General features: G+C 56.5%; 45 protein-coding genes and 1 riboswitch. Of the genes, 13 read left to right on the forward strand and 32 right to left on the reverse strand.

Annotated elements, in window-relative coordinates; translation table 11 throughout:
• Positions 1–144: 144 nt before the first annotated feature.
• Positions 145–939, reverse strand: a complete 795-nt coding sequence (locus tag RBI05_RS17845) for an alpha/beta fold hydrolase (RefSeq protein WP_150458824.1) — start codon at positions 937–939, stop codon at positions 145–147.
• A gap of 63 nt (positions 940–1,002) precedes the next feature.
• Complete coding sequence (gene yyaC / locus RBI05_RS17850) at positions 1,003–1,566, reverse strand: spore protease YyaC (RefSeq protein ID WP_150458823.1); 564 nt, start codon at positions 1,564–1,566, stop codon at positions 1,003–1,005.
• Positions 1,567–1,701: 135 nt separating this feature from the next.
• Between yyaC and RBI05_RS17855 the strand changes: the two genes are divergently transcribed.
• Positions 1,702–1,929 carry a DUF1128 family protein gene (locus RBI05_RS17855; RefSeq protein ID WP_310552035.1) on the forward strand — a complete coding sequence of 76 codons (228 nt, stop codon included), beginning with the start codon at positions 1,702–1,704 and terminating at the stop codon, positions 1,927–1,929.
• A gap of 99 nt (positions 1,930–2,028) precedes the next feature.
• On the opposite strand, the gene RBI05_RS17860 is transcribed toward RBI05_RS17855, so the two are convergent.
• Positions 2,029–2,748 (reverse strand): pirin family protein, encoded by a 720-nt coding sequence (locus RBI05_RS17860; protein ID WP_310552036.1) that lies wholly within the window; start codon positions 2,746–2,748, stop codon positions 2,029–2,031.
• Positions 2,749–2,957: 209 nt separating this feature from the next.
• Between RBI05_RS17860 and RBI05_RS17865 the strand changes: the two genes are divergently transcribed.
• The 4 genes from RBI05_RS17865 to RBI05_RS17880 all read left to right on the forward strand — a co-directional run bounded on the left by RBI05_RS17865 (position 2,958) and on the right by RBI05_RS17880 (position 4,612).
• Positions 2,958–3,215: a GlsB/YeaQ/YmgE family stress response membrane protein gene (locus tag RBI05_RS17865; protein WP_150458820.1), complete on the forward strand. Its 258-nt coding sequence runs from the start codon at positions 2,958–2,960 to the stop codon at positions 3,213–3,215.
• Positions 3,216–3,256: 41 nt separating this feature from the next.
• Positions 3,257–3,760 carry a YtxH domain-containing protein gene (locus tag RBI05_RS17870; protein WP_150458819.1) on the forward strand — a complete coding sequence of 168 codons (504 nt, stop codon included), beginning with the start codon at positions 3,257–3,259 and terminating at the stop codon, positions 3,758–3,760.
• A 118-nt stretch (positions 3,761–3,878) separates the two neighbouring features.
• Positions 3,879–4,223, forward strand: coding sequence for a DUF5665 domain-containing protein (locus RBI05_RS17875; protein WP_150458818.1), 345 nt, complete (start codon positions 3,879–3,881; stop codon positions 4,221–4,223).
• A gap of 41 nt (positions 4,224–4,264) precedes the next feature.
• Positions 4,265–4,612, forward strand: a complete 348-nt coding sequence (locus RBI05_RS17880; protein ID WP_150458817.1) for a hypothetical protein — start codon at positions 4,265–4,267, stop codon at positions 4,610–4,612.
• Positions 4,613–4,690: 78 nt separating this feature from the next.
• Here RBI05_RS17880 and RBI05_RS17885 read toward each other — a convergent pair whose 3' ends face one another.
• The 10 genes from RBI05_RS17885 to RBI05_RS17930 form a co-directional block, all read right to left on the reverse strand.
• Positions 4,691–5,461, reverse strand: a complete 771-nt coding sequence (locus tag RBI05_RS17885; protein ID WP_150458816.1) for a sigma-70 family RNA polymerase sigma factor — start codon at positions 5,459–5,461, stop codon at positions 4,691–4,693.
• The gene (gene rsbW / locus RBI05_RS17890; protein ID WP_150458815.1) at positions 5,458–5,910 is read right to left on the reverse strand and encodes an anti-sigma B factor RsbW; all 453 of its coding nucleotides are present in this window, start codon (positions 5,908–5,910) and stop codon (positions 5,458–5,460) included. The genes RBI05_RS17885 and rsbW overlap by 4 nt, the downstream gene beginning before the upstream one ends.
• An 18-nt stretch (positions 5,911–5,928) precedes the next feature.
• Positions 5,929–6,267 carry an STAS domain-containing protein gene (locus RBI05_RS17895; protein ID WP_150458814.1) on the reverse strand — a complete coding sequence of 113 codons (339 nt, stop codon included), beginning with the start codon at positions 6,265–6,267 and terminating at the stop codon, positions 5,929–5,931.
• Positions 6,268–6,365: 98 nt separating this feature from the next.
• On the reverse strand, positions 6,366–8,036 hold the full coding sequence (locus RBI05_RS17900; protein WP_310552037.1) for a response regulator: 1,671 nt from the start codon (positions 8,034–8,036) through the stop codon (positions 6,366–6,368).
• A gap of 17 nt (positions 8,037–8,053) precedes the next feature.
• Entirely contained in the window at positions 8,054–8,923 is an 870-nt protein-coding gene (locus tag RBI05_RS17905; protein ID WP_150458812.1) for a CheR family methyltransferase, read from the reverse strand.
• An 88-nt stretch (positions 8,924–9,011) separates the two neighbouring features.
• Positions 9,012–12,659 carry a response regulator gene (locus RBI05_RS17910; RefSeq protein ID WP_310552038.1) on the reverse strand — a complete coding sequence of 1,216 codons (3,648 nt, stop codon included), beginning with the start codon at positions 12,657–12,659 and terminating at the stop codon, positions 9,012–9,014.
• 3 nt (positions 12,660–12,662) lie between these two features.
• Positions 12,663–13,826, reverse strand: coding sequence for a SpoIIE family protein phosphatase (locus RBI05_RS17915; RefSeq protein ID WP_310552039.1), 1,164 nt, complete (start codon positions 13,824–13,826; stop codon positions 12,663–12,665).
• Positions 13,827–13,998: 172 nt separating this feature from the next.
• Positions 13,999–14,349 carry a general stress protein gene (locus RBI05_RS17920; protein WP_150458809.1) on the reverse strand — a complete coding sequence of 117 codons (351 nt, stop codon included), beginning with the start codon at positions 14,347–14,349 and terminating at the stop codon, positions 13,999–14,001.
• Between the two features lie 70 nt (positions 14,350–14,419).
• Positions 14,420–14,956, reverse strand: a complete 537-nt coding sequence (locus tag RBI05_RS17925) for a hypothetical protein (RefSeq protein ID WP_310552040.1) — start codon at positions 14,954–14,956, stop codon at positions 14,420–14,422.
• A gap of 50 nt (positions 14,957–15,006) precedes the next feature.
• Entirely contained in the window at positions 15,007–15,513 is a 507-nt protein-coding gene (locus RBI05_RS17930; protein WP_310552041.1) for a DUF948 domain-containing protein, read from the reverse strand.
• A gap of 182 nt (positions 15,514–15,695) precedes the next feature.
• Here RBI05_RS17930 and RBI05_RS17935 point away from each other — a divergent pair, with 182 nt between their 5' ends.
• Both RBI05_RS17935 and RBI05_RS17940 read left to right on the forward strand, forming a co-directional pair.
• Positions 15,696–15,863 (forward strand): DUF1328 domain-containing protein, encoded by a 168-nt coding sequence (locus RBI05_RS17935; protein WP_150458806.1) that lies wholly within the window; start codon positions 15,696–15,698, stop codon positions 15,861–15,863.
• 271 nt (positions 15,864–16,134) lie between these two features.
• Positions 16,135–16,515 carry a hypothetical protein gene (locus RBI05_RS17940; RefSeq protein ID WP_150458805.1) on the forward strand — a complete coding sequence of 127 codons (381 nt, stop codon included), beginning with the start codon at positions 16,135–16,137 and terminating at the stop codon, positions 16,513–16,515.
• Between the two features lie 238 nt (positions 16,516–16,753).
• Here RBI05_RS17940 and RBI05_RS17945 read toward each other — a convergent pair whose 3' ends face one another.
• Entirely contained in the window at positions 16,754–17,593 is an 840-nt protein-coding gene (locus tag RBI05_RS17945) for a C40 family peptidase (RefSeq protein ID WP_150458804.1), read from the reverse strand.
• Between the two features lie 198 nt (positions 17,594–17,791).
• Positions 17,792–18,628: a cation diffusion facilitator family transporter gene (locus tag RBI05_RS17950; protein ID WP_408638348.1), complete on the reverse strand. Its 837-nt coding sequence runs from the start codon at positions 18,626–18,628 to the stop codon at positions 17,792–17,794.
• A 282-nt stretch (positions 18,629–18,910) separates the two neighbouring features.
• Here RBI05_RS17950 and RBI05_RS17955 point away from each other — a divergent pair, with 282 nt between their 5' ends.
• Positions 18,911–19,093: a hypothetical protein gene (locus tag RBI05_RS17955; protein ID WP_150458802.1), complete on the forward strand. Its 183-nt coding sequence runs from the start codon at positions 18,911–18,913 to the stop codon at positions 19,091–19,093.
• A gap of 182 nt (positions 19,094–19,275) precedes the next feature.
• Here RBI05_RS17955 and RBI05_RS17960 read toward each other — a convergent pair whose 3' ends face one another.
• Positions 19,276–20,901, reverse strand: a complete 1,626-nt coding sequence (locus tag RBI05_RS17960) for an ABC-F family ATP-binding cassette domain-containing protein (protein ID WP_150458801.1) — start codon at positions 20,899–20,901, stop codon at positions 19,276–19,278.
• Between the two features lie 202 nt (positions 20,902–21,103).
• Between RBI05_RS17960 and RBI05_RS17965 the strand changes: the two genes are divergently transcribed.
• A complete protein-coding gene (locus tag RBI05_RS17965) occupies positions 21,104–22,243 on the forward strand; it encodes a conserved virulence factor C family protein (RefSeq protein WP_310552043.1) in 1,140 nt (379 codons plus the stop codon).
• A gap of 105 nt (positions 22,244–22,348) precedes the next feature.
• Positions 22,349–22,569, forward strand: a riboswitch (Lysine riboswitch).
• A gap of 141 nt (positions 22,570–22,710) precedes the next feature.
• Complete coding sequence (locus RBI05_RS17970) at positions 22,711–24,168, forward strand: amino acid permease (protein WP_310552044.1); 1,458 nt, start codon at positions 22,711–22,713, stop codon at positions 24,166–24,168.
• A 150-nt stretch (positions 24,169–24,318) separates the two neighbouring features.
• On the opposite strand, the gene RBI05_RS17975 is transcribed toward RBI05_RS17970, so the two are convergent.
• From RBI05_RS17975 to xylA, 9 genes are all read right to left on the reverse strand, one after another.
• Positions 24,319–25,446 (reverse strand): transglutaminase domain-containing protein, encoded by a 1,128-nt coding sequence (locus RBI05_RS17975; RefSeq protein WP_310552045.1) that lies wholly within the window; start codon positions 25,444–25,446, stop codon positions 24,319–24,321.
• Between the two features lie 262 nt (positions 25,447–25,708).
• Positions 25,709–28,111, reverse strand: a complete 2,403-nt coding sequence (locus tag RBI05_RS17980) for a glycoside hydrolase family 95 protein (RefSeq protein ID WP_310552046.1) — start codon at positions 28,109–28,111, stop codon at positions 25,709–25,711.
• 114 nt (positions 28,112–28,225) lie between these two features.
• On the reverse strand, positions 28,226–29,974 hold the full coding sequence (locus RBI05_RS17985) for an ABC transporter substrate-binding protein (RefSeq protein WP_310552047.1): 1,749 nt from the start codon (positions 29,972–29,974) through the stop codon (positions 28,226–28,228).
• Positions 29,975–30,190: 216 nt separating this feature from the next.
• Positions 30,191–31,096: a carbohydrate ABC transporter permease gene (locus RBI05_RS17990; protein WP_310552048.1), complete on the reverse strand. Its 906-nt coding sequence runs from the start codon at positions 31,094–31,096 to the stop codon at positions 30,191–30,193.
• Between the two features lie 13 nt (positions 31,097–31,109).
• The gene (locus RBI05_RS17995; protein WP_223879895.1) at positions 31,110–32,012 is read right to left on the reverse strand and encodes an ABC transporter permease; all 903 of its coding nucleotides are present in this window, start codon (positions 32,010–32,012) and stop codon (positions 31,110–31,112) included.
• Between the two features lie 202 nt (positions 32,013–32,214).
• Entirely contained in the window at positions 32,215–34,029 is a 1,815-nt protein-coding gene (locus tag RBI05_RS18000; RefSeq protein WP_310552049.1) for a sensor histidine kinase, read from the reverse strand.
• Between the two features lie 190 nt (positions 34,030–34,219).
• Positions 34,220–35,752, reverse strand: a complete 1,533-nt coding sequence (locus RBI05_RS18005) for a response regulator transcription factor (protein WP_310552050.1) — start codon at positions 35,750–35,752, stop codon at positions 34,220–34,222.
• Positions 35,753–35,798: 46 nt separating this feature from the next.
• Positions 35,799–37,295, reverse strand: coding sequence for a xylulokinase (xylB, locus tag RBI05_RS18010; protein WP_310552051.1), 1,497 nt, complete (start codon positions 37,293–37,295; stop codon positions 35,799–35,801).
• Positions 37,296–37,434: 139 nt separating this feature from the next.
• The gene (gene xylA, locus RBI05_RS18015; RefSeq protein WP_310552052.1) at positions 37,435–38,751 is read right to left on the reverse strand and encodes a xylose isomerase; all 1,317 of its coding nucleotides are present in this window, start codon (positions 38,749–38,751) and stop codon (positions 37,435–37,437) included.
• A 255-nt stretch (positions 38,752–39,006) separates the two neighbouring features.
• On the opposite strand from xylA, the gene RBI05_RS18020 reads away from it, so the two are divergent.
• The gene (locus RBI05_RS18020; RefSeq protein ID WP_191089579.1) at positions 39,007–40,161 is read left to right on the forward strand and encodes an ROK family transcriptional regulator; all 1,155 of its coding nucleotides are present in this window, start codon (positions 39,007–39,009) and stop codon (positions 40,159–40,161) included.
• A gap of 10 nt (positions 40,162–40,171) precedes the next feature.
• Complete coding sequence (locus tag RBI05_RS18025; protein WP_310552053.1) at positions 40,172–40,717, forward strand: DUF402 domain-containing protein; 546 nt, start codon at positions 40,172–40,174, stop codon at positions 40,715–40,717.
• 163 nt (positions 40,718–40,880) lie between these two features.
• On the opposite strand, the gene RBI05_RS18030 is transcribed toward RBI05_RS18025, so the two are convergent.
• The 7 genes from RBI05_RS18030 to RBI05_RS18060 all read right to left on the reverse strand — a co-directional run bounded on the left by RBI05_RS18030 (position 40,881) and on the right by RBI05_RS18060 (position 44,171).
• Positions 40,881–41,294, reverse strand: a complete 414-nt coding sequence (locus RBI05_RS18030) for a hypothetical protein (protein WP_310552054.1) — start codon at positions 41,292–41,294, stop codon at positions 40,881–40,883.
• A 24-nt stretch (positions 41,295–41,318) separates the two neighbouring features.
• A complete protein-coding gene (locus RBI05_RS18035; protein WP_310552060.1) occupies positions 41,319–41,471 on the reverse strand; it encodes an EndoU domain-containing protein in 153 nt (50 codons plus the stop codon).
• Entirely contained in the window at positions 41,411–41,959 is a 549-nt protein-coding gene (locus RBI05_RS18040) for a hypothetical protein (RefSeq protein WP_310552055.1), read from the reverse strand. The genes RBI05_RS18035 and RBI05_RS18040 overlap by 61 nt, the downstream gene beginning before the upstream one ends.
• Positions 41,960–42,179: 220 nt before the next feature.
• Positions 42,180–42,533 (reverse strand): hypothetical protein, encoded by a 354-nt coding sequence (locus RBI05_RS18045; RefSeq protein ID WP_310552056.1) that lies wholly within the window; start codon positions 42,531–42,533, stop codon positions 42,180–42,182.
• Between the two features lie 10 nt (positions 42,534–42,543).
• Positions 42,544–43,062: a hypothetical protein gene (locus RBI05_RS18050; protein WP_310552057.1), complete on the reverse strand. Its 519-nt coding sequence runs from the start codon at positions 43,060–43,062 to the stop codon at positions 42,544–42,546.
• A 183-nt stretch (positions 43,063–43,245) separates the two neighbouring features.
• Positions 43,246–43,554 carry a hypothetical protein gene (locus RBI05_RS18055; RefSeq protein WP_310552058.1) on the reverse strand — a complete coding sequence of 103 codons (309 nt, stop codon included), beginning with the start codon at positions 43,552–43,554 and terminating at the stop codon, positions 43,246–43,248.
• Positions 43,555–43,871: 317 nt separating this feature from the next.
• Positions 43,872–44,171 (reverse strand): hypothetical protein, encoded by a 300-nt coding sequence (locus RBI05_RS18060; protein ID WP_310552059.1) that lies wholly within the window; start codon positions 44,169–44,171, stop codon positions 43,872–43,874.
• Between the two features lie 420 nt (positions 44,172–44,591).
• Between RBI05_RS18060 and RBI05_RS18065 the strand changes: the two genes are divergently transcribed.
• Positions 44,592–44,741, forward strand: a 150-nt coding sequence (locus RBI05_RS18065) for a transposase (RefSeq protein WP_310552061.1), incomplete at its 3' end; no start/stop codon positions are given.

Below are 44,741 nucleotides of genomic sequence, written 5' to 3' on the forward strand. Positions count from 1 at the left end.
GGTTTCTTTTTGTATTCCACCAGCAAAAAAACGGGGCTGTCTCTCAGGTCATTTTATGACCCTTTTGAGACAGCCCCATGCTTCCTTTCAGCGCTCCATCTTTGCCGCACTCGCTCCCTCAGTTCCGGCGGCTTGAACGCGCCTCTAAAGGCGGATGGCCGCTTCGGCAAAATCCCGGATAATCTCCGCCAGCTGGTCCGGCGCTTCCATCATGCTCATATGGCCGGCGCCGGCGATCAAGGCTTGGACCACATGCGGCTTGTCTGAGGTGAATACCCGCTCCGGAGGAGCCAGACCGTCTTTCTCGCCGGCTACGAGAAGAACCGGAAGAGCGCTGGCAGAGACAACGTCTCGGCGGTCGGGCCGCTCCCGCATGCCGAGCGCCGCGCCCTCGGCTCCCTGCGGAGGCGTACGGTAACCGATCTCTTGCGCGCGCCGGATCAGCTCCGGTGCCGATTCCGCCGTCGCCGGCGCGAACAGTCCGGGCACAAGCCCGTCTACGAAGGATGTGATGCCCTGTGCGCGGATTGCGCTGACGGCGTTCAGCCGCTTCTCCTTCGCTTCGTCGCTGTCCGGAAAGGCCGTGGAATGAATAAGTCCAAAGGCGTTCAGCCGGGAAGCATGGCGCTGGGCGAAAGACAGCGCTATGTATCCGCCCATGGAATGTCCCAGCAGCACTGCCTTCTCTATCTCCAGGGCATCCAGCAGATCACGGACATCGTCGGCCATTTGATCCATGCTGTACGCGCCGAGCGGCGCATCGGATGCGCCATGCCCGCGCAGATCGGGGACGATAACCCGGAACCGGTCCTCCAGAAGCGGAACTACCTTCTCCCAGTAATAGGCGCTTCCGCAGAATCCATGCAGAAGCACCAGCGCTTCTCCTTGCCCTTGATCGCTGCAGCAGATCGGGCTTCCTTCACAACGAACGGCTTCCATGAATGCTTCCTTCTTTCTGTTCATTAAGTAGAGAATTATGTAATTCTGAGCGGATACTATTCATTAAGCCCGGTCTCCCCCGCTTGAAACTCCCGGCCTCCCGATGCCGAACCCGGCCGCCGCTGCCGCTGCGATCTGGTCGGCCATGCCCATGACCCGGTGAAGGGGCGTGGTCTGAAGCGTCCGGTACGGCTTCGGACCGGCTGCGGCCACGACTGCCGCCACACTGTAGTCTCCGACCGCCGGAAGAACCAGGCCGATCGACTGCGCCGGATGAAGGGGTCCCTCTGCCGCGAAGCAGAAGCCCACCGCCCAGGGCGGTCCCAGGCAGGCGTCAATCGCTACAATGATCCGGCCCGGCTGAATTCCCGCTGCCAGGGCACCGAAGGTATCGGCATCGCACGGGGCCGGAAGCGTGCCGATCACATGGGGAAACCCGGCCGCCGCCAGCAGACTGCCGGTCAGCGGGCCCAGTGCGTCTCCCGTCGAACGGTCTGTGCCGATGCACAGGAAGACGATCTCATCCGGATGATGCTTCTCCGCAATTTCGGCGAAGAACGAGGTCAGCCGGCCGCCGTCCATTTTGACGCGTCCGCTGCCTCCGTTGTGCTGTTCCCAGCCTGCCATACTCTTCCTCCTCTCCACCCGGCTTGTATCCTCACTCTATCACATTTCCCGGCGACGTTGCCAAACCGGGATGGTACCGGGCAGGTCTCCCATGATAAAATACAGGGAACCTCCAAGGAAGAAAGGAAGAACAGGATGGATTTGTCCAAACCGAGCCAGGAAGGCGTCGAGTTCATGATCGAGAGCATCAAGAGCAGTCTGAAGATGGCCACGGCTGCCGCCATGCAGGCTTCGGCCTTCTCGGTCGAGCAGTATGAAGATATCCGCGACATCTATGAGGTTGCAACCGGCAGCGACCGGCTCAGCATCGCGCAGGTAGAAGCGCTCGTCTCCGAGCTTGGGCGTCTGCGCAAGAACAGCTAGTTCCCCTATCTGTCTCCCCGCCCATGACACAGGCCCGCCTGATCTTCCGTTGTTACAGGAAGATCGGGCGGGCCTGTTGCGGGTCCACATGTCTCAAGTCTAAGGAAGATCAATCAGCACCAGTTCCGCATCTTCTCCGCTCCCTGTTCCCCGAATTCGCAGGTCATGGCTGCCGCGGATGCGCGCCGCATCTCCGGGTCCCAACCGGAAGCGCTCTTCCCCGCTGTCCAGTTCCGCATGACCGGAGAGGACATACAGATGGGTCCGCCGCTCGTTCGGCTGCGGGTAATGCAATTCCTGTCCGGTCTCCAGAGCGGAGACATACATCACTGCGTCTTCATTGACCGGAAGCGTCCCTTCTTCTCCTCTGCCCGAAACAATTGGCAGCAGCCGATTAAGCCGGAATTCCCGCGGATAATGCTTGGCGTCCCAGGCCGGCTGAAGCCCGGCCTGCTGCGGGAGCAGCCACACTTGCAGGAATCGGACGCTCCCGTCTTCGAGCGGATTGGTCTCGGAGTGCTGAATGCCGGTTCCGGCGCTCATGACCTGAACCGATCCCGCCTGAAGATCGGCATGGTTGCCTAAGCTGTCCTGGTGATGCAGCGTACCTTCTACTACATAGGTGACTATTTCCAAGTCATGATGCGGGTGTTCGTGCAGCCCTTGATTCGGCTCCAGTTGATTGTCGTTGTGGGCCAGCAGGCTGCCGAAATGGGCATTGGCGGGATCGTCATAATCCTTAAAGGCGAAACTGAACTCGCTGTGTATCCATCCCTTATTAGACGTATGTCTCTCCGCCGAACTCACTACCTTAATCATTGTAATGCACCTCCATGGGTGTTCAGAATTTTTGGGTAATTAGGCGCTTGATTTATGTAAAAATTACCCGTTCCGCCACTCCCTAATCAGAGGCGCTCCCCCACTCCCTCACGCCTGGCCGGAATGTTTCAGGGCAAAATGCCGCGTTTATATACGAAGTAAGATCAGCTTCAAGAGATTGAGGATTTCGCCAAAAAGGAGGCAAGAGCATGTGGGGACTTCTGATTAGCCTGATTATGGCCATTATCATCGGCATCATCGGCGATGCCATTGCCGGCGGCAAAATGCCCGGCGGCATTATCGGCTCCATGGTTGCCGGATTTATCGGCGCCTGGCTGGGTTCGTATCTGTTCGGCAGCTTCGGCCCGGTCATCGGTCACTTTGCCGTTGTCCCTGCCGTTCTTGGAACCGCGCTGTTGGTCTTCATTCTGGGGCTGTTCTCCAGAATCATACGGCGCGCCTCCTGATTCTGCGGCAATCCTACTATATTGATAAGGAGTGAATCGCAATGAACAAAGCAGAAACGGAATATCCGGCACAAAGCAGCAATACTTTTGTCAAAGGCGTATTTATCGGAGGACTGCTCGGAGCTGCAGCTGCACTCCTGTTCGCTCCGAAACCGGGCACGGAACTGCGCAGCGATCTTTCGGAGAAATTCGGCACTGCCAGCGACAAGACCAAGGAACTGACCGGCGTTGTCACCGAGAAGACCAAATCGCTGGCTTCTACCGTCGGCGAGAAGGCGTCTGATCTGGCCTCCACCGTGTCGGCCAAGGCGTCCGACATCTTCACGACCGTTGCCGACAGCAAGCAGCAGATTGCTTCTACGCTGTCGGAGACCGGCAAGAAGATCGGCGATACGGTCACCGATTCTTCCGCCGATGTAGCGGATGATGTAGCCGAAGCTTCCAAGGAAGTCTCCGACGAAGCGAAGAAGGCGACAAAGGATGTCACGGACGAAGCGAAGAAGGCGTCCGATGACGTGAAGTCCACTTACAAATCGAATTATTAAGCGCGGTAACCCGCTGCTTGGAAGCTACGATCCGACAATAGCCAGCTTACCGAAGCTGGCTATTGTTATGTAGCGTGTTATACAGCGGCATTCTAAATTGAAAGAGAGGCGATTCCTGATGCCACATCCTGATCCCAAGCCGGTCGGCAGCACCAAGTCCTATGAAGTAGACGAACATCCCTTTGAGCTTCGGCATGAGGTCAAACGGCTCAATGCCCGACTGGACAAGATTGCCGACTCTCTGGAGAAGTCGGAATTCAAGGACATTCTGGAGAATTATACCGATCCGAAGAAACGCATTATTACCAACCTGATGGCTGGTATTTCAAGAGGACTCGGTTTGTCGCTGGGGACCTTTGTCATTCTGGGTATCCTGGGCTATATTCTGAGTCTCTTCGTGGATGTGCCTGTCATCGGGCAATACCTGGCTGAAATCAAGAAATACATCGACGCCAACAGCTAAGACACACAGCGGAGCCTACCGCTGATGAAGGAGAGATTCCGATGACCGAATCAAGCAAAGGGCCGGCCGAGACGAATGTATATCCGTTTTCGACGGCCCATCATCTTTTTGGAGAGAGCGGATTCGAGAACGCCTCCGCTGCGCTCGGCGAGACTTATATTCTTCGCCTGTTCCACCCCGCCGACAGCGTGGAATATCTGTATGCCGTCCCCGGCATCCGCATCGGCAGCAATCTCGTGGTAGACTGGCAGCTCGCCGCCTTCGCGGCGGAGTCTCCGAAGCCTGCACCCGAGCAGATCGAGACGGAAGCCCGGCTGCGGGTCACCCTCTTGCGGGAGCAGCTCCAGAAGCATCGGCTGCAGGAGACCTCTTCCACGGAATCCGAATAGCGCTCCGCCAATACAGCGAAATCACCCAAAAGCCCCCGGCGCTTGTATCAGCAGCCGGGGGCTTCGCATTCCTTCGTATTAATAGGATGAATTCGACATGATTTGCTTCAATTTCTCGGTTGCGCGCTTCTGAATCCGGGATACGCTCATTTGGGAGACCCCAAGCTTCTGAGCAATCGCCCGCTGGGATTGTCCGTCCTGGAAAGCCAGCAGCAGCACCTTCTGCTCCTGCTCTTTCAGTTGGCCCAGCGCCTGCTGCAGATCCATGCGCTTCTCTACGGCATCGTAATCGTTGGCCTCGGAACTGATCAGCTCGCCGAGCGTCGCTCCGGTCTCTTCTTGAGACAGCGGGGAATCGAGCGACACATAATGATAGCACTCCCGGCCGGCCAGCACTTCCACGGTTTCTTCCACGGACAGCTCCAGGTACTGGGCAATTTCGTTCACATCCGGCGAGCGTTCCAGTCGAATTGTCAGCTCGTCAATCGCCTGCTGAACGAGGGCGCCTTTCTCCTTGATGCGCCGCGGCACCTGGATATACCAGGATTTATCCCGCAGGAAGTTCTTCATGTGGCCGATCATGCTCTTCATCGCGTAAGGCTCGAACGGGATGCCCAGGCTGATATCGTACTGCTGAAGCAGACGAATCAGAGCCATCTGGCCAACCTGGTACAGATCCTCATAGAGATCGGGCCGGTTGCGTGCGATTTTGCCGGCGGCCATTTTGACCATCGGCTCGTACTTGCGGATCAGGACCGTGGCAATCTCGTTGTCCTTGGTCTGCTGATATTCCCAAATTAGGCCTACCGCCTCATCCATGGACTCTGGGGGAGTCACATTTTCATTCATACTCGCTCCTCGCTGAGCGTAAGCCGTTTGGTGAGCGTGACAACCGTTCCTTTCCCCGCCTCGCTCGTTACGCTCACATCGTCCATCAGCGCCTGCATCAGATAGAATCCGAGGCCGCCAATCTGGACTTCGTTCAGATCTTTGTCATGCAGAGATAACCGATCACCCGAGGACTCCATACGTTCAAAGCTCTCCCCCTCGTCTTTGACCGTAATGGACAGGGCATCGCTCCCCACCTCGAATATTACGTCTACGATTCCGTCTTCCTGCCCATAGGCATAAAGAACGGAGTTGTTGCACGCTTCGGAGACGGCTACCTTCATATCTTCAATCTCTTCGTAGGAAAACCCCATTTTGGAAGCAATTCCGTATAAATTCAAGCGGACAATATCGACATATTCCGCGCTTGCGGGCAACTGCAGCGTCACTTTTTGCACATCATCGCTCATTCCTAATTCGATCCTTTCCTAGTGAGAGTTCTCTTGGGAAGCAAAAAATTTGGCAATTCCGGTCATGTCGAACAGCTTCTGAATCTGCGGCGGAACTTCCTCAACGGTGAACTTCACATCCATGCCATGTCTGGCTTTCAGAATCGAGAGCAGAATACCGATCCCGGTGCTGTCGATATATCGCAGATCTTTCAAATTAATCACAAGATCCAGTCCGGGGTCCCCGACGAGCGGTTCCATCACCAGACGAAAATCGGGAGCTACCGACAAATCCAACTCCCCGCTTAGAAAAACCGTGCATACCTTGCCCTCGGTTTGGGTTTGCGCCTGAAACTTTTCGCTTTTGTGAGTGTTCATAGACAATCTCTCCTGATTCATTGTTTTCTTTATCAATAACCCTTAATGGACAGGCTTGAATCATTAAAACGGGACATAATAACTTCCAAATTATGGGATCAGGCCAGCGAGCTGGTCGAATCCCCCTTGGAACAAGGCAGCAAGCCGGAAGGATAGCGAGACAATAAATGCCTCAGGCTCCCCAGCTTGAGCGGTTTGCTGATATAATCGTTCATTCCGGCAGCCTGGCAACGGGCCTGAATCCCCTCCATGACATTGGCCGTCATGGCGACAATCACTGCCGAATCGGCGTTCGGACCTCCCGAGGCCCGTATCGCCGCCGTTGCTTCCAGCCCGTCCATGACCGGCATTTGCAGATCCATGAGAATCATATGGTATGGCCGCTCGGCCGCATACTGCACAGCCTCCGCACCGTCCTTCGCAATGTCCGCCCCATAGCCAAGCTTGTCCAGCATGCCGATCATCAGACGCTGGTTGATCGGGTGGTCGTCCGCCACAAGAATCCGCTGCCGCTGGCGGATCCCCGCGCCCCCTCTCTCCTCTTCCTCCGGGTCCCGCGGACCGCGCGGATCTTCTTCAGGCAGTCCGGCTGTGATGGTGAAGATGAAGGTCGCCCCCCGCTCTTCCGCCGTCTCGACACGGATGTCGCCACCCATCATGCCGACCAGCGATTTGCAGATGGCCAGGCCGAGACCGGTGCCGCCATACTTGCGTGTCATCGAGGAATCCAGCTGGGAGAACGGCTGGAAGAGCCGGTCGCATTTCTCCGGCGAAATGCCGATTCCCGTATCCTTGACCGTGAACTCCACGACGACCCGGTCGCCCTCGAACCGGGCGGCATTCGCGACCAGATACACACCGCCCTGGTTCGTGAACTTGAGAGCATTCGAGACGAGATTCATCAGAACCTGGCGAAGCCGGGCCATGTCGCCGTACATCAGCGTCGGAAGCTTCTCGTCGACGAAGTAGGCAAGCTCCAGATTCTTCTTGCCCGCTTCAGCCGAGAACAGGCTGAATACTTCCTGGATACAGGAGCGGACCTCGAAGAGCTGTGACTCCATCTCCATTTTACCCGATTCCATCTTGGTGAAATCCAGGATGTCATTGATGACCGTGACCAGTGTGTCGGCGCTGCGGCGGATAATATCCGTGTACTCCTTCTGCTCCTCGCTTAGCGGCGTCTCCATCAGCAGATCAATCATCCCCACCACCCCGTTCATGGGCGTCCGGATCTCATGGCTCATCATGGCCAGGAACTCGGTCTTGGCTTTCGCGGCAATCTCCGCCGCATCTTTGGCCTTGATCAGCTCCTGATTGATCCGCTCCAGTTCCAGCGTCTTCTGTTGCAGCAGCATGGACTGGTTCTGATGGCGCTTCGTCGTCAGGTACATATCGACAAAGCCATCTATTTTGGATTTCAGAATCTGCGGAATGAATGGTTTGACCATGTAATCAATCGCACCCGCAGAATAGCCTGCGAACAGGTGCTCCGCATCCTTGCTGTTGGCCGAGATGAAGATAATCGGGATATCTTTCGTCTTCTCCCGGGCTTTGATGAGCTTGGCGGTCTCAATCCCGTCCATCCCTGGCATCTGCACATCGAGGACGATAACCGCATATTCGGCTTTTAACAAGCATCTTAGCGCTTCTTCGCCCGACCCGGCCTTGACCAGCACGTACTGCGGGCTCTCCAGCACCGCTTCCAGTGCCAGAAGGTTCTCCGGACGATCGTCTACCAGCAGGATATGAATCGGTTCTTGAACCCCCATAGGCCCCTCCTAGCAATTCATTTTACTTTACGATAGATTTTTTCCACTCTATCCAGGGGTTCGTAGCAGTCGCTGTACCTGGTGAAATGAATGGATTCCTTCGCACCGAGGACGAGCACTCCGAAGCGGCTCAGGCTCTCGTGGAACAAGCCATGGACATGGTCGCGGAGTTCGTCGTTGAAATAAATCATTACGTTGCGGCACAGAATAACGTTGAATTCGTTAAATGATGTATCGGTCGCCAGATTATGCTCGGCAAAGATTATATTTTTACGCAGATAGGGCTGGAAAATGACCGAATTATACTTGGCGGTATAATATTCGGAGAACGAGCCCGTACCTCCCGCTTCCAGATAGTTCTTGGTATATTGCTTCATCTTGCTGATTTCGTAGACGCCTTCCTTGGCCTGCTGCAGGGAACGGTTGTTCATATCGGTCGCATAGATGCGGGCTTTCTCATACAAGCCTTCTTCATGCAGTAGAATCGCCATGGAGTAGACTTCCTCTCCCGTTGAACAGCCTGCGTGCCAAATGCGGATGTACGGATAGGTACGCAGCAGCGGAACCACTTTGCGCCGAAAGGCAAGAAACAATTCAGGGTCGCGGAACATCTCGGTAACCGGGATCGAAATACTGTAGATAAAACGCTCGAAGCACTCCCGGTCATGAAGCACCTTATCCTGAAGCGCGGATATCGTAGACACATTCTCCGCATGGACATGATGCCAGATTCTCCGCCGTAGGGAAGGGAGCGCATAATTGCGGAAATCGTAGCCGTACATCCGGTGAATCCCGCTCAACAGCAATTCAATTTCAATTGTCTCCAGTTCGCTGCCGCTGACATCCTCGAAAGCCGGGTCCCCGAATTCCCAGTTATTAGTAAACATAGCTTCCAGCTCTCCCTGCGAGGCGTTGCATTCGGTTTCAGCGCCTTGAAGTCATAAACCTTGTACATGTATTACCCCGATTCTTGCGTCACGAATACAGCCAGACGCGCATTAAAGACAAAAGCTGGTCCGTGTCGATCGGCTTCTTCATATAATCGGAAGCGCCGGCTTCAATGCACTTGCCCCGGTCCTCCTTCATCGCTTTGGCCGTCAGGGCAATGATTGGCAGCTTGGCATACTGCGGCATCTCGCGGATTCTCTTCATTGCTTCGTAGCCGTCCATCTCCGGCATCATCATATCCATCAGGACGAGATCGAAATCATGGGCCGCCAGCATTTCCAGCGCCTCTCGCCCGTTCTCCGCAAATTTAACCTCCATCTGATAGCCTTCGAGCATACTCGACAGGGCAAAGACATTGCGGATATCATCGTCCACCAGCAAAATCCGCTTGCCTTCGAACAACTCTTCCTTGTTGTGCAGCTTCTGAAGAATCCGGCGCTTGTCTTCCGGCAAGTTCGCTTCCACCCGGTGCAGGAACAGCGTCGTTTCGTCCAGGAGGCGTTCCGGCGAGCGCACATCCTTGATAATGATGGATTCCGCATACTGACGGAGCCGGGTCTCTTCCTTGCTGTCCAGATCCTTGCCGGTGTAGATAATGATCGGCAGATCGTTGAGTTCTTCGTCATCGCGGATCTGGTCCAGCAGCTCGAAGCCGTCCATATCGCCCAGCATGAGATCCAGCACCATGCAGTCGTAATGCTGACGGCGCAGCTCGGCCAGCGCCTCCGCTCCGCCCGAGACCGCTGTAATGGCTACATCGTCGTAGCCGATCAGTTCCATGATGGAACGGCGCTGGATGTCGTCGTCCTCGACGATCAGCAGATGTTTCAGCGTGCTGGAGGTGTAGGCCTCGATCTGGGTAAAAGCCTGCTCCAGCGCTTCCCGCGAGGAAGGCTTGCGCAGATAGGCCATGGCTCCCATCATCAAGCCCTGCTTCGGTTCGTCGATCACCGAGACGACGTGAACCGGAATATGCCGGGTCTCCGCCGAGCTCTTGAGCTCGCGCAGGATGCCCCATCCGTCGATGACCGGAAGCTGGATATCCAATATAATGGCATCCGGCAAATAGGTCTTCGCCATTTCGAGTCCGACATCGCCCTGAAGGGCGGCCAGTGCCTTGAATCCGCGGCTGCGGGCCATATCCAGCAGAATCTTGGCGAACTTGACGTCATCTTCAATTACAAGCAGCACTTTATCGTTCGCCGCCAGTTCTTCCCGGTCGTCGGGAATCCGCAGCGGCTCGGCCGCTTGGGAAGCCGCCGCCTCGGTCACAGCCGGGATCGGATACACGGCCGTCGGCAGACCCATGAAGGTCTCGGCGCCCGGCTCTTTCGCCTTGCGGACGTACTCGCCGTTGACCGGCAGGAACAGCGTGAATTCGCTGCCTTGACCCGGCTCGGAATCCAGTACAATCGCTCCGCCGATCAGGCGGGCCAATTCCCGGCTGATGGACAGGCCCAGGCCGGTACCGCCATATTTGCGGCTGGTCGTGCCGTCCGCCTGCTGGAAGGCTTCAAAGATGAGATCGCGCTTGTCCTCCGGTATGCCGATGCCGCTGTCTCTGACGGATACAGCCACATAATCCCCGGCGGGCAGCCCGGCCGGCAGAAGCTCTTCGCCGGCCCGGGCGATTTTGAATTCTACAAAGCCTTGGCTCGTGAACTTGAACGCATTGGAGAGCAGGTTCCGCAGAATCTGCTTGAGCCGGTGACCGTCCGTCATGAGGACATCCGGCAGCGGCTCGTCGAACAGAATGCGCAGGCTCAGATTCTTCTTCTGGGCCACCGGAGCAAAATTCTGCTTCACAAACGTCTTGATTTCGACCAGCGGGACCGCTTCGCGGTTCAGTTCCATCTTCCCGGCGTCAATCTTGGACAGATCCAGAATCTCGTCAATCATCTTCAGCAGGTCTGCGCCCGAAGTGTGGATGGTCTGCGCGAATTCAAGCTGCTTCTCGGTGAGATTGCCGTCCTTGTTCTCGCTTAAGAGCTGCGACAGAATGAGCAGACTGTTCAGCGGCGTCCGCAGCTCATGCGACATATTCGCGAGGAACTCGGATTTGTACTTGCTTGTAATGGAGAGCTGCCGGGCCTGCTTCTCAAGCTGGCTTCGCGCTTCCTCGATCTCGCCCCTGCTCTCTTCGACGATCTGCACCTGTTCTTCCAGGGAACGCGTCTTGGCGATCAGTTCCGTATTGTAATGCTCCAGTTCTTCCTGCTGGCGCTGCAGCAGCTCTTCGGAGCGCTTCAGCGCTTCCGTCTGCTCTTCCAGATTCTCGTTGGAACGGCGCAGCTCTTCCTGCTGCGTCTGCAATTCCTCGGACTGGCACTGCAATTCTTCCGTCAGCGCCTGGGATTCGCGGAGCAGCTCCTCCACCTTCAGGCGACGGCTGATATTATTGAGAATAACGCCGAGATTCACGGCGAGCTGTGCCAACAGCTCCTGATGCAGCGGCGTGAACGCCGAGAAGGCGGCGAATTCCATAACGCCGAGCACTTCTTCCTCGAAGACCAGCGGGTAAATCGCAACATGTCCCGGGAGATGCTCGCCCGAAGCCGAGGTTACCTTGAGGTAATCCGCCGGCGTCTCGTCCAGCACAATCGTCTTCCGGTCCACTGCGGCCTGCCCTACAAGTCCTTCACCGATATGGAAGCTCTCGGGACGGCTGCTGTCCATCGCATAGGACCCGGCCAGCCTCAACCGGTCGGCGCGGCTCTGTTCCTTCAAATACACGGCGCCGAACTGGGCGCCGAGCACCGGCGTGAACTCGCTGATGAACATCTGGGCGATCTGGTCCAGAGAATTGACGCCCCGGAGCAACTCGGTGACGCGGGCGACGTTCGCATTCAGCCAGGAGCGGTCGCGCTGGGCGTCGGCGTAGGCTTTTTCCAATTGCTGCTTCTGCTCAATATCTTCCGCCATCTTCTTGAAGACATGGGCGATCTCGCCGATCTCGTCCTTGGAGGCGATCCGGATGCGCCGAATCGCCTTCAGCTTGCCGCTGCCGAAGCTCGAGATCATCATGGATACCGTGTTCAGGCCGCGGGTGATGCTTGGCAGCACCCACAGAATCACGCCCAGCCCAAGCAGAAGACCGACGATCATGATGACGGATACCGCCTGAATGGAACGCTCATACGCTGACTTGGAATCGCTGATCTCATCGGAGATGGCCCGATCCTCGAAGTCCGCCAGGCTGTTCAGACTGTTCAGCATTTCAATTTGGGCCGCCAGACCGGTATTGTTCCGGTAAGCGTTGGCCTTGACGCTCTCGCCCCGGTCAAGCATCTCCAGCACCTGCACACGGTAGGTCTCGAACGCATTCCAGGAGTCTTCCACCTGCCGGGCCAGCTGCTGCTCGTCCGCCGTCTTCTCGGCATCGCGAAGCGTCTTCAAGTATTCCTGCGCTCTGTTGAGCATCCGGTTCATTTCGCTGCGCTGGGCATCGCTGTCCGTCGCATCCGGATTCAGCAGCAGGTTGGCCAGTACGCGGGAAATATCGTTCGCCTCGCCCCGGAATCCCGAGGAGGCGCGGATCTTCTGATAACGATCCTGGTAGATGCTGTCAAGCTGATGGTTCATAAATTTAAGCCGATCGAAGCCGACCATCGTCAGGGCGAGCATAATGACAAGCAGCGCGCTGAAGCCGATCAGCAGTTTGGCCTTGATCTTCATTCCTTATCGTTCCCTTTCTCCTAGCGTTATCCATACCAGACACTTGTCGTCGTCCCGATTGCTCTGGGCGCCGGTAAGGAAGGTTTCCCGCATTTCCTTCTCTCTCCATCCGTGTTCGCCTCTCAACCGCTCAATAAGGAACTCCAACTGGTCTTCCTGGCCGCCCTCGGCCATCTCCAGCAGACCGTCCGTATAGAGCGTCAGATGGCCTTCTCCCTCATAAGTGAGCGTCTGCGGCTGAATCTCAATCCGGTCGAACAGTCCGACCGGATGGCTGTTGCTCTCCAGCAGCACGGGACGTTCCCGGCCGTCTTCAAAGAACAGCGCCGGCGGATGGCCGGCGTTGACATAGTCAATCCGCTTCAGCCTTGTGTCTATAACCATATAGATTGCCGTAAAATAATATTGGATCAATTGGTTCTCGATATAGAGCTGATTGAACCGCCGGTTAAGCTCCTGGACCACTTTCGCCGGTTCGACAAAAGTAGTAACGGTATCCTTCAATACAGACGCAATGAACATGCAGAACAGCGACGAGGAAATGCCGTGCCCCATCATATCGAGCAGTACAACGCCGTACCGGCCGTCGCCGAGCGGGTACCAGGAATACAGATCCCCGGCCAGCTCGTAGGAGGGCTGATAGAGAGCGTGAACCTGAAATTCCGGCTCTTCAATCGGGAGGCTGAGCACCGCGTTCTGAACGAGCGCCGCCAGCTTCAGCTCATCCTGAATCCGCTGATCCCGTTCCTTGTGCCAGTCTTTCTCCTGCTTAAGCCGGAGCGCCAGACGGATTCGGGCCATCAGTTCCACCTTGTTGATCGGCTTGGTTACATAGTCGACCGCACCGGCGTCCAGCGCTTCGGCCAGTTTCTTGGAATCGCCGACAGCCGTCACCATAATAATCGGAATATCGCGCAGCACTTCATGCTGCTGAATAATGCGGCAGGCTTCGATTCCGTCCATCTCGGGCATCATCATATCGAGCAGAATCAGATCGACATCGGACTTCCATGGACGTTCGCTGCTGATCTGCCGGTCGGCTCCAAGCCGCTTCAGCATATCCCGGGCTGAGGACTCTGTAACAATATTCCGGTAGTCCTCTTTCTTCAGAATCTCCCGGATAATAATGATATTGGTTGGATTATCGTCCACAATCAAAATTCTCATGGGTTCACCTCGCAAAGCGATATATAGAGAAAAGACAAGTATTCTTCAAAAATCGACCCACTACCATTTAACTATATCACAGCCTGATTTGTTCAACAAAGCAACCTCCAGCCCCACTGGAAGTGGTTCTGGAGGTTCCCTCATTCACCATATGTTGGGAGGCATATAGGCATCAAGACCGGGCCGCCTTCTTGGCTACCAGAAGAACCTTGCCCTGGTTCAATTCTTTCTCATAGAATTCAGCTTCGGAGTCGCTGAAGCCGAGAGAAGCAATCTTCGCGCGCAGCTCGCTGCCGCGGGAACGGAACAGATCCGCTACTATACCGAGCAGGCCTTCTTCCTGCCTTCCGACCTCATTCGCATCGGCCGCTTCCGCGATACGGTCCTCTCGGTCCTGATCGTAGCTGATGACATAGATCTCCTCCTTCGTATAACCGCCGTCCTTCAGACGGTTGATCTCCTCAATGGCGTTAACGCCGTTCTCCACAAGCTTGGCGTAAGCCTGAGTACGAATGGGATCCATGACTGCATTCTCCTTTACGCTAAAAGTTCCGACTATTCATTAACCGGAGTACCGGGAAATGAAACACCGTTCAGGAGGAAAATTCATCGAACAAATCTATGCCTTCCCAAGCTCCGCTCGACGGATTGCGGTAAATTTTCAGTGCCGCCGTACCGCGCATATAGACGTCGCCGTCTTCTGCGGCATAATCCACCCGGCCCAGTACGCTCCGAAGATCCGAAGCAAGCGGGTCAATGGTTCGTCCATTGATAACCAGCCCGTACTCCCTGGCCTGCTGCGGCTCTACATGTACATACACGACCAGCCCTCCTTCCACGCCGACCGTAGCATCGGCGTAGCGGTAAGCCTCACCGCCGGCAATCGGGTCCGGCATAATGGAGACAGGGTCCCCCTTCGCCTGGAGCAGCTCTTCACGGCTGGAGAAGAGCGCAGCTCCGGCCAGCGAGTCGAAGCTGGACAGATAAAGGTCCGCGCTGCCTGCCGTCAGCAGAGAATAGACCGGAGCAGCGATGTTCCGGACTTCCCGGGGCGGCTCTGTGCCCATTGCGGAATCCGGTGTCTGAAAGAAAGGGAACACTAAACTCAGAAGCAGGAGAACTGTATGCATGCGGCGCCGCCTTTCTCTCGGTAACCGATACCGTTATTTGACCCGTGCCGTTATTTCCGGTATTTCTGCCACAGGCCTGCCGCAACGTCGACGCCTTTCATGACGGCCGTCAGTTTGCCCGTGTTCTTCTTCGGATAGGAAGCCTCGTAGCTCTTGAGCGTCCGCTCTTCGGCCGGCGACAGCGGAGCCTTGTCGATGGAGATCGCTTCGCTCTTCGACTTCAATTCCCGGCCCTTGCGGAATTTCTCGATTACCGTAACCGAGACCTGCTTGACGGTCAACGTCAGTTCGCTCAGCACTTCACCCAGATTCTGAACAGAATCCATAATCGGATCGATCTTCTGGATCTTCCCTTGGACATCGGCTGTGATGTCGTTGGCGTGCCGTACGGTGGTCTTCACTTCATAAGTAAGCTCATCAATGGTCTTCTGCACTTCCTGAAGCGTCTGGCTGACTTTGTCGAGCGAGGTCTTCGCGGAGTTCAGGGTCTTGACCAAGAAGAAGACCAGGACGGCGAATGCAATGGCTACTAGTGCGATACTGAGATCAATAATCATTAAGGGTGTGCTCCTTCCGTTCGGTTCGTATTTGTGTCTCAATATTGACTAGTTACCCCTGCTTTCCGGGACCGAAACAACGGTCCGGCGCAGGCTTTCCGGCGTCATCTCCCCTTTGTTTCAAAGCCCGAGGGACGCGTTTATAGATGGACTACACCAACAATTGAAAGGGTGAACCAATCATGCTGAGATGGTCTGTGCTTCTCCTTGTAATCGCGCTGATCGCCGGAGTATTCGGATTCTTCAATATTGTGGCGGCATTGGTCGGCATTGCCAAAATTCTGTTCTTCGTCTTCCTCGTCCTGTTCGTCATTTCGCTCTTCACGGGACGCCGGGGACGAACGATGTAGCCGGTTATCCGGCCCCAGCCGCTTCAATCTTATGTATATGCGCCTGCCAGTGCTCGAATCGCCCCGGCCGCGCCGCCCAAGCCCGGAAATTTCGCAGGCCCGGAAGCCGCCGAATCTCCGGGTTTTGTGCGTCCGGGAAGTATACTCTCCCCTCCTTCGAAGAGTCCTCAAATTTCTTGCAGCGAAAAGATGGTTCATCGTGCCCAATTTATGTTTACTAGGATATTGATCACACGGCATCTTCTATAAACCATAGGGAGGTAATTGATTCATGAAAAAGTTCGCAACAATCGCAGCAGCCATCGGCTTGACCGCAGCGCTGGCCGGAACGGCCGCAGCAGCCGACACCGCAACCGGAACAACAGCTACGACTTCCACTGTGACCGGCAGCACATACACGCTGGTGCCGGAACCGGTAATCACTCCGGCTGATCTGAAGCCTGCCACGCCGATGATTATTCTGACTCGTCCGGCAGCCTTCTACCTCTCCAGCACTTCCCTGACTCCTTCCGGCGTTCTGGCTCCGCAGACAGTTGATACCACAGGCAACGTCATGACCGACGCGATGGGCAACGAGTGGAGAGAAATCTACACCTGGCTGGGCAAAGCCTGGATCAAGGTCCCTGCTTCCGCTTATGTAATCACGCCGTAAACGGAGCGGCACCGCTTCACCGGCACTCCAACTTGTCCTGACCATAGAGTCTCTACATAACCGGGCAGCCAGGCCGTCAGGTTCCGGCAAAGCCCTCCAAGCGCAACCGGTCGGGATGTTCACACTGAAGAAGGGTATTTCCTCAGCCGTACCCGGCCGTGGAAATACCCTTCTTCCGTTTAAGCACCCGTCACAAACGTGTACCGCGTCCGCTTCCCGACTGCTGAATATTTATATTTCAGTGGATGACCGAACCTCCGTACAGGAATCGGTACGTCCAAGAAGCGCTGATCGTATCCACACGCACCCCGCCTGAAGCCTTCGAGTACGTATGAAGCATCTGTCCATTGCCAAGATAGACGGCAACATGAGTGATGACGGCGGCGGACTTGTCGATCCCGGCGTAAGCCGAAGCCGAATTGCCTCTGTAGCTCATAAAGAACATAAGGTCCCCGCGCTTCAGACCGCCAATCTCCGAAACCGCCTTGCTGTCCGACAGAATCCAGGCGCCTTGAGCCCGGGAATCGGCCGGCAGCGTAAGCGATGCGGCTTCCTTGAAGATCTGCCGGACCAGATCCGAGCAGTCGAACGTAGCCGTGTCGCTTCGGCTGGAGCCATATTCGTACGGCGTTCCGAGGTACTTCATTCCGGCACTAATCACTTGTTCGATTCTCGCTGCCGCATCTCCTGCCTGTCCGGCAGAAAAAGCCGATGCAGGTTCTGCCGGAGCAGGCGAATCGCCTGCGGCCGGTGGCAGAAGCCGGATGTAACGCTCAAGCGAGCTCGCGTAACCGATCCGGCCCTCCGGTGTCCGAATCTTATAGAAGTAATCCGTCGGCTGATCCAGTATCGTAACGGTGCTTCCCTGTTTCAAATACGTCAGGAACCGCCCTTCCAGCGAAGGCTGGTCGCGCAAATTTACCGTAGAGACAATGACTGCGCTGCGTCCGGCCAGCGTAGCCGGCGACGCGGAGTTCCCCGCCGCGTGAACCGTTGCGGCGCCTGCCGCACTGCCCGCGCCGGCTGCAATGCCGACTGCCCACAAAGCGGCAGCCGCCTGTCTGATCCATTTATGCATAATGTCGTTCCCCCGATGACTGAAGATCCGAAATCCAACAAGGCGCGCGCAGCCGTCATTGTTTTTCTGCCCTCATTATAGGCTTCGCCTCCGTCCGGGAGCATGAACCAAACTTCATAAATCCGAGTGCCAATTCATGGAACCGGAGTGAGTCTACAGTCTCGATTCCTCCTTGGAATTGGTGGAAATTACAGAGAATTAGGAAGAGGCCTCCGTCTTCGGTTCCACATGGACATGCACATTGAAGATATTATGATGCTTGCTCATCCGTTCTTCAATCGTGTCGCTGATAAGATGGCTCTCCATCACCGTCAGTCCGGGATCGACCTCGACCACGACATCGACCAGCACCAGATTGCCGTGAATACGAGCCTTCATGTCCTTGATTCCCTCCACGCCCGGGATCCGGGCAATGGTGCTGCGCAGGTCCAGCAGCTTGTCTTCGTCGAATCCGTCGGTCAACCGGTACGTGGAATCCCGGAAAATGTCCCAGGCCGTCTTGACGATCAGCAGACCGACGAGGACGGCGGCTGCCGGGTCCAGCCAGGGCAAGCCCAACTGGGCGCCGACGATTCCCACCGCGGCGCCGATGCTGACCATCGCATCCGACAGATTATCCTTGGCCGCAGCCATCAGCGCGCTGTTGTTGATCTTCAGCGCCAGCCGGCGATTGTACAGGTAAACTCCCAGCATCACCACAGCGCAGACCACGGCAATCCCCGCCGACCAGATATTCGGGTCTGCGCGTTCTCCGCGCAGCAGAGAGCGCGAAGAATCCAGAATAACCTGAAAGCCCACCATCGCCATAATGAAGGAGGCCAGCAGCGCCGCCACCGTCTCCGCCCGGAAGTGGCCATAGGCATGGTCCGAATCCGGCGGTTTGCGCGAGATGCGCAGTCCGATCAGGACGGCCAGCGACGCTACAATATCCGTAAGGTTATTGAAACCGTCGGCCAGCAGCGCGCTGGAAGCGAACCAATAGCCGCTTATCAGCTTCAGGGAAGAGAGAATGAGATAAGCCGCAATGCTGATCATCGCTCCCCGCTCGCCCTTGCGTATGTCTTCATAGATGTCTGTCAATTGCCGACACTCCCCTGCTTAAGTTCATTCACCTATCCTAGCAAACGGCGGACTGGTGGGTCTAGAGAAACAGTTTTGCCGCTCCGCAAAGAAGATGGCCCCGTCCATTTGCCTTGGCCGGCGCTTCCCGCCGGGAACAGCTTCAACTATTCTTGCCCTTGTAGACCTATTTAAAAACCTTTAAAATCAAGGTGTATGCCAGAGATTGCCGCATTCCTTTGACGGAGGTTACCCAAGATGAACGAGAGCAATGACAGACCGAAAGTGAATCTCGCCGACGCCATTAAGGCCAAGCTGGAGCAGAAGAAACAGCAGAACAGCGCGAAGCCCGGCTCCTTCCAGGCCGGAACGGCCAAGACCCTGAAGACCCAGAACAACAAGAAGCCGAACAACCAGCGCCGCCGCACCGGCGGGTCCTGATTGCCCGCGCCCGGCTTGTCCTGTCCGCCAACAACGCAGGATTGACGCAAGGCCTGCAAGAAACCGTTCCTTCCGCTTCTGTCCTCACGAAGCGGGGAACGGTTTTTGTTAGCAGCACATACGGAAGGGGCCGTCCCCAGCCATTGAATGGCGTGTGGGACGGCCCCCTTTTTTGACAGATCTTACACTTCCACCGGATACATCCGCTGGCGCAATTCCTTGACCTCGTCGTTCTCCAGATATTCGTCGTAGGACATGACGCGGTCGATAATGCCGTTAGGCGTAATCTCGACGATGCGGTTCGCGATCGTCTGGATGAACTGATGGTCATGCGAAGTGAACAGAATCGTGCCGTCGAAGTCGATCAGCCCGTTGTTCAGCGCGGTAATGGATTCGAGATCCAGGTGGTTCGTCGGCTCGTCGAAGACGAGGACGTTCGCGCCGTTGAGCATCATCTTCGCCAGCATGCAGCGCACCTTCTCGCCCCCGGACAGCACACTCGCCTTCTTCAGCGCTTCTTCTCCGGAGAACAACATCCGGCCCAGGAATCCGCGCAGGAACGTCTCGTCCTGATCTTTGGAATACTGGCGCAGCCATTCCACGAGATTCATCTCCACGCCGTCGAAGAACTTCGAATTATCCTTCGGGAAATACGCCTGCGTCGTCGTAACGCCCCATGTATATTCGCCTGCATCGGCTTCCTGCTCGCCCATAATGATATCGAAGAACGTCGATTTCGGCAGCCCGTTCGGGCCGACGAACGCGATCTTGTCGCCTTTGTTGACCACGAGTCCGAATTCGTCCAGCACCTTCTCGCCGTCCAGCGACTTGGTCAGACCGGTAACCGTCAAAAGCTGCTTCCCGGCTTCGCGCTCCGGCTTGAAGTTCAGGAACGGATATTTGCGGTTCGACGGACGGATGTCGTCGAGGGTAATTTTGTCGAGCTGCTTCTTCCGGGACGTCGCCTGCTTCGACTTGGAGGCGTTGGCGGAGAAGCGCTGAATGAACGCCTGCAGCTCCTTGATCTTCTCTTCCTTCTTCTTGTTGGACTCGCGCTGAAGCGCGAGCGCCAGCTGGCTGGACTCGTACCAGAAGTCGTAGTTGCCGACGTACATCTGGATTTTGCCGAAGTCGATGTCCGCAATATGCGTACAGACCTTGTTCAGGAAGTGACGGTCATGGGATACCACGATAACGGTGCCTTCATAGTCCATGAGGAAGTTCTCGAGCCATTGAATCGATTCCAGATCCAGATGGTTGGTCGGTTCGTCCAGCAGCAGGTTGTTCGGACGGCCGAACAGCGCCTGGGCCAGCAGGACGCGGACCTTCTCGTTGCCGGACAGCTCCGCCATCTTCTTGTCGTGCAGCTCGCGCGGAATGCCGAGACCGATCAGGAGCGCGGCGGCGTCCGGCTCGGCGTCCCAGCCGTTCAGCTCCGCGAATTCGCCTTCCAGCTCGCCGGCGCGCAGGCCGTCCGCTTCGGAGAAGTCGGATTTGGCGTACAGCGCATCCTTCTCCTTCATGATCTCATACAGCCGGGTGTGGCCCATGATAACGGTCTCCAGCACCGGATATTCGTCATACTCGAAATGGTTCTGCTTCAGCACGGCCATCCGTTCGCCCGGCGTAATATGAACTTCGCCCGTGTTCGGTTCAATCTCGCCGGAGAGAATCTTCAGGAAGGTCGATTTGCCGGCGCCGTTCGCTCCGATCAGACCGTAGCAGTTCCCGGGAGTGAATTTTATATTGACATCTTCAAAAAGTGCGCGCTTTCCGTAGCGGAGGGTCACGCCGCTTGTACTGATCATGTTCGCATTACCATCCTTTTCACATAGGTTTCCGGCCTATTATAGCATAAAACCCGGCGGCCCGGTTGGGATGGACCGCGCGGAATTTGAGATTGCCCGTCCGGCTTCGTAAATTACTCAAAAATAAGATAAACTAAAGCTATAACCGCACGCAAGGCAGGCGACACTACGGGGCGGCGCACCCGCCCGAAGGGAGACCGACATGAAGATAACCTTTATTGAGCCGACGCCGAGTCCCAACACCATGAAGCTGCATCTGGACGAGAGTCTGGAGCCCGGCGTCCGCCGTACCTATACCCCGGATACCCTGCGCTCCGCTCCGGCCTGGGCGCGCGAGATGCTCGCGATTCCGGGCGTGGACAGCGTCTTTCACACCGCCGACTTCGCGGCGCTCGAACGGAGACCCCAAGCCGACTGGGCGGCGATTCTGCGCGAGGTGCAGATCCGGTTCGGCGGCGAAGGCCTGAGCGGACCCGATTTTGACCCCGGCGACGAGAACGCGGGCGCCCACTTTGGAGAGGCGCAGGTATTCGTCCAGATGTTCCGCGGCATTCCGATGCAGATTCGGGTCAAAACGCCGGGCGGCGGCGAAGAGCGGATCGCCCTCTCTTCCCGGTTCACCCAGGCGGTGACGGAGGTCGCCAGCGCGACGCTCATCAAAGAGCGCAAGCTGACGGATTACGGCGTCCGCTACGGCGAACCCGCCGACATCGCCCGGGAAGTCGAGCAGGAGCTGGAAGCCGCCTATCCGCAGGAGCGGCTGGACTCGGTGGTCCGGCAGGCGATTGCCCACGGGGCGAAGGGCGAGTTCGTCGAGCAGCGCAGCAAGCGGCCGGAAGCCGAGCTGCTCGCTGCGCTCGGCAGCGGGGACTGGCGCGAGCGCTACGCCGCGCTGGAGGATCTGACGCCGAAGCCGGAACTGCTGCCGCAGCTCGCCAAGGCGCTGCGCGATCCGAAGCTGCAGATCCGCCGGCTCGCCGTTGTCTATCTCGGCGATCTCCGGACGCCCGAAGCGATGGAGCTGCTCTATGAAGCGATGCGGGACAGCGCTCCGGCGGTCCGGCGCACCGCCGGAGACACCCTGTCCGATATCGGCAATCCTGCGGCGACGAAGGTCATGCTCTCGGCGCTGTCCGATTCCAGCAAAATCGTCCGCTGGCGAGCCGCCCGCTTCCTCTATGAGGTCGGCACCGCCGAAGCGCGGGACGCCCTCCAGGGAGCGGCGGACGACCCGGAATTCGAGGTCGGCCTCCAGGCCCGCATGGCGCTGGAGCGGATCGAGTCCGGCGAGGAGGCGGCCGGAACCGTCTGGCAGCAGATGTCGGAGCGGCGCCGTTCCTAGCGAACGGAATTCCGTTAATTGTCATTGCTTCCCGCCGGGTCTTCGGCTATACTGGCAACTGGCAGTTTATAAACGAATGAAGAATGATACGCCTCATCATACTCACGATGAGGTAGAGGTCGCGGAGATCAAGAGTACGCACGGGGAGACGCAGCAGCCGTCAGTGAGCCGTCCGGAAAGGGAAATCCGCCGAAGTCCGTCTGTCGCTGGTGAACAGACGGGCTGGGGCCGTTGCCGAAAGGGACGGAACTGTCACGCTTCAAGGAGAATCTGCCGGGCATCGCCCGGTTCTGGTTGTCCCTGCGGCGTGTTGCGCTATCTTCACGGGAGAGTACGATGCGGCAGCCGATACAGGATGAACCGCAGCGCTGTTGCTCTGCGGTTCTTTGTTGTTTCCCCGCAGCTTCCACCCACTCCCCTTTTATGAACTTACCGTATCCCACATCACGAACAGAGGAGTGTTCTGCATGACCCCTACCACGAACAGCGGCGGCCTTCGCAAGAGCTTCAAGGCCCGCCACATGACCATGATCGCCCTCGGCGGCTCGATCGGAACCGGACTGTTCCTTGCCAGCGGCGGCGCCATTGCCTCGTCCGGACCGGGCGGCGCCCTGCTTGCGTACGCCGCCGTCGGCCTGATGGTCTTCTTCCTGATGACCAGTCTCGGCGAGCTCGCCACTTACCTGCCGGTATCCGGCTCCTTCAGCACCTACGGCACCCGGTTCGTCAGTCCGGCCTTCGGCTTCGCCATCGGCTGGAACTTCTGGTACAACTGGGCCGTCACGATTGCAGCCGAGCTGTCGGCCGCCACCGTCATCATCAAATACTGGTTCCCGGGCAGCAACTCCATGCTCTGGAGCCTGCTGTTCCTCGTGCTGATGTTCGCGCTCAACGCCCTGTCGGCCCGCGGCTACGGGGAGTCCGAGTACTGGTTCGCCCTCATCAAAATCGCCACCGTCATCGTGTTCCTTGTCGTCGGCGTCCTGATGATCTTCGGCATCCTCGGCGGGAAATCCACTGCCGGGCTGGATACCTTCAATCTGGGCGGCGGTTCCTTCCACGGCGGGTTCTTCGCCTTCGTCGGGGTCTTCATGGCCGCCGGCTTCTCCTTCCAGGGAACCGAGCTGATCGGCGTTGCCGCCGGCGAGAGCGAGGACCCGCGCCGGAACGTTCCGATCGCCATCCGCCGCGTGTTCTGGCGCATTCTGATCTTCTATATCTTCGCCATCCTGGTGATCGGCATGATTATCCCGTACACCAATCCCGACCTGCTTCGCGGCGGGGTCGATGACATCGGCGTCAGTCCCTTCACCATCGTCTTCAACAAGGCCGGGCTCGCCATTGCCGCCTCCGTCATGAACGCGGTCATTCTGAGCTCGGTGCTCTCGGCCGGCAACTCCGGCATGTATGCGGCCACCCGGGTGCTCTACGCCATGGCCCAGGACCGCATGGCCCCGCGCGCGCTCGGACGCCTTACCCGGCGCGGGGTTCCGCTCAATGCCCTGCTTGTCACCACCGCCGTCGGCATGCTTGCCTTCCTCGCCTCCCTGTTCGGCGACGGAACCGTCTACACTTGGCTGCTGAACGCCTCCGGGATGTGCGGGTTCATCAACTGGCTGGGCATTGCCCTCTGCCATTACCGCTTCCGGCGCGCTTTCCTCGCGCAGGGGCGTTCGCTGGATGAGCTGCCGTACCGGGCAAAGTGGTTCCCGTTCGGCCCCCTCTTCGCCTTCGCGCTCTGTCTGATCGCCGTGCTGGGCCAGAATCTCGGCGCCTTCACCGGCGGCTCGGTCGACTGGTACGGCCTGCTCGTCTCTTATGTCAGTCTGCCGCTCTTCTTGGCCGTCTGGATCGGGTATGCCTGGAAGCGGAAGAGCCGGATCATTCCGCTCACCGAATGCGATCTGACCCCGCATCCCGAGTAACGGACGGGTGGTCCGTAACAGCCGGCAAGCAGCGGCAGAGACGGTCTTCCGCCAATCCTAGAGAATAAGAAAGCGGCAGCCCCGGGATTGCTCCCGGAGCTGCCGCTTTCTTGCGTCGTACAGCCTGCCCGCAGACAGGGAAGGAAGCCGTCAGCTCTTCCAGTTCACTTCCACCTTCAAATCATTCGTCCCTGCAAGCCGCTCCGCACTGTAGGAGAGACTCTCGAATCCGAGCTTATAGAGCTGCTGCAGATCCGACTTCAGACTGCTCTCGCCGCCCCGGTAGCGGAATTGGACCGAAGTTCCGCCTTCTGCCTTCTTCTGCAAGGCCAGAATGCCGAGTTCCGCCGCCGAACCGACCGCCTGCTCCTCGTTCAGAATATCATAGCCCAGATCCTTCTCCAGCGCCCGGTAGACGGCGGCTTCGCTGCCGCCCGCCGCGGCCAGCTTCTCCAGCGTCCCGGCATACACCGTACCGGCTGCGGGGTAATCCCGCGTCCAGCTGTGGTCCTGACGCATCTGCGCATCGCTCAGCAGATAGTAATTGGTGGAGGCTTCCCCGCTCCGGTCCGGCAGCGGGTCATCCCAGGTCGTGTCCAGATGATACCATTTGCCCTCAAGCTGAACGAGATTCCAGGCATGGGACTGGGATCTTCCGTTCTGCCGGGCGGTGCCTTCCGCAATCCGGACCGGAATGCCCGCCGCCTTCAGCAGCTTGTAAGTCAACAGCGAATACCCCTGGCAGACCGCGCTGCCGTCGTGAAGCGCCTCATAGGCGGTATAGCGGGTATAAGAGAGATCATATCTCAAGTTCAGCACCACCCAGTCATGGATGGCCTTCACCTTCTCATGCGGGTTCATGCCCGGATGGACGATCTTCTGAAGAACCGCCTTCACTCTGGCATCGACATAAGCCGTCTCCTGGAGACTCTCCCGGTATTTCAGCTTAACCGATACCTGTGCCGATTTGGACCCGCCCTGATACGAATAGGCATAGCTGTCTACAATGTAATAGAGATACGGATCCCTTGCCATCGCCTGCTCGATAGAGGTCTTGATGGCCGCCTTCAGGCGGGACGTCGAGCCTGCATAGGCGAAGCTGACTCCTTCTCTCCGGTTAGTCATGGCCCCCGCCAGCCGGGCCGTCATTTCGGCGGTGTTCCGCAGCGCCGCATCCTTGGAGGCAGCGTACGCTTCGTCCCGCCCCCAGTACACGACTGGAGGAACCGCCGCGGCGACCAGCATGCCGAGCAGAACGGCCTTTGTTATTTTTCCCATCCTCTTCAGCCTTCCCGCTTCTGGTTTGGTCTTCGGCCCGGACCGTAAGTGGGTCCGGACTCACATACTTCCATATTTTACTTGGGATTATCGGAGTTTCCAATGCGGCCCGAGCGCTAACTTTGCGCCAGGATGGCACGGTGTTCAGACCTACCTTTATTATCGGTACTCACAGCGCGCGGAATAAGACCCGCTTCGGCCAAAAAAAGAGACGGCTCCACAGACCGTCCAAAGGACTGTCCATAGAACCGTCTTACGGTGTTCAGAGGGGCGCGGCTCCGGGCGAAGCCGTCCAGACCCGCGTCTCGCCGCTCTTCATTCGGTAGCTGCCGTCCGCTTCCGGCTGCGCTCCGCCGGCTTCGGCCAGCTCTTCCCCTCCGCCGCAGCGCAGCCGGAGCTGGCCGTCCCGGCCGGCCGTAATCCTCACGGACCGGATGGTTCCTTCCGCCCATTCCATATCGACCGTGTAGCCGCCGCGCGCGCGGAGACCCTGCACGCGGCCCGACGCCCAGGATTCCGGGAGCGCAGGCAGCAGATGAAGCTCGCCGAGATGGCTCTGCAGCAGCATTTCGGCGATGCCCGCCGCCGCCCCGAAGTTGCCGTCGATCTGGAACGGCGGATGTGCATCGAACAGATTCGGGTAGACCGACCGGGTCAGGAGCGTGCGGACGAAGCGGTAAGCGCCCTCCCCGTCGCCCAGCCGGGCGTGAAGGTTGATCAGCCAGGCGCAGCTCCAGCCGGTATGGCCGCCCCCGCTGGCAATCCGGTACTCCAGCGACCTCCGGGCCGCTTCCATCAGTTCAGGCGTATCCCGGGCATTGATGAGATCGCCCGGATACAAGCCGTACAGATGGGAGACATGCCGGTGGCCGGGCTCGGCTTCGGAGAACAGCTGCGACCATTCCAGCAGCCGCCCGTCTTCGCCGATGCGCAGCGGAGCCAGCCGGTCCGCCGCCGCCTTCAGCTCTTCCCGGAACTCTGCGTCGATTCCAAGTCTTTCGGCTGCTTCCATGCAGTTCTCCAGCAGTTCCCGGATCAGCGTCATGTCCATCGCCGATCCGGCCGAGATCGAGCAGCTGACCCCGTCCGCGGTCAGGAAGCGGTTCTCGGGCGAGGTCGAAGGATTGGTGACGAGGAAGCCGTCCGGCGCTTCCACCAGCCAATCCAGACAGAAGAGCGCGGCTCCCTTCATCAGCGGGTAGGCCGTCTCCCGGAGGAACGGCTCCGAAGGGTGAAAAGCATCATGCTCCCACAGATGCCGGCACAGCCAGACGCCGCCCATCGGCCAGAAGGCCCAGCTGGCGTCCCCGCCGGTCGGGGACGTCATCCGCCACAGATCCATATTGTGATGGGCGACCCAGCCGCGCGCTCCGTAGTGGATCGCGGCCGTCCGCGCTCCCGTCCGGCTCGCTTCGGCGATAAGGTCGAACAGCGGCTCATGGCATTCGGCCAGATTGCACACCTCGGCCGGCCAGTAATTCATCTGGGTATTGATGTTGGTCGTATAATCGCTGTTCCACGGCGGCTGCACATGGGGATTCCAGATGCCCTGCAGATTCGCCGCCTGGGTTCCCGGCCGCGAACTGGCCATGAGCAGATAGCGGCCGTACTGGAACAGCAGCGCTTCCAGCGCCGGGTCTGCGCCTCCTTCCCGATAGGCCGCCAGACGCCGGTCTGTCGGAATATCGTCCCGTCCGGTTCCGCCGAGATCGAGGTCCACCCGCCGGAACAGGGCCTGATGCTCCCCGGCATGCCGGCTGCGCAGCTCTGGGTAGGAGCGCCTTCCCGCCCGAAGAACGCGCTCGGCCGCTCCCGGCAGCCGGGCGCTCGGGCGGGCTCCCTCCGAATCTGCCGGGAGATGCGCGGCCCGCCGCCGGAGTTCTTCATAATTCGTCTCGGCCGCAAGCAGCAGCGTGAAGCTGTCCGCATTCCGAATCGTCAGGACGCCATCCCTGGAGACGACGCTGCCGCCCTGGGCGACAGCATGAATATGAAGCGCAAAGGTCATGCCGAGGTTCTCTTCGTACAGTACCGAGAGCGGATGGTCGCCGAAATAGTTGTCGGCGATGTTCGAGGGCGCGCGTCCCTTCATGACCAGCCCGGCTTCCGGCAAGGAAGCCGTCTCATAGCGGAGAGGGCTGTCTGCCGTCACCCGGGCGTTCAGGCTTCCAGCCCTCCCTTCCACCCGCACTACGCACACTCCGTCGGGGACGCTAACGAACGCTTCCCGAAGGACCGGATGGCCTCCGGCCTCCGCCTCGACCCGGGCGATGCCGCTGTCCAGATCGAGGAGACGCTTGTAGGCGCGGCCTTCCCGCCCGCCTTCCAGCTCCAGATGCAGATTGCCGAGCGGCATATACGCCTGGCAGTTCACGCCCAGCATCCGCGCATTGACCCATTCCTGCGCTTCCGCATACTTGCCGGCAAATACCAGCTCGCGCGCTTTGCCCAGATGGCGGACGGCCTCATAATTGTTCGTGTCCCGGGGGAACCCCGACCACAGCGTATCCTCATTGAGCTGCACCAGCTCGCGCGCCCCGCCGCCGAACAGCATCGCTCCGAAGCTGCCGTTCCCGAGCGGCAGCGCCTCTTCCCAGACCGATGCCGGCTTGTCATACAGCAGTCTCCAGTTCCTGCCTTCCGGCTTCTCCGCATTCCCGTTCATGATCCCCATCCCTTCTCCCTTTGCCGGCGGCTGACGCCCCCGGAATGCGCAAAGACCCTGACGCAAGGTCGGGGTCTTTGCAGTTATCCTTCATTCGGCCAAGCGGCTGTTGCCTTACAGGGTCTTGCCTGTGAACAGCTCGACTCTCTTCTTCACGAGCTCCGTATACTGGGCTTCCATATCCTTGGCGCCGGCTTTGTCCAGCTCCTGCAGGAAGCCGTCGTATACTTTGTCAAAGTCAGTCGTCTTGGAGAGAACGGCTTCCGGGATCCGCTTGCGGACGATGTCCTGCGTCTTCTGGTAGATCACCTGATAGTCGCCGTCTGTCGGAACCGCCATGTTGTACAGCGCGCCCCATGCCTTCGGTTCGAAATCCGATTCCTGCGGGAACAGGTCTTTCCAGGTAGTCGCTTTATAAGCAGCCAGCGATTTCTTCTCGGCTTCCGAGTAGCTTGCCGTAATCTGCTCAGGGAAGTTCGTGGTGTAGTAGTTGCCTGTCGAATCCTTCACGCCGTCGCCGTAGTGCGGAGCAAACGCCGTGTAGAGGCCGATGCCGGTTTCTTTGGCAAAGTTGGAGTTGTCATTGACCTTCTTATCCAGCACGTCGGCCGGAATCGTGCGTTTGCCGTTGGCGTCAACCGTGTAGTGTTTGCCTTCAACGCCCCAGTTCAGCAGAACCTGGCCTTCTTCCGAAGCGAGCCAATCCAGGAACTGAATGGCGCGAACCGGGTCCTTGCAGTTCTTGCTGATGCTGATGCCGTAGCCGTCCACCCCTACGCTCTGGAAGGAGTGATCTTTATACTCGGAAGACATCGTCACCGGGAAGTGGGCATAGGTGTATTGATCCTTGCCGGCCGATTTCAGCGCGTTCTCGGCTTCCTGGTACTCCCATTCCTGCGAAATCAGGCCCAGTACGCGGCCGCTGGCGATCTTGGCTTTGTATTGGTCATCCTTCTGCACGAAGGTGTCTTTGTCGAGCAGGCCTTCATTGTAGAGCTTGTTGAGCCAGCGGAAGTATTCTTTCTCTTCCGGACGCTTGTAGTGCAGCTGGGCTTCATACGTCTCCGGATTGACATAGTATTCGCCGTCGTCCGGCGCTCCGGTTGTGATAAAGGCCGGGTTGGTTACCGTAATCATGATCTTCCAGTCATCGGCGTTCAGCGTCAGCGGAATGGTCGGCTGGCCGTCGGTCTCCGGATGCTTGGCTACATAATCCTTCAGCGCTTTCTCGTAGTCTGCTACCGTCTTAATCTCCGGATAGCCGAGTTCTTCCAGCACGCGGTGCTGAAGCTCGAAGCCGCCGCCGGCGTCAAAGGCTACGCCGTCCACGCCTACGTTCGTCGGAATGGAGTAGATGGCCTGGTCGTCATTGCTGTACTTCAGACGGTTCATGTTGTCGCCGAAGATCTTCTTGATGTTCGGCGCATGCTTATCGATCAGATCGGTCAGATCCAGCAGCTCGCCGGCATCGACCAGATATTTGATTTCACTTTTGCCGAACAGAATGTCCGGAACTTCGCCGCTGGCGGCCATCAGCTGAATACGGCTCTGTCCGCCGCCGCTGCCTACGTCATATTCGGCGTTGATCGTAACGCCGGTCTTCTCGGTGATGACTTTGCCCACGTCGTCCTTCATCCCGTTCCAGTTCGGACTGGCGTCTGCCCCGAAGAACGAGAACGTGATTGGCGATGTATCCATCTTCTCTGCGCCTGCAGAGGCGCCCGCGGAAGCAGCGGCCCCGCTGTTGGTGGCCTTGCTGCTCTCTTTGTTATTGTTGTTGTTGTTTCCGTCGCCGCAGCCGGCGATCATGATAGAACTGGCGAGCGTCAGCATAAAGACGGAACGGATGCTTTTGCTTTTCATGGTTCGATCCCCCTTGATAATGTTAAATCTGGTTCATCTATGCATGGATCAGGCAGTGCCTGGCTATGCCGATACTTGGGTAACGCTTACAACACCAACTGTAAAAAAGGGTTGAAGGCAAGAAATCATTTTATAATTTTTCCGGTTGTTAGCAGAGATTCAGGGAGCCCGGCTGGCTTGCCGGACTTCCCTTTCCCCCTTGAATACTGGCTGTTCCTAGGCTTTGACCGCCCCGAGCGTCATGCCGCCTACGAAGTACTTCTGCAGGAACGGATAGACGAGGAGAATCGGTACGGTAACCACGATGGTAATGGCCATCTTGATGGATTCCGGCGAGATATTCGCCATCTGCTTCGCCATGTCGTTCACATTGCTTACTGCGCCGGCGCCGCCCTGGTTGGTGGTAGCCAGCACTTTCATCAGCTCGTACTGCAGCGTCGTCAATTGAGGCTTGCTGCCGTTGTAGAGATAGGTGGAGAACCATTCGTTCCACTGGCCGACGGCCAGGAACAAGGCGATCGTCGCAAGAACCGGCTTACAGAGCGGCATGATGATTTTGTAGTAGATCTTGAAGTCGTTCGCTCCGTCCAGCTTCGCGGATTCCTGCAGGGCGTATGGCAGTCCGTCCATGAAGGAACGGATGACGAATACGTTGAAGGCGGATACGGCGCCCGGGAGAATGTAGACCCAGAACGTGCCGATCAGATCGAGCTGTCTCATCAGGATGTACATCGGAACCAGACCGCCCGAGACGTACATCGTCAAGGCCAGGAAGGTAGACAGCGCCTTGCGGGCCCGGAATTCCTGGCGGCTGAGCGTGAAGGCCAGCATCGAGGCACTGATAAGACCGATGATTGTGCCCGCCAGGGTGCGCAGAACCGAGATTTTGAAACCTTGGATCAGACCTTTATAGGCAAAGATGCGCTCGTAGTTCTCCAGTGTCCATTCCCGGGGCCAGATGTAGATGCCGCCTCTTACCGTATCGACCGATTCGTTCAGCGAAATAGCCAGCACGTTCAGGAAGGGATACAAAGTTACGATCATGATGATTGCGAGAAAGACGTAGAGGAAGATGTCGAAGAGGCGTTCTCCCTTGGTCATGTTAAAAGCCTTGGTGTTCATCTTTGGTCCCCCCTTACATGATGCTTTCTTTCGTGAATTTCTTCATCAAGCCGTTGGCGCTTAGCAGCAGAATGATGCTGACCACGGAGGTGAACATGCTGATTGCGGTGCCGTATGAGAAGTGTCCGATCTGTATGCCGTATTTAAGCGCGTACAAATCCAGGACTTCCGAATAATCGGTAACCAGGTTGTTGCTGAGCTGGAACTGCTTCTCGAAGCCGATGCCGACCAAATGGCCGATCGACATAATCAGCAGGACCATTACGGTAGAGCGGATACCCGGAAGCGTGATATGGAACATTTGCTTGAACCGGCCTGCGCCGTCGACGCGGGAGGCTTCATACAGTTCCTTGTCGATGCCTGTAATCGCTGCCAAGTAGATGATGGCGTTCCAACCGGTTTCTTTCCACAGGTCCGAGGCGGTTACAATGCCCCAGAAGTATTTCCCTTCCGCCATGAACTGAATCGGCTTGTCGATGATATTCGTCCACAAGAGGAGCTGATTGATAATGCCGCCGTCGATCGAGAGCATCTTGGTGACGATCCCCGCAACCACGACCCAGGATACAAAGTGAGGCAGATACGATACGGTCTGAACCGTGCGCTTGAACTTGTTGCCTCGGAGTTCGTTCAGCATAACGGCGAATATAATGGGAACGATGAAGCCGAATACCAGGCCGAGTCCGCTCATGACGAGCGTATTGCGGAGTACCAGATAGAAACGGTCATCCTGGAACAGCCTGGTGAAGTTATCGAATCCTACCCACTTTTGTTCGCTGAATGACTTGGCCGGTTTGTAATTCTGGAAAGCCATCGTCCAGCCCCACAGCGGTACATAACTGAAGATAAACACCCAAATTACGAATGGAATTGACATCATATACAGATACTTCTGCTGAACAATGCTTTTCCACAATCCATTCGACCGCTTCTTGCGCGGGGTAGAGGAGTTTACGCTTTCATTGGCCGATACACTTGGCTCGGTTAGCGCTTCCACTTTCTACATCCCCCTTCGTTGTTATGCCTTAATGATAACGAAAAGGATGCGCTTTCAGTACCCGGCAGATTGCACGTAAAATCATATAGAAATTTGACATTGATCCAGAGGCCGGGCCCTGTTACTGAATCGGTTCGGCCACTCTCGGAATGCTGAATTCGATTGTGGTGCCCTCTCCTTCCCTGCTGTCGATATGCAGTCCGCTGCCCTCCCCGTAGTACAACACAAGCCGCTGATGGACGTTGCGGAGTCCGATCCGGTTCTTGGACTCTTCCTCCGGCCGGCCGATAACGCTGCGGATCTCCTCCAGACGCGCCTCCGTCATCCCCGCTCCGTCGTCGCTGACCCGAATATCGATATATTCGTCCCGGCACAGAATGCACACCTTGACCTGAACCGTGCCTTCCTTGTTCTCAAGCCCATGGATGACCGAATTCTCCACCAGCGGCTGGACAATCAGCGGCGGAATGAGAGTAGCCATGCAGTCCGGGTCGACATTCAGCGTGTACGCCAGACGGTCTTCGTAACGGAATTTCTGAATTTCCAGGTAGGAGCGGACCATCTCGATCTCATCCTTGATCGGAGCCATATCACGGCCGACCTCAAGGTTCTTGCGCATCAGCTTGCCGAGCAGCCGGACGGTGTTGGCAATTTCCTTCTCGCCTTTGATATGGGCGTTCATCCGGATCGACTCCAGCGCATTGAACAGGAAGTGCGGGTTGATCTGGCTGGCCATCATCTTGAACTTGATTTCCTTCTGGGCCAGCTCCAGCTTGTTATTCCGCTCATTGGTCTCGACCACCCGTTCGATCAGCTGATTGATGCTCCCGACCATGTAGTTGAACTGCCGGCTGAGCTGGCCGATCTCGTCGTTGCCGTCGATATTGGACAGCACGCTGAAATTGCCGAGCGCAACCTGATTCAGCTGGCGGCTGAGCCGGAGCAGCCGCTTCGTCATGAGGAACGAAATGGCGTTCACCATGCCCAGCGCAACGACCAGAACGCCGAGAATGATGCCCAGACCGAGCGCGCTGACGCGATTGGCATCGCGGACAATATCCTCGGTGGCGAACACCGAGATAATTTTCAGCTTGCTGATGCTGTAGAGGGGCATAAGTTCATCGACAATCACATAGGAATTCACGCCCTTGACGGTTGTCTTGATGACCTTGCGCGTATCGTTCGACAGATCGACTCCGATGTCCAGCGAATCCAGCGTCCGGCCGACCTGCTCCTGGCTCTTGGCGGCGGCGATATAGCCCTGCTGATCCGCAACCAGCGTCTCAAAGGGCTCCTGATACAGCATGCGGGCCAATACATCGGGCTTCATCTGAATCATCAATATCCCGGTCCGCTTATACTCCTGGTAGTTCACCTGACGAATCAGACTCAGCTTGTTGATCGATCCGGTCGAGCTGGAGCTGTAGATGTCCTTGTCGGGGATGTACAGCCAGTACGTCCCTTTGTTCTTCAACACCGAGTTGTACCAGATGCTGGACCTGATCTCGTCGTTGATTGGAGCGATGGACATATTGTCGACCAGCGTCGGATTGTCAATAAAGAAGCGGATATTCGAGATTTCCTGATACTGAAGAACGTAATTGTCAAAAACCTCGTAGGCGTGGTAGGCCTTCGTGAGCTGCAGCGGACTCTCGTACCTGGTATTGACCAGCTCGCTTAGGTTCGAATCAAAGACGAGCAGACTGGAGATGTTCGTCGGCACCGTCAGCATGGAGGACATCTGGCTCTTGATCTTGGCTACGTTGTTGGTCGCCTGGTCAATGGCTCGGCTCAGCGCCTCCCTGCGGTAGTAGCTGGTCAGACTGATGCCGACCACAAGCACGGGGAGCATGACGAACACACAGTAGAACAGAATCAGCTTGTTCTTCATCTTCATATCATTGATGGCGCGAATCAGCTTTTTGATGATACCCACCCCTTCGCCGGGCTCGTGCCCGAGGTCCTATACTATCATAATACCCGATAAAAAAACACAAGCAGAGCGTCTCCGTCCGCGGGGCGGAGACGCTCTGCTTGCTTGGTTACCGCGGCCTTCGGCCGGTGCGCCGCTTGGACGTCAGAGCGCAAGGGCAAGCGGTCCGCCTGCCTTTGCACTGGTGTGCCGCCTAGCATTCCTTGCGGTAGGCTGTCGGCGACATGCCGACATATTTCCTGAATTTGGCATTAAAATAATCCGGGTTGACGTAGCCTACCCGCTCCGCCACTTCATACACTTTCATGCCCTGCGCCAGGAACTGCTTGGCGTTCTCGATCCGCACCTTGTCCAGATACGTATTGAAATGCTCACCGGTGTAGTTCTTGAACATCTTGCCGAGATAGGCGCTGTTGTAATTGAACATATCGGCCAGCGTGCCAAGCTTGAGATTCTCGCTATAGCGGCGCTGAATCAGATCCAGAATCCGCTTGAGCTCGTCTCCCCTTCCGGCGGTCAGCCCTTCCGCAACCCGCTCCAGGTAGGCAATCAGCCGTTCGCGGAACTCGCTCAGGTAATCGGCGGTATACGCTTGGCTCAGCGCCGGTTGGTTCTCCTCGATCATCGGGCGGGACTCCGGATAGGCGCTCTCCAGCCGCGCCGAAATGCCGCTGACAATCCGCATCAGCTGGTCCTTGACGGACCGTTCCTCCTGCTTGTCTGCGGCCAGCCGGCCAAGCAGGGACGTTACCGTGTCTTCAATGGTTCCGGCGCTGCCGCTCTCAACGGCCAGCAGCAGCCGGTGCTCCTCATCCCGGAGAGAAGCCTCTCCCGGTTGAACGGGAGGCAGCGGCCAGGAGGAAGAATCTCCGCTTAAGAGCTCGCCCTTCGCGCCGAAGAACCGGACACCCAGCAACTCGCGAGCTGCGGCGCAGGAACGAACGGACAGCCCGGCGCCGGATACCGCTCCGCCCGCAGCCGCGAAGAACTCCAGATTCTCCTTGAGCATGATTCGCTCCAGCTCTCCCCACAGCGCAGCCCGGGCCTCCTGATCCTGGAGCGGTTCCGTCAGAAGCAGACCGAGATAAGGCGGATAGACGAAGAACAAGCCGCGTTCGGGGTCGGACCAGCGCCGCTGCAGCGCCTGTCTGGCCCGCTCCTCCCGTTCTTGGCGTTCTTCCTCCTTCTTCAAGGGCCGCTTCAGCTCGATCAGGACCACCTCGGTCTCGCGGCCGGCTACGCCGAGCAGCACAGCCGCCTCATCGGCGGCTTCGCGGCTTCCTCCCGGCTGAAGGAGCTGATACAGCAGCGTGTCCCGGTCAGGTCCGCTCTGCTCTCTCAGGAGCGCTTCGTTCTGAATCGTCTCCCGAAGCTTGTTCAGATAATCGATCAGTTCGTCTTCATCCACCGGCTTCAGCAGGTAGCCGTCGGCCCTGTGCGTGATGGCCTGCTTCGCATATTCGAAGTCAGCATGGCCGCTCAGAATCAGCACATGGCACTCTTCTCCTCCCTGCCTCAGCTCGCTCAGCATCCGCAGGCCGTCCATTCCGGGCATGCGGATATCGGCGATGATCAACTCTGGAGCAAAAAGCTGATATTGTTTAAGCCCCTCGATGCCGCTGCCTGCAGTAGCCACCACCGTATAGCCCAGTTCCTCCCAGGGAATGAGCAGGCGCAGCCCCTCCCTCAGCTTGGGCTCATCATCCACGATCAGCACTTTTATCATAGGATTACCCCTTCGTCGCTGGTCCGGCGGGTGATGCCGGGCTCTGTTAGTTGCGGAATTCAGCGAGCCGGCGGTTGAGTTCCTGTGTCTGTCCGTATACTTCGCGGTACAGCGCATAGATCTTCTCATAGCGCTCCGCCTGCTCCGGGTTCGGCTCGTAGCGGCCGGCTGTCCGGATGAAGGCGGCCGCGCAGTCGCCGAGAGAGTCGAACCATCCGGCGCCGTAAGCTGCCAGCATGGCCGCTCCCAAGGCAGGTCCCTGCTCGCTCTCCAGCCTTATTATTGTAGCATTGAATATATCGGCTTGCATCTGGAGCCAGTCCGCATTCTTCGCTCCGCCCCCGATCGAGACGATCTCGGTAACCGCCTTGCCGGAACTCCGCACGATATCCACCGACTCCCGCAGGGAGAAGGTAATTCCCTCCAGCACCGACCGGGCAAAATGCTTCAGCGTGTGGCCCGAATCCATGCCGATGAAGCTGCCCCGGATGTCGGAGTCCGCATGAGGCGTGCGTTCGCCGACAATATAAGGCGTGAACAGCAGACCGCCGCTTCCCGCCGGAATCCGGTCAATTCCCGCAAGCAGCCCGTCGAAGCTCTCCGCTGCGGCAAACGTCTCCTTGAACCAGGTCAGGCTGTAGCCTGCCGCCAGGGTCACGCCCATGATGTAATAGCCGTCTTTCTCGGCATGGTTGAAGAAATGGGCGCGGCCCCCAAGGTTCAGCGTCTTGTCGCTCTCGTAGGACAGAACGACTCCCGAGGTCCCGATGCTGCACATCGTCTTGCCCTCGCCGAGAATCCCCGCTCCCAGCGCGCCGCAGGCGTTGTCCGCACCGCCCGCGAACACCTTGGTGCCCGGCTCAAGTCCGGCCGCTTCGGCGATCTCGGGCAGCAGGCCGCCCGTCTGGCCGAAGGATTCGGTAAGCGGCGGGCAGAGCGACAGCGGCAGGCTGAAGGCATCGGCAATCTCCGCGCTCCAGCTTTTGGAGGCGGCGTCCAGCAGCAGCGTTCCTGCCGCATCCGAATATTCCGCGCCGTATTCGCCGGTCAGGCGGTAGCGCACATAATCCTTCGGGAGCAGGAACAGCTTCGCCTGATCCAGCAGTTCAGGCTCATTCTCCTGTACCCAGAGCAGCTTCGGCAGCGTGAAGCCTTCCAGCGCCTTGTTCCGGGCAATGTCAATCAGCTTGGCGCCGAGCGTGCTCTCAATTCGCCGGCACTGCGCCGTGGTGCGCGTATCATTCCACAGAATCGCCGGGCGAAGCGGCTTGCCTTCCGCATCCACTAGCACGAGTCCGTGCATCTGCCCCGAGAAGCTGATTCCGTCGATCTCGGCGGGCCGGACGCCGGTCTTCTCGACCAGCCGGTTCAGCGAGACAAGCGTTCCCTTCACCCAATCTTCCGGGTCCTGCTCGCTGTAGCCCGGCTTGGGGCGCATCAGCGGGTAGCTCTCCGAATGTTCGCCTGCCACATGGCCTTCGCGGTCTACAAGCACCGATTTCACGGCACTGGTTCCCAGGTCGATCCCGATTACATAACTCATGAACGTACCTCCTGTATTTGGCTTGAATCTTCCTCTGATAATGGTCCGCTCCCCGGCCGTTCTCCGCGGCGCGCCGAATGTCAAAAAGCCGGGAGGGAGACGGTTCATCCGCCTCGCCGCCCGGCTTCACGCGAGCCTTCTATTCCGCCAGAATGTATTGGTTCAGGACAGCCTTCAGCATTTCCTGACGCCCGGATTCGTTCTTGCGCGGGTTCTCGTTGTTCAGGGCATATTCGGCCAGGGAAGCCAGCGTGGCCTTGCCTGCGACGACGTCCGCTCCAATGCCTTCCTTGAAGGAGCTGTAGCGTTTGGCGATGAAGTCCTCGAATACGCGGTCTTCAATCAGCTTGGCAGCTACTTTCAGCCCCTTGGCGTACGTGTCCATACCGGCGATGTGGGCCAGGAAGAGATCCTCCGGCTCGAACGATTGGCGGCGGACCTTCGCATCGAAGTTGATGCCGCCCTTGCCGAGACCGCCGTTCATCAGCACTTCATACAGAGTCAGCGTGGCGTCATAGATGTTCAGCGGGAATTCATCCGTATCCCAGCCGAGCTGCGGATCGCCCTGGTTCGCGTCGAGCGAGCCCAGCATGCCGTTCAGACGGGCAACGCGCAGTTCATGTTCGAATGTGTGGCCGGCCAGTGTCGCATGGTTCGCTTCCAGGTTGAGCTTGAAGACCTTGTCCAGCTCGTACTTCTGCAGGAACGAGATGCAGGTAGCGGCATCGAAGTCGTACTGGTGCTTGGTAGGCTCTTTCGGCTTCGGCTCGATCAGGAACTGGCCTTCAAAGCCGATTTCCTTCGCGTAGTCGTTGGCCATATGGAACAGGCGGGCAATGTTGTCCAGCTCCAGTCCCATGTCGGTGTTCAGCAGGGTTTCGTAGCCTTCGCGGCCGCCCCAGAACACGTAATTCTCTGCGCCCAGACGCTTGCCGACTTCCAGACCCTTCTTGATCTGGGCTGCGGCATGGGCGTATACATCGGCGTTGCACGTCGAACCTGCGCCGTGCATGTAGCGCGGATTCGTGAACATGTTGGCCGTATTCCAGAGCAGCTTCTTGCCCGAAGTCTTCATTCCGGCTTCCAGCAGATCCACAATGGTGTCAATATTGGCGTAGAATTCGCGCAGCGAGCTGCCTTCCGGAGCGATGTCTACATCATGGAAGCAGTAGAACGGCAGCGCCATCTTGTCCATGAATTCAAAAGCCGCTTCAACGCGGGCTTTCGCTTTATCCATACCGCTGTATTTATCCCATCCGCGAATGGCGGTTTCTGCGCCGAACGGGTCCGATCCGCCGGCTGTCAGGGTGTGCCAATAAGCCATCGAGAAGCGCATATGCTCTTCCATCGTCTTGCCGGCTACCACTTCTTCGGGGTTGTAAAATTTGAATGCGTAAGGGTTGGTGGAACGGCTGCCTTCATACTTGATCTTGCCGACCGTTTCAAAGTATGCCATTTGGTAAAATCCTCCCTGGTCTTCATAATGGAGCGCCTGCATCAGCAAGCGTTTGCAAAATCATCATAGCATATGGATTTGACTTTGTATATTGGTTAAACTAAGTTTAGTCAAAAAATTTTATTCCCCCGGAACCGGACGGGACTTGGGTGTGAAATCTGTTGCATTTTGCCGGAGACCGTCCTAGACTTAGGGGCAGCAACTGGCCGACGCGGCCTGTAACCAACGATACGATACGAAATGGGGCATCTCTCTGTGAACGTCACCGGCGATCAGGCACTCGTCAAAAAAATCAATAAATCGCTTGTCCTCCGCACGATTCGCGGCGCATCTCCCCTCTCCCGGACCCGGGTCTCCCAGCTCACGGGACTGAATAAGGCCACGGTCTCCAACCTGGTCGCCGAGCTGTGCGAGGATAAGCTGGTCATCGAAGCCGGACCCGGCGAATCCAGCGGCGGGCGCAAGCCGCTGATGCTGCATTTCAACGAAGGCGCAGGCTGTGTGATCGGCATGGAACTGCGGGTTAAGGAAGTGGCCGGCGTGCTGTGCGACTTCGGCGGCCATATTCTGCAGGAGCGCGAGGCGGCCCTCCCCTCCCACCGGCCGGAAGAGGTGCTGGAGACGCTGATCGCGCTGGGCCGGGAACTGACCGGCCTCGCTCCGGCGACGCCCCATGGATTGGTCGGAATCGGCATCGGCGTCCCGGGCATGGTGGACGAGGACGGACTGATTCTGCTTGCGCCCAACCTGGGCTGGGAGAGCGTGGATCTCAAGAGCGGACTGGAGCGGGCCTTCGGCGTTCCGGTCACAATCGACAATGAAGCGAACGCCGGCGCGCAGGGCGAGCTGAATTACGGCGAGGCGCGCGGCGTCCGCCATCTGCTCTATATCAGCGCCGGCTCGGGGATCGGTTCGGGCATCATTATCGGCGGCGAACTGTACAAGGGAGCCCGCGGCTATGCCGGCGAGACCGGTCATATGACCATCGAGGCCCAGGGCCGGTCTTGCAGCTGCGGCAACCGCGGCTGCTGGGAGCTGTACGCGTCGGAGAAGACTTACGACGACGCCGACCTGCCCGCCCGTACGACCGGCGGGCTGACCCGGCTGGCGGCGGCCGGCGATGCAGTCGCGGCCGGACATTTTGCCCGAATCGGTGAATATCTCGGCATCGGCATCACCAACCTCATCAACAGCTTCAACCCCGAGCTGATCGTCATCGGCGGCCCGCTCTCCGAAGCCCGGGAATGGCTCGGCGAACCGCTGCGCCGGGTCGTCTCCGAACGCACCCTGCCCTATCACAAACGCGAACTGACCATCGCCTTCTCGAAGCTCGGATCGCGCGGAACGATGATCGGAGCGGGCATCGCCGCCCTGCTGGCCTATCTCGGCGAAGTCCGGGTACGGGTGTAGGGGAAGCACCGTGGAGACTCTGATCTTCTGGAACCATGTCGGCAGGGAACACGGCGGACTGGAATACGCCCCCGATATCCGGAAGAACCCGCCGGATGTCATTGCGCAGGCTCTGGCGCTCAAAGAGCGCCGCTGCCGGGACAATGCCGCTTCCACCCGCTATATCCGCTATGACGATGTCACCCTGCTGGAGCTGCCGGCATCGCCGGCCGACCGGCCTTTTCTTATCGTGTACCGCCTGGACCTTGGCCTCCAATACTCGCTGCACTACAAGACCCGGTACCCCTGGTGGTTAATCGACATTGTTGACATCCAGGAGATTCGGCCGAATGTCTTCTGCGTGCATGACCTGTTCATCGACGTCGCCCTAAATCCGGACGGCAGCTATCAGGTACTGGATCTGGATGAATACCGAACCGCTATCCGCCTGGGCGTGCTTGGCCCCGAACAAGTAGATGGCAGCCTGAAGTCGCTGCATCTCATTCTGTCCGACCTCCATTCCGGACACTTCCCGAATGAATGGCTGAACCAGCTTCAGCAGACCTTTTTTGAATAACGCTGGATAACAAAGAACAGGCCTATCTTGGCGGGTACGGAGCCTGCCTTGGTGGCCTGTTCAACTTGAAGCATGGATGTCTCACCACTGAAATAAAGATGTTCTTATACGGGTACTAGATGGGTTCACCCGGCACTGGGTAGCCCCACCACCAAGAATGTCTTCAGCTTTGTATCTTTTCTAAAAAATCTTCATAAACTTTTTTTGTCGCATCCCCCAAATTAGGGATGAGCTGATAAATCCTTTGTTGAATTGAAGGGTTTTTTAATATCAATTTTTTACCTTCAGTACTGGTAAAACTTCTTAATGCATCAATACATAATTCGAATAACTCTTCATCATCAGTGCCAAGCAATCTTAAAAGCACATTCAATTCATTCATGCTAGATTCATTATGCAAACCGTATGCTAATTTTCTTTGCCACTCTATTGGCTTATTTAACATGCAGTTTGATAATTTTTCCCAATCCGGTGGAGTGAATTGCAATAACATCTCCTGGGCAATTGAAAAACCTTCATCATACCAATAATCATCTGTGAAATAGCCTGATAGATAGTCATCAAATTCTGTAAACATTAAAGACCTCCTTTGGGTCAGATTTCAAGTAAAGGTGCTGCCATTAACAGTTCCTCTATGAAGAGTCGCTCCATCCGAAGCACGAACTCCAACCGATGCTGTGTCACCAATGTCTTTTATACCACTAACAATTTGCGAATCACTCCAAGTATCTGGAAATAGAGTGCTCGTTTTAATGTTGGATAAGTTGCCATCAGGGAATTGAGTAGTAAATTTAACTTTTCTTGTTCCATCTGCATCTCTGGACTAATTACTGAAGAACGAGAATTACCCGCGCCCTCAACTCCCGCCTCTATCTTCCGAACCCAATCAGCCTCCGCCTCGCTCACCGGGATTCGGATGCCTTCGGGCGTAGTGAGTACAGCGCCCGGTTTAGGCAAAAGCTCTCGGGCCTTTTGGGCTAATGTCCCGGCCGTCTCCAGCGTGGCATTTAGCGCCTCTTTTCCAAGCGCTCCTGCTCCCTTTGTGAGTACAGCGTCCACAGCTAACTCTCCGGCCTTTTCCCCAAGCACTCTCGCCCGATCTTCCGGGCTCATCTGCTTAACGGCAGTATAGGCTTGCTGTGTCATCTGATAGGCATTCGTTGCGGTTTCCTTTGTTCTGCCTGATCGCTTGTCCCACTTTTCAGTCCGCAAATAAAAGATAACAAAAATCAGGTCAATCATGGTGGTATCTGACCATAATCGACCTGTTCAATAGAGCATAATAGCATTATTTGGGGTAGAAGTGTAAAGCGTTGCCGTGCGTACAATTAAAATGACGAAATCCTTATACGGGTATTTCATGGGTTATATGTGTAATTGGTTGAATGATTGAGTCATTCGGCACTAGGTAGCCCCCAACGAAAAAACTTTGAAAGGCACGAAGCCTATCAAGGCTGACCTACTATATCTTTTCAATCGAAATTGAAGTGCAAAGTATTTCTGCGTTAAGAGGGGGCATTAAGATTTTGCAACTTAGCAAACTATGACCCTCACTTTGAACATCTGTTACTTCGATATCTTGAAGAAAATAAGGAATTTGTGGTCTAGTCAACTCTCTTAAAGGTTTTATCCTATCATCAGCACTTGTAACAAAGGAAAAACTAGAACACCCAATAAAGGACAACTTGACGTTAAACTCTTTGTCCTCAAACACAAGGGTTATTTCATCACCAAAAAAACTTGAATCAAACTTTAATACTCTAGCATCCCAGTAGTGCATTGCCTCAATTTCGGATAGAATTTTTTCAGCTTTCACACTAATCACCTCACTTTTTATATGGGATATGAGCATCAGGGCTTTTTCTGTCAACAACATTCAGGTTTACATCAATTGGATTACCACTCTCATCAAACAAATGAACATGGTCATACTTTGTAACCTTATCAGGTGGGTCAATTTTCATTCGGACGTTCCCATTAGCATCTCTAATGTGAACGAAACCATTGTTCTCAGTATACTTCCAATCCTTCGGCAAGCTATCTAAGATTTCTTGCTCAACTCCCCCCTCTATCTTCTGAACCCAATCAGCCTCCGTTTCGCTTACCGGGATTCGGATGCCTTCAGGCGTAGTCAGTACAGCGCCCGGTTTAGGCAAAAGCTCTCCGGCCTTTTGGGCTAATGTCCCGGCCGTCTCCAGCGTGGCATTTAGCGCCTCTTTTCCAAGGGCGCCTGCTCCCTTTGTGAGTAGCGCGTCCACAGCTAGTTCTCCGGCCTTTTCCCCAAGGACTCTCGCCCGTTCTTCCGGGCTCATCTGCTTCAAGGCCGTATAGGCTTGCTGTGTCATCTGATAGGCATTCGTCGCGGTTTCCTTTGTTCTGCCTGATCGCTTGCCTCACTATTCAGTCCGCAACGGGTATTACATGGGTTATATTGAGTTATGGGTTGAATGATGAATTCATTAGGCACTGGGTAGCCCCACCAAAAAAGAAACCTTGAAAGGCATAAAGCCAATCAAGGAAATAAAGCTTTAAAGATTAATCTTGTTTCCGACCTTATATTTATTGCTTAATTTTCTCTCAATGGAAATGACGATTTCGTTAACTAAACGTAGAAAATCCTCTCTATCTTGTTCCTGAGCAAATCCCTTAAATTCAAAATTCACTTCATTATCCTCAAACAAGCTATCATACGTTTCTTGAATTTCATCTAACGCTTTAGCAATGAAGGAATCATTCTCAAGTTCAATAGCAATATTATTGTCAACCAACTCACCAACTTCATCGTAAATCCACATTGGATAGCACTGATACTCTAAGTATAGTTTTATTTTTTTCATATTCCCTCCTATTTTATCGACACTGAATTTGCACCTACAATAAATCCATTGTTGCCTGTAGTTATTGCAACCCTTTGCGTCTGTCCATTGAAGCTGACCTCGTAAATTGGTCTGCCAGTTCCCTTGCCTTGATATCCCACAATTTTCCCATCACTTACTGCCTTCAAGCCTCTACGTGCGTACAAATGACGAAATCTTTATACGAGTATCATAAAGGTTAAGATTGTAGTTGAATATACGATGGGGCATTCGGCACTGGCTAGCCCCCACAAAAAAAGAACCTTGAACGGCACGAAGCCAATCAAGGTCAAATTCTATTACCAGTTCCCTTTATCAAAGTCCTCATTATCAATCTCTTTGATGTACACCGAAATCCATAATACAGTATTTTCAACAGGGTCAGTCTCAATATAAATCCCTTTAGGACTACAATATACTTCTTCAAAATCATCGTATTCAAAACTAGGCTCTATTTCCAAAACCTCGTCAATAGACATACCAATATGAATCACATCAAATAACTTTCCAGTATAGTTCTTTAATGCGGTGATTTTGAACAACTTCCCATTGAATAAATTAAACCACAAACAAACTTCATCTTTAATTTCATATCTCACTAGTGATTTTCCTAATAGAGCATCAGCATCATTGAGATTATTAATATGTCATAAAATTCTCTAATATGGCTGTAAAGTTTCACTCCACCCATTCCCTCCCACGGGACAATAGGGGCATTCAACAACACCATAGTTAATTACCTCCTGTGAAGATTATTGTTGCTGTTGCTGTTGCTTTTCCATCTGTCTTATAGGCACTTTCAGCACCATCAACTACCTTTACGATACCTTGGTCATTCGTACTAATTTTTACATACGGGCTTCCTCCGTGTCTCCCACCTCCGGGCGATACTTGAACTTGAGTAATATTTCTATCTCCGCCAGTATTATTTATCTTGATTGGATCGTCTACACTTAATTGGACAGAAAAAATAAGGGCTTGTAGAATAAACCTATGAAGCAAAGGAGCGGATCTCTACAATGCCTAAGCAAGAACGACGCACGTTTACAACCGAATTCAAAAAACAAATGGTCCAACTCTACGAGAACGGGAAATCCAGAGCAGCCATTGTGGAGGAATATGACCTCACGGCTTCTGCTTTAGACCGCTGGATCAAGCAAGCCAGGAAC

Origin of the sequence: Paenibacillus glufosinatiresistens, assembly GCF_031470375.1 — a bacterium.
GTDB classification, from domain to species: Bacteria; Bacillota; Bacilli; order Paenibacillales; family Paenibacillaceae; genus Paenibacillus_AQ; species Paenibacillus_AQ glufosinatiresistens.

Coding starts and splice junctions, on each gene's coding strand:
- RBI05_RS17845 (WP_150458824.1), bottom strand. CDS start 939: ATGGAAGCCGTTCGTTGTGAAGGAAGCCCGATCTGCTGCAGCGATCAA.
- yyaC (WP_150458823.1), bottom strand. CDS start 1,566: ATGGCAGGCTGGGAACAGCACAACGGAGGCAGCGGACGCGTCAAAATG.
- RBI05_RS17855 (WP_310552035.1), top strand. CDS start 1,702: ATGGATTTGTCCAAACCGAGCCAGGAAGGCGTCGAGTTCATGATCGAG.
- RBI05_RS17860 (WP_310552036.1), bottom strand. CDS start 2,748: ATGATTAAGGTAGTGAGTTCGGCGGAGAGACATACGTCTAATAAGGGA.
- RBI05_RS17865 (WP_150458820.1), top strand. CDS start 2,958: ATGTGGGGACTTCTGATTAGCCTGATTATGGCCATTATCATCGGCATC.
- RBI05_RS17870 (WP_150458819.1), top strand. CDS start 3,257: ATGAACAAAGCAGAAACGGAATATCCGGCACAAAGCAGCAATACTTTT.
- RBI05_RS17875 (WP_150458818.1), top strand. CDS start 3,879: ATGCCACATCCTGATCCCAAGCCGGTCGGCAGCACCAAGTCCTATGAA.
- RBI05_RS17880 (WP_150458817.1), top strand. CDS start 4,265: ATGACCGAATCAAGCAAAGGGCCGGCCGAGACGAATGTATATCCGTTT.
- RBI05_RS17885 (WP_150458816.1), bottom strand. CDS start 5,461: ATGAATGAAAATGTGACTCCCCCAGAGTCCATGGATGAGGCGGTAGGC.
- rsbW (WP_150458815.1), bottom strand. CDS start 5,910: ATGAGCGATGATGTGCAAAAAGTGACGCTGCAGTTGCCCGCAAGCGCG.
- RBI05_RS17895 (WP_150458814.1), bottom strand. CDS start 6,267: ATGAACACTCACAAAAGCGAAAAGTTTCAGGCGCAAACCCAAACCGAG.
- RBI05_RS17900 (WP_310552037.1), bottom strand. CDS start 8,036: ATGGGGGTTCAAGAACCGATTCATATCCTGCTGGTAGACGATCGTCCG.
- RBI05_RS17905 (WP_150458812.1), bottom strand. CDS start 8,923: ATGTTTACTAATAACTGGGAATTCGGGGACCCGGCTTTCGAGGATGTC.
- RBI05_RS17910 (WP_310552038.1), bottom strand. CDS start 12,659: ATGAAGATCAAGGCCAAACTGCTGATCGGCTTCAGCGCGCTGCTTGTC.
- RBI05_RS17915 (WP_310552039.1), bottom strand. CDS start 13,826: ATGAGAATTTTGATTGTGGACGATAATCCAACCAATATCATTATTATC.
- RBI05_RS17920 (WP_150458809.1), bottom strand. CDS start 14,349: ATGGATCCCATTCGTACTCAGGCTTACGCCAAGCTTGTGGAGAACGGC.
- RBI05_RS17925 (WP_310552040.1), bottom strand. CDS start 14,956: ATGCATACAGTTCTCCTGCTTCTGAGTTTAGTGTTCCCTTTCTTTCAG.
- RBI05_RS17930 (WP_310552041.1), bottom strand. CDS start 15,513: ATGATTATTGATCTCAGTATCGCACTAGTAGCCATTGCATTCGCCGTC.
- RBI05_RS17935 (WP_150458806.1), top strand. CDS start 15,696: ATGCTGAGATGGTCTGTGCTTCTCCTTGTAATCGCGCTGATCGCCGGA.
- RBI05_RS17940 (WP_150458805.1), top strand. CDS start 16,135: ATGAAAAAGTTCGCAACAATCGCAGCAGCCATCGGCTTGACCGCAGCG.
- RBI05_RS17945 (WP_150458804.1), bottom strand. CDS start 17,593: ATGCATAAATGGATCAGACAGGCGGCTGCCGCTTTGTGGGCAGTCGGC.
- RBI05_RS17950 (WP_408638348.1), bottom strand. CDS start 18,628: ATGATCAGCATTGCGGCTTATCTCATTCTCTCTTCCCTGAAGCTGATA.
- RBI05_RS17955 (WP_150458802.1), top strand. CDS start 18,911: ATGAACGAGAGCAATGACAGACCGAAAGTGAATCTCGCCGACGCCATT.
- RBI05_RS17960 (WP_150458801.1), bottom strand. CDS start 20,901: ATGATCAGTACAAGCGGCGTGACCCTCCGCTACGGAAAGCGCGCACTT.
- RBI05_RS17965 (WP_310552043.1), top strand. CDS start 21,104: ATGAAGATAACCTTTATTGAGCCGACGCCGAGTCCCAACACCATGAAG.
- RBI05_RS17970 (WP_310552044.1), top strand. CDS start 22,711: ATGACCCCTACCACGAACAGCGGCGGCCTTCGCAAGAGCTTCAAGGCC.
- RBI05_RS17975 (WP_310552045.1), bottom strand. CDS start 25,446: ATGGGAAAAATAACAAAGGCCGTTCTGCTCGGCATGCTGGTCGCCGCG.
- RBI05_RS17980 (WP_310552046.1), bottom strand. CDS start 28,111: ATGAACGGGAATGCGGAGAAGCCGGAAGGCAGGAACTGGAGACTGCTG.
- RBI05_RS17985 (WP_310552047.1), bottom strand. CDS start 29,974: ATGAAAAGCAAAAGCATCCGTTCCGTCTTTATGCTGACGCTCGCCAGT.
- RBI05_RS17990 (WP_310552048.1), bottom strand. CDS start 31,096: ATGAACACCAAGGCTTTTAACATGACCAAGGGAGAACGCCTCTTCGAC.
- RBI05_RS18005 (WP_310552050.1), bottom strand. CDS start 35,752: ATGATAAAAGTGCTGATCGTGGATGATGAGCCCAAGCTGAGGGAGGGG.
- xylB (WP_310552051.1), bottom strand. CDS start 37,295: ATGAGTTATGTAATCGGGATCGACCTGGGAACCAGTGCCGTGAAATCG.
- xylA (WP_310552052.1), bottom strand. CDS start 38,751: ATGGCATACTTTGAAACGGTCGGCAAGATCAAGTATGAAGGCAGCCGT.
- RBI05_RS18030 (WP_310552054.1), bottom strand. CDS start 41,294: ATGTTTACAGAATTTGATGACTATCTATCAGGCTATTTCACAGATGAT.
- RBI05_RS18040 (WP_310552055.1), bottom strand. CDS start 41,959: ATGATTGACCTGATTTTTGTTATCTTTTATTTGCGGACTGAAAAGTGG.
- RBI05_RS18050 (WP_310552057.1), bottom strand. CDS start 43,062: ATGACACAGCAAGCCTATACGGCCTTGAAGCAGATGAGCCCGGAAGAA.
- RBI05_RS18055 (WP_310552058.1), bottom strand. CDS start 43,554: ATGAAAAAAATAAAACTATACTTAGAGTATCAGTGCTATCCAATGTGG.